The 57,671-nt window shown below is 34.3% G+C and carries 44 protein-coding genes and 4 tRNA genes (1 of these 48 running past the window's edge); 12 read left to right on the plus strand and 36 right to left on the minus strand.

Annotation, left to right across the window (positions count from 1 at the left end; translation table 11 throughout):
• The 3 genes from E0I26_RS11850 to E0I26_RS11860 all read left to right on the plus strand — a co-directional run.
• Window positions 1-1,422, plus strand: a 1,422-nt coding sequence (locus tag E0I26_RS11850) for an AHH domain-containing protein (protein ID WP_205728798.1), incomplete at its 5' end; no start/stop codon positions are given.
• 6 nt (window positions 1,423-1,428) lie between these two features.
• Entirely contained in the window at window positions 1,429-2,151 is a 723-nt protein-coding gene (locus E0I26_RS11855) for an imm11 family protein (RefSeq protein WP_131916693.1), read from the plus strand.
• Entirely contained in the window at window positions 2,138-2,878 is a 741-nt protein-coding gene (locus E0I26_RS11860) for a hypothetical protein (protein ID WP_131916694.1), read from the plus strand. The genes E0I26_RS11855 and E0I26_RS11860 overlap by 14 nt, the downstream gene beginning before the upstream one ends.
• Window positions 2,879-3,518: 640 nt before the next feature.
• On the opposite strand, the gene E0I26_RS11865 is transcribed toward E0I26_RS11860, so the two are convergent.
• Window positions 3,519-3,746: a CDGSH iron-sulfur domain-containing protein gene (locus tag E0I26_RS11865; RefSeq protein WP_131916695.1), complete on the minus strand. Its 228-nt coding sequence runs from the start codon at window positions 3,744-3,746 to the stop codon at window positions 3,519-3,521.
• 413 nt (window positions 3,747-4,159) lie between these two features.
• Between E0I26_RS11865 and E0I26_RS11870 the strand changes: the two genes are divergently transcribed.
• A complete protein-coding gene (locus E0I26_RS11870; RefSeq protein WP_131916696.1) occupies window positions 4,160-5,212 on the plus strand; it encodes a glycosyltransferase family 9 protein in 1,053 nt (350 codons plus the stop codon).
• A gap of 216 nt (window positions 5,213-5,428) precedes the next feature.
• On the opposite strand, the gene E0I26_RS11875 is transcribed toward E0I26_RS11870, so the two are convergent.
• The gene (locus tag E0I26_RS11875) at window positions 5,429-7,018 is read right to left on the minus strand and encodes a peptidoglycan endopeptidase (protein ID WP_235831764.1); all 1,590 of its coding nucleotides are present in this window, start codon (window positions 7,016-7,018) and stop codon (window positions 5,429-5,431) included.
• Between the two features lie 593 nt (window positions 7,019-7,611).
• On the opposite strand from E0I26_RS11875, the gene E0I26_RS16510 reads away from it, so the two are divergent.
• Window positions 7,612-7,782, plus strand: a complete 171-nt coding sequence (locus tag E0I26_RS16510) for a hypothetical protein (protein ID WP_165929444.1) — start codon at window positions 7,612-7,614, stop codon at window positions 7,780-7,782.
• 72 nt (window positions 7,783-7,854) lie between these two features.
• On the opposite strand, the gene E0I26_RS11880 is transcribed toward E0I26_RS16510, so the two are convergent.
• The 4 genes from E0I26_RS11880 to E0I26_RS11895 all read right to left on the minus strand — a co-directional run bounded on the left by E0I26_RS11880 (window position 7,855) and on the right by E0I26_RS11895 (window position 15,917).
• The gene (locus E0I26_RS11880; RefSeq protein WP_131916697.1) at window positions 7,855-10,122 is read right to left on the minus strand and encodes an aconitate hydratase; all 2,268 of its coding nucleotides are present in this window, start codon (window positions 10,120-10,122) and stop codon (window positions 7,855-7,857) included.
• Window positions 10,123-10,244: 122 nt separating this feature from the next.
• Window positions 10,245-13,016: a bifunctional aconitate hydratase 2/2-methylisocitrate dehydratase gene (locus E0I26_RS11885; RefSeq protein WP_131916698.1), complete on the minus strand. Its 2,772-nt coding sequence runs from the start codon at window positions 13,014-13,016 to the stop codon at window positions 10,245-10,247.
• A gap of 398 nt (window positions 13,017-13,414) precedes the next feature.
• Window positions 13,415-14,368, minus strand: a complete 954-nt coding sequence (locus E0I26_RS11890) for an AAA family ATPase (protein ID WP_131916699.1) — start codon at window positions 14,366-14,368, stop codon at window positions 13,415-13,417.
• Window positions 14,369-14,486: 118 nt separating this feature from the next.
• Window positions 14,487-15,917 carry a peptidylprolyl isomerase gene (locus E0I26_RS11895; RefSeq protein ID WP_131916700.1) on the minus strand — a complete coding sequence of 477 codons (1,431 nt, stop codon included), beginning with the start codon at window positions 15,915-15,917 and terminating at the stop codon, window positions 14,487-14,489.
• Between the two features lie 420 nt (window positions 15,918-16,337).
• Here E0I26_RS11895 and E0I26_RS11900 point away from each other — a divergent pair, with 420 nt between their 5' ends.
• Window positions 16,338-17,927, plus strand: a complete 1,590-nt coding sequence (locus E0I26_RS11900; RefSeq protein ID WP_131916701.1) for a peptide chain release factor 3 — start codon at window positions 16,338-16,340, stop codon at window positions 17,925-17,927.
• Window positions 17,928-18,010: 83 nt separating this feature from the next.
• Here the strand turns inward: E0I26_RS11900 and E0I26_RS11905 are convergent, their stop codons facing one another.
• The 20 genes from E0I26_RS11905 to E0I26_RS12000 form a co-directional block, all read right to left on the minus strand.
• Entirely contained in the window at window positions 18,011-18,373 is a 363-nt protein-coding gene (locus tag E0I26_RS11905) for a hypothetical protein (RefSeq protein WP_131916702.1), read from the minus strand.
• A 327-nt stretch (window positions 18,374-18,700) separates the two neighbouring features.
• Window positions 18,701-19,012 (minus strand): DUF3467 domain-containing protein, encoded by a 312-nt coding sequence (locus E0I26_RS11910; RefSeq protein ID WP_073354716.1) that lies wholly within the window; start codon window positions 19,010-19,012, stop codon window positions 18,701-18,703.
• Window positions 19,013-19,015: 3 nt separating this feature from the next.
• Complete coding sequence (gene rpoC, locus E0I26_RS11915) at window positions 19,016-23,329, minus strand: DNA-directed RNA polymerase subunit beta' (RefSeq protein ID WP_131916703.1); 4,314 nt, start codon at window positions 23,327-23,329, stop codon at window positions 19,016-19,018.
• A 287-nt stretch (window positions 23,330-23,616) separates the two neighbouring features.
• Entirely contained in the window at window positions 23,617-27,429 is a 3,813-nt protein-coding gene (gene rpoB, locus E0I26_RS11920) for a DNA-directed RNA polymerase subunit beta (protein ID WP_131916704.1), read from the minus strand.
• Window positions 27,430-27,705: 276 nt separating this feature from the next.
• The gene (gene rplL, locus E0I26_RS11925; RefSeq protein ID WP_077370834.1) at window positions 27,706-28,074 is read right to left on the minus strand and encodes a 50S ribosomal protein L7/L12; all 369 of its coding nucleotides are present in this window, start codon (window positions 28,072-28,074) and stop codon (window positions 27,706-27,708) included.
• Window positions 28,075-28,164: 90 nt separating this feature from the next.
• Window positions 28,165-28,677: a 50S ribosomal protein L10 gene (gene rplJ, locus E0I26_RS11930; RefSeq protein WP_131916705.1), complete on the minus strand. Its 513-nt coding sequence runs from the start codon at window positions 28,675-28,677 to the stop codon at window positions 28,165-28,167.
• 22 nt (window positions 28,678-28,699) lie between these two features.
• Window positions 28,700-29,389, minus strand: coding sequence for a 50S ribosomal protein L1 (rplA, locus tag E0I26_RS11935; protein WP_072944426.1), 690 nt, complete (start codon window positions 29,387-29,389; stop codon window positions 28,700-28,702).
• 13 nt (window positions 29,390-29,402) lie between these two features.
• Window positions 29,403-29,840: a 50S ribosomal protein L11 gene (rplK, locus tag E0I26_RS11940; protein ID WP_035639405.1), complete on the minus strand. Its 438-nt coding sequence runs from the start codon at window positions 29,838-29,840 to the stop codon at window positions 29,403-29,405.
• A gap of 68 nt (window positions 29,841-29,908) precedes the next feature.
• Window positions 29,909-30,460 carry a transcription termination/antitermination protein NusG gene (nusG, locus tag E0I26_RS11945; RefSeq protein WP_126455879.1) on the minus strand — a complete coding sequence of 184 codons (552 nt, stop codon included), beginning with the start codon at window positions 30,458-30,460 and terminating at the stop codon, window positions 29,909-29,911.
• Window positions 30,461-30,471: 11 nt separating this feature from the next.
• Complete coding sequence (gene secE / locus E0I26_RS11950) at window positions 30,472-30,669, minus strand: preprotein translocase subunit SecE (protein WP_039109059.1); 198 nt, start codon at window positions 30,667-30,669, stop codon at window positions 30,472-30,474.
• Between the two features lie 18 nt (window positions 30,670-30,687).
• Window positions 30,688-30,758, minus strand: a tRNA-Trp gene (locus E0I26_RS11955).
• Between the two features lie 58 nt (window positions 30,759-30,816).
• A complete protein-coding gene (gene tuf, locus E0I26_RS11960) occupies window positions 30,817-32,004 on the minus strand; it encodes an elongation factor Tu (RefSeq protein WP_131916706.1) in 1,188 nt (395 codons plus the stop codon).
• Window positions 32,005-32,058: 54 nt separating this feature from the next.
• A tRNA-Thr gene (locus E0I26_RS11965) sits at window positions 32,059-32,130 on the minus strand.
• Between the two features lie 99 nt (window positions 32,131-32,229).
• Window positions 32,230-32,310, minus strand: a tRNA-Tyr gene (locus tag E0I26_RS11970).
• Between the two features lie 31 nt (window positions 32,311-32,341).
• A tRNA-Thr gene (locus E0I26_RS11975) sits at window positions 32,342-32,415 on the minus strand.
• A 92-nt stretch (window positions 32,416-32,507) separates the two neighbouring features.
• On the minus strand, window positions 32,508-32,810 hold the full coding sequence (gene hpf / locus E0I26_RS11980; RefSeq protein WP_131916707.1) for a ribosome hibernation-promoting factor, HPF/YfiA family: 303 nt from the start codon (window positions 32,808-32,810) through the stop codon (window positions 32,508-32,510).
• Window positions 32,811-32,845: 35 nt separating this feature from the next.
• On the minus strand, window positions 32,846-33,742 hold the full coding sequence (locus E0I26_RS11985) for a tyrosine-type recombinase/integrase (RefSeq protein WP_131916708.1): 897 nt from the start codon (window positions 33,740-33,742) through the stop codon (window positions 32,846-32,848).
• 70 nt (window positions 33,743-33,812) lie between these two features.
• Window positions 33,813-34,007, minus strand: coding sequence for a 30S ribosomal protein S21 (gene rpsU / locus E0I26_RS11990; protein WP_035670421.1), 195 nt, complete (start codon window positions 34,005-34,007; stop codon window positions 33,813-33,815).
• A 237-nt stretch (window positions 34,008-34,244) separates the two neighbouring features.
• Window positions 34,245-35,414, minus strand: a complete 1,170-nt coding sequence (locus tag E0I26_RS11995) for an acyl-CoA dehydrogenase family protein (RefSeq protein ID WP_131916709.1) — start codon at window positions 35,412-35,414, stop codon at window positions 34,245-34,247.
• 54 nt (window positions 35,415-35,468) lie between these two features.
• The gene (locus tag E0I26_RS12000) at window positions 35,469-36,353 is read right to left on the minus strand and encodes a ComEA family DNA-binding protein (RefSeq protein WP_131916710.1); all 885 of its coding nucleotides are present in this window, start codon (window positions 36,351-36,353) and stop codon (window positions 35,469-35,471) included.
• A gap of 284 nt (window positions 36,354-36,637) precedes the next feature.
• On the opposite strand from E0I26_RS12000, the gene E0I26_RS12005 reads away from it, so the two are divergent.
• Window positions 36,638-38,089, plus strand: a complete 1,452-nt coding sequence (locus E0I26_RS12005) for an amino acid permease (protein ID WP_131916711.1) — start codon at window positions 36,638-36,640, stop codon at window positions 38,087-38,089.
• Between the two features lie 75 nt (window positions 38,090-38,164).
• Here the strand turns inward: E0I26_RS12005 and E0I26_RS12010 are convergent, their stop codons facing one another.
• Window positions 38,165-38,392, minus strand: coding sequence for a PspC domain-containing protein (locus tag E0I26_RS12010; protein WP_131916712.1), 228 nt, complete (start codon window positions 38,390-38,392; stop codon window positions 38,165-38,167).
• A gap of 67 nt (window positions 38,393-38,459) precedes the next feature.
• Window positions 38,460-39,731: a DUF2851 family protein gene (locus tag E0I26_RS12015; protein ID WP_131916713.1), complete on the minus strand. Its 1,272-nt coding sequence runs from the start codon at window positions 39,729-39,731 to the stop codon at window positions 38,460-38,462.
• A gap of 130 nt (window positions 39,732-39,861) precedes the next feature.
• Here E0I26_RS12015 and E0I26_RS12020 point away from each other — a divergent pair, with 130 nt between their 5' ends.
• Window positions 39,862-41,538: a GLPGLI family protein gene (locus tag E0I26_RS12020; protein WP_131916714.1), complete on the plus strand. Its 1,677-nt coding sequence runs from the start codon at window positions 39,862-39,864 to the stop codon at window positions 41,536-41,538.
• Window positions 41,539-41,617: 79 nt separating this feature from the next.
• Here the strand turns inward: E0I26_RS12020 and E0I26_RS12025 are convergent, their stop codons facing one another.
• From E0I26_RS12025 to E0I26_RS12045, 5 genes are all read right to left on the minus strand, one after another.
• Entirely contained in the window at window positions 41,618-42,100 is a 483-nt protein-coding gene (locus tag E0I26_RS12025) for a 3'-5' exonuclease (protein WP_131916715.1), read from the minus strand.
• 99 nt (window positions 42,101-42,199) lie between these two features.
• Window positions 42,200-43,561 (minus strand): pyridoxal-phosphate dependent enzyme, encoded by a 1,362-nt coding sequence (locus tag E0I26_RS12030; RefSeq protein ID WP_131916716.1) that lies wholly within the window; start codon window positions 43,559-43,561, stop codon window positions 42,200-42,202.
• A gap of 208 nt (window positions 43,562-43,769) precedes the next feature.
• Complete coding sequence (locus E0I26_RS12035; RefSeq protein WP_131916717.1) at window positions 43,770-45,725, minus strand: putative porin; 1,956 nt, start codon at window positions 45,723-45,725, stop codon at window positions 43,770-43,772.
• Window positions 45,726-46,009: 284 nt separating this feature from the next.
• Window positions 46,010-47,449 carry a SusD/RagB family nutrient-binding outer membrane lipoprotein gene (locus tag E0I26_RS12040; protein WP_131916718.1) on the minus strand — a complete coding sequence of 480 codons (1,440 nt, stop codon included), beginning with the start codon at window positions 47,447-47,449 and terminating at the stop codon, window positions 46,010-46,012.
• Between the two features lie 4 nt (window positions 47,450-47,453).
• A complete protein-coding gene (locus tag E0I26_RS12045; protein ID WP_131916719.1) occupies window positions 47,454-50,708 on the minus strand; it encodes a SusC/RagA family TonB-linked outer membrane protein in 3,255 nt (1,084 codons plus the stop codon).
• Window positions 50,709-50,906: 198 nt separating this feature from the next.
• On the opposite strand from E0I26_RS12045, the gene E0I26_RS12050 reads away from it, so the two are divergent.
• Complete coding sequence (locus tag E0I26_RS12050; protein WP_131916720.1) at window positions 50,907-51,587, plus strand: ribonuclease HII; 681 nt, start codon at window positions 50,907-50,909, stop codon at window positions 51,585-51,587.
• A 216-nt stretch (window positions 51,588-51,803) separates the two neighbouring features.
• On the opposite strand, the gene lipB is transcribed toward E0I26_RS12050, so the two are convergent.
• On the minus strand, window positions 51,804-52,502 hold the full coding sequence (gene lipB, locus E0I26_RS12055) for a lipoyl(octanoyl) transferase LipB (protein ID WP_131916721.1): 699 nt from the start codon (window positions 52,500-52,502) through the stop codon (window positions 51,804-51,806).
• A 194-nt stretch (window positions 52,503-52,696) separates the two neighbouring features.
• Window positions 52,697-53,428, minus strand: a complete 732-nt coding sequence (locus E0I26_RS12060) for a hypothetical protein (protein ID WP_235831765.1) — start codon at window positions 53,426-53,428, stop codon at window positions 52,697-52,699.
• A gap of 206 nt (window positions 53,429-53,634) precedes the next feature.
• Here E0I26_RS12060 and lysS point away from each other — a divergent pair, with 206 nt between their 5' ends.
• From lysS to E0I26_RS12075, 3 genes are all read left to right on the plus strand, one after another.
• A complete protein-coding gene (gene lysS, locus E0I26_RS12065; RefSeq protein ID WP_131916722.1) occupies window positions 53,635-55,344 on the plus strand; it encodes a lysine--tRNA ligase in 1,710 nt (569 codons plus the stop codon).
• 247 nt (window positions 55,345-55,591) lie between these two features.
• Window positions 55,592-56,113 carry a hypothetical protein gene (locus tag E0I26_RS12070; protein WP_131916723.1) on the plus strand — a complete coding sequence of 174 codons (522 nt, stop codon included), beginning with the start codon at window positions 55,592-55,594 and terminating at the stop codon, window positions 56,111-56,113.
• A 416-nt stretch (window positions 56,114-56,529) separates the two neighbouring features.
• Window positions 56,530-56,994: a hypothetical protein gene (locus tag E0I26_RS12075; RefSeq protein WP_131916724.1), complete on the plus strand. Its 465-nt coding sequence runs from the start codon at window positions 56,530-56,532 to the stop codon at window positions 56,992-56,994.
• 66 nt (window positions 56,995-57,060) lie between these two features.
• On the opposite strand, the gene hemL is transcribed toward E0I26_RS12075, so the two are convergent.
• Window positions 57,061-57,671 carry the 3' end of a glutamate-1-semialdehyde 2,1-aminomutase gene (gene hemL / locus E0I26_RS12080; RefSeq protein WP_131916725.1) on the minus strand. It continues 676 nt past the right edge of the window, so the window shows 611 of its 1,287 coding nt (coding positions 677-1,287); its start codon lies off the right edge, out of view — the gene reads right to left on this strand; its stop codon occupies window positions 57,061-57,063.

Genomic DNA, 57,671 nt, shown 5'->3' on the forward strand with positions numbered 1-57,671 from the left:
CGAGAAATTGCATTAATAGATGCGCCTGGTGGTTCTGGCACTGATAATGGAGACCCTTCTGGAGGTGGTAGTGCTTATTGCTATAACGTGTCAATTATAATTAACTATCCTTGTTCTGGGCTTAGCAGTACTGGTACGCATTATCATGATAGCGCATGTGGTTGTAAGGATACTCCTGGATGTTCATCTCCATTTTCACAATATCTTTCGGATACATTTTGCACAAGTAATTCAAATTCTACTACAGCTGCATCAACCTATCTTGCCAATAACAACCAGTCTGGTGGTGGCAACAGTAATGTAACTATAACCAACAATAATATTATTATATCAAGCATCATAGAAAATCAAGTACCTGAAGGTGCGGATCCGTTGGCCTTTAAATTAAACTTAGCTTCTGATTCTGATGCTTACAATTGGCTAGTAAATACCGCAACTATTGACGAATATAATGCATTAGGATCTTACCTTGAAAAAAATATTTTCTCTCAAGAAGCTAAAGCTTTTGCAGTAGAAATTATAAATTATTGGATCGCAAATACGTTAAATAGCGATTCCGAAACTACCGAATTGTTTTTTAAAGCTTTAAGAGCAACAAATAATTTCCAAGATAATTTAACCGAATCATTTGTTCAAGATAATATTAGTTATTTCAGCCAAGATGTGCAAAATCAAATTTTAATTGATCCTTTATTAGCTGCGCAAATTGCACAAGAATATTTAATACAACGAGCAGTGAAAAAATACCTTCATCCAAATTGGAACGAAGTACAAATTTATTACAGCGTTTTATGGGATTTAAGGCACATGACACTTGATGCTTTTGGACTAATTCCAGTTATTGGCGAAGTAGCCGATTTAGCGAATGGCACTCTATATACTATAGAAGGCGACAAGGTAAATGCAGCCTTTAGCTTTGCAAGTGCTGTTCCAGTTTATGGATGGGCAGCTGTAGGTGTTAAGTATGCTGTAAAAATAAAGACAGTTGCGACTATAGGAACAAAAGTAAAACTAACATGGAAAGTTTTGGTAGATGGAACAATATATTTTGGTTCTGACAATACTTGCAGAGCACAACTAAGAAAAGTACTTGGATTAGCTGTTGGAAATCTTAATCAAGCACATCACATTATTCCATTAAATAAACAAACAAAATCTATTGTGCAAAAAGCTTCAAAATCGGGAAGTGCTTTTCATATGAATGAGGCTTTAAATGGTATTCCTTTAAGTACAGCAGTGCATAGTGGTTCACACTTTAATTATGATGCTGTAATTCAATCAAAATTTGATCTTTTTAATACTGATTATCCCAATGCTACACCAGATCAATGTTATACCTTTTTAACAAGTTTAACACAACAGGTTCGAAATTGGATTGCGACTCATCCTAATACACCAATTAATAACATAGTTTTACCATAATATATCATGAAATATTATTCAATAGAGAGTAGCCTTAATAAAAAAATAATGGGCAAGATACCTCAAGCCAAAGGGTTTGTGCATCATTGTAATGTTTGGGAAGATCCAAATTTTATTGATAAATTTATTTTTGAAAAAATCGAGATTCAACCTGTTTTATCAAATGTTGTTTTACATTCAAAAGCCAAAAGAACAGATTTAATAGATACCTTTGGAGATGTTGGTTTTAATTTTAGTTACTTAATTAGTAATAAATTGAAAGAAATACTCGAGAAATTTAACATCTTTGGGTTTCAATTTTTTAAGACCTATGTTATTCAAGAAAATGAAAAATTAAGTAACTATTGGGTAATTAATATATTTGATTTTGCATTTAACTATATTGATTTTGCAAAAACAACTTTTTTCATAAAAAATGGTTTAAGTCGTGATATTACTGATGAAATCAACATCTCTGATTTAGATCATTTTCTTACAAAAATTAATGTTTTAAAATATCCCGAAACAATAGCAATATCAAATATTTTTTTTAATGAAAAAATGAAATTAGATTTATTCTCCATAAGATTTCATGAAAATGGAGGACAAAAAGGCATTATTTCAGAAAGATTAAAAAATGAAATTGAAAAAGAAGGAATTACAGGGATTGAATTTAAACCAATTGAATTATCAATATATGAATGGTTAATGCCAGGTGGCGAAAGAGAAAAAGTATATGGAAAAGCATAATTTTAAAAATTCCAAGCTATTAATTTTAATTCTTATTATTAGTAATTTACTTTATTCACAAAATGAAACAATTGTTCCAAAAAATGGAGCAATTGTTTTTATAAAAAAAGAAATAATTACAGATACTTTATTGTATAAAAAATCTTTTGATAAATCTTTTTACAAAATGTTATTAGAAGCAAAAAAGGAAGTATTAATGGAAAGAGGCAATAAAATTAGTCAAATACCAGATTCAATAAATCAACAGCTTAATCAAATGTTTGAAATGATGAAATCAATTGCAATGCAAGAAATTATTTCAAATAAACCAAAAAGCTTAATAAAATATCATCACACATACAACAATTATGAAATTGAAGAATTCATTTCAGTAAATGACAAATATTTAAATAAAAAAAAGATTACTAATTCTACAGATTTTCAAAACGATGATTTATTAGCCATAACTGGAATTGAAGAATATAAAAATGAAACAAAAACCATCAAAGGATTAAAATGTTTTCGAGTTGTAATGTACTATTTCGATTTGGAAATGCCTTCAGGTTTTAAGTCATTATTAAATATAATGGAATTATGGGTTACTGAAGATATTAAAAGCAAGTTTCATCCTTTTATAAAAAGCAATGAAATACTTGAAAAATATTTTCCTCTACAAGTCAAACATACAATTAAAGATGTTGAAGGAATGTATACGTCTTATGAAATTTTAGATTTTAGTTTGAAATGAATTATGACGAATAGACTGCTTCAAGAGGAAAAGAATAAAAAGTTTATGGTAAAATCTAAACAGAATAAATAATTAATAATAAAGTAGAAAATCAGAAATTGTAATTAAAAAAAAAGGCTCCCTAGCTCCGCAAAGTCTTCAGCCTTTGCGTTTTTTTAAATTGCCTTGAAACTCGTAAACGTATAAAAGTCTCCAGACTTTTTCCGTCGCCGCTCCGCAAAGTCTGCGACTTTGAGGAAACGACAAACGGTCTCCCGACCGCAAATAAATCATGAAATTATTTAAACATATCGGTCGGAGACCGAGAAACACCTCCTCAAAGTCTCCGGATTTTCCGCAGCACGTTTAAAAACTTGCAGGCCAATCAAAACTTAATACCAACTTGACAAACAAAAAAACCCCAAGTTCCCTTGAGAGTTTCAGTCATTATGTTTCTTTTTCACTCGGATGTCTATAATTGCCCTCAGTTCGATAGGCGAAAATCTTTTCCGTGCCCGCAACGACAGACAACAAAAACAGAAAAAAGCTACACCCATGAAGATGTAACTTTTTTATATCATACTTTAAATTAGATTCCTATAAACACAAAGCAATCTACATAATCTTAGTACATTTTCACATGTATGGAGAAAATGTGTTTTTAATTAGTTTTCATTGGCGGCAAGTCAAATGCGGCTGATTCATGTTCAAAATTGTTGCGGTGTGAACCATCGCAAAAAGGTTTGTTCACTGATAATCCACATCGGCAAAGACCCAAGGCAGTTCTTCCTTCTAATCCGTACACTTTTCCTTCGCAGTCTGTTATTTCGAAATCACCTTCTATTTTTATAGATCCGTTGCGATTAATTGTTAGTTTCGTCTTACTCATAATGCTAATTAATTTTTTAGAGTTCAAAGATTGCAAAATATATGCTGACCGCTCAGCAATAGCGCTATTTTTTATGATGCAGAAAGCTAATTTACATTAATTCTATATTAATTTAAATTATGAAGCAATAGTAGCCAACCGAACCAGATCACAAAGAAATGATAGCGCAAAATTCAGCGTAAACTTCGTACAACATAAAATACAATTTACAATCTCAACAAGCTGAATTCTGATTCATTGTTCCTTTTAATTTTATGATATAGGCAGAATGATCCCATCAATATCGTACATTTGTCTGATACATAGCTTACTTATAGACGATTTGATTCCTTTATGTTTTACAACATAATGAATATCCATAATCTTTTTTTTAACCAAAAACGGGTTCAAAACTATTTAATATTTTTAAAAGTATGAGTATCTTAAAAAAAGTAAATGTATTCCGAAGGATTGTAACGCGTAGTTTGACTAAAAACATTGGCAGTTCACACTTTGAGCAAAAAATAGATTTGACTCACAAAATTGAAATAAAAAGAATTTTAATTTCCAGACCGAATCACAGGTTAGGAAACCTGTTATTAATTACGCCACTGGTTCAAGATGTAATAACTACTTTTCCTGATTGCAAAATTGATTTGTTTGTAAAAGGCGGTTTAGCACCTATTATATTTAAAAATTACACGAACATCAATTACATCATTGAACTTCCCAAAAAACCTTTTAAACATTTAATACGTTATTTTCAAGTTTGGACAAAAATCAAAAGACAACGCTATGACATTGCAATAAATGTCGCCAAAGGTTCTTCATCAGGGAGATTGTCTGCGCAGTTTGCTAATGCAAAATATAAATTTTTTGGCGAGGAAGACGAAACAATTCAATTGAAACACAAGGATTACGAACACATTGCAAAATATCCGGTGTATGAATTTAGAAGTTTTTTAACCAAATTAGGATTCGAGGAAAACGAGAATCCAGTTCCATCCTTAGACCTTAAGTTAAGCCCTGCAGAACTGGCTGAAGGCAAAAAAATAGTAGACAAAATAGTCCCTAATGACAAAAAAACTATTTCCATTTTCACCTATGCAACTGATGATAAATGCTACTCGGAGTCTTGGTGGGAAGAATTTTATGAGAGATTAAAAACGGAATATGAAGACTACACTATTATAGAAGTTTTGCCCGTCGAAAATATTTCAAAAATAGGATTTAAAGCGCCAACATTTTACAGCAAAGATATTCGAGAAATTGGATCTGTAATTGCAAATACCAATATTTTTATTGGTGCAGACAGTGGAATTATGCATTTAGCCAGTGCTGTGCAAACACCTACTGTTGGGCTATTTTCTCGTAATAATCAAAGCACGTACCTGCCTTACAACAATAATAGCGTGGCCATAAACACCAATACTAGCACTATTGATGAATGGATAAAGATAATAAATACCATTCTTGGCAAGAATTAATTTTAAATACAGTAACTTCTAACTGACCAGAAAAACTTGACACCATAACCGTTAGGGCAGACGGAATCAAACAAATATACGTTCAAGTATCCAAATGATGTCGGATTGAAATAAATAGTGTAGAACATCATTAAACTAAAAAAGCGAAACTCCTTAGTTGCCTGAGGAGTTTCGCTTTTTTTATTCTTTATTATTATTGAATTTTACTATTTAGAATTATTGCAAAACTCTATTTATTTGGGAGAAATTTTTCTCATAATATTTTTCCTTTGTTGAGGAAATAATAACTCCATTACTCACTGAAGAGTGAATGAATTTTATTTCTCCTTCACAAACTTCTACCACCATACCCACATGATTAATTTGGCGTCTACCATTCGTTTTAAAGAAAATTAAATCGCCTTTTTGAGCTTCTTCGGTATTTATTTTAGTACCAATACCCGATTGTTCTCTCGATGTTCTTGGCAACTTAATGTCAAATGCACCAAAAGTAGTACACATTAAACCGGAGCAGTCAAATCCTTCTTTTGAAGTTCCACCTGTACGATATCTGGTTCCTATATTTTCTGAAGCACGTTCTATCAATTGATCCAGAAAATCATGACTAAAAGTAGGTTTTACTGAATTGTTAAAATCAATTTTAGTGCTTTCAATAGTAGTCGTATTATCGCTATCAGTGCTAACAACAGCACCATTTTCTGCTGGCACATTATTCGCACGAATGTTCAATTTATATCCTACCCGAAGTCCGTTTTTAACTTCTGGATTTTGTTTTTCTAATTCCCGAACCGTAATTCCGTATTGTTTAGCAATACCGTATTTAGTTTCTTTAGGCAACACTTCCCGAACAATATTCTCTGAAGTTGCGCTTACTGTTTCATTTGATTGAGGAAGAGCTGTAAGTTCTGATCTTGGCAAATCTATTTTGGGCTGTGAAATTACTGCTGCTGCTATTTTTAGTACAATTGCAACAGGTTGAGCAATATCTACTGATTCTTCACTTGGCGTATTTATTTTTGGCTGTGAAACTACCGCTTCTTCTATTTTTGGTACAATTGTAACGGGTTCAGCAATAACTACAGCTGCTTCGTTTGGTAATTCTTTGCTTTGTTGTGGCACAGCTGCCACTTCAGTCACTGGTATTCCATTTCCCGGAATAGTTATTTTTTGACCTACTCTAAGAGGTTTAGTTCCTAAAGTTGGATTGGCTTTGTCTAATTCTTTAACCGTTATTCCGTATTTTCTTGCGATAGAATATTTTGATTCTTTGGGCAGTACTTCTATTGTGGTTTGTTCCGTAGTGGATTTTTCAGCTTCAATTACCTGGGGAGCAACTATTAATGCAGCTTTTTGAGAGCCCATTTTGGTTTGAGGAGTCACAGCTACTTCCGTTGAAGATGTGTTCGCTGGAATTATAATTTTTTGACCAATTTTCAATCCTGCAGATTCTAATGTTGGATTGAGTTCGTTTAATTCTTTTAGGGAGATTCCGTATTGTTTGGCAATTCCGTAAAGCGTTTCTTTGGCAAGTACTTCGTGTTCTTTTGCGGAGGAATTTGTTGCGACCTTGGATTTAGTATTTGTTTTCTTTGTGGCTGCTACAGGAATTAATAAAATGGAATTGAGTTTTAAGAGATTTTTTGCGTTTGGATTTAATTTGAAAATAGCACTTTGTTTTACATCATATTTCTCAGCAATACTAGAAATTGTTTCTCCTTTTACTATGGTGTGTTTCATGCTTTTTTCCTGAGAAAAAAGAACGATACTATTCAATAAAAACAATGTTACAATTAATCTTAAACTCATATTCATTTATTTCAAATTACGTATCCCATTTTTATTCTACACAGCGATTTCGGGATATAATTATTAAATCTCGCTATGGTTTGCTTTTTTACTATTCTATTTAAAAAATTGTAAAAATAATCCTTATCTCTTTTAAAAAAAGAGGGTCAGAATGTGTTCATTTTAAATTCTAGTTGATTTTTTATTTCAGTTGCAAAAGCAGCTGAAACCGTTACGCCGTACACTACTAATGCAGTGTTGCGTTGAAAATAAAAATTCTAAAGAAGGTTGATTCTAAAAACAATCAAAAAAAAGCTTCTTTGAAAATTTAATTTTTCAAAAAAGCTAATATAAGTGATTTAATCAAAAAACACAGTCTTTTTTTAAATTTTAACGTTCAAAAAATAAAATTCCGCCCTGTTTTTTGAATTTTGTTCCTATTTTCGATTTAAACCTCGTTCCTTTTTATGACTATCCGTAACTAATCCCAGTACTAATTTTTGCCACTCCCGAAGCTTCGGGATAAAGGATTTCCACAGATTAAAGAAAAAGCGAATTCGATTTATTGGAGAAATCTTTTAAAATTTCAAATCTGTGTAAAAAAATAAAATGGATTGAAATTTTGGCTTCTGATTTCTAGCCCTGATGAAAGTGGAAAGCCTTTTGAAGTGGAATTGCCTATTTTTCCTGATAAAAAAGAGCGACCGAAGGAAGCTCCTTTTTTATCTTGGAAAAAAGCAATTGCGCGAAAAAGCTTGAAACGGACAGCAGGAAATAGCTCCTAAAATAAATTTGGAATGAATCAAAAAAACTCCCAAGTTACCTTGAGAGTTTTGAATATAAAATATTTAATTTACTTATGCTTTTCCAGCAGCAGCAATCAAGTTTAATGCCGAACCTGCAACGAACCAACCAATTTGTCCTTCGTTATAGGTATGGTTTGCCAAGATGATATCTTTGGTTCCATCTGCGTGAACGAATTCTAGAGTTAACGGTTTTCCTGGAGCAAAATCAACTAAATCTGTGAAATTGATGGTGTCATCTTCCTGGATTTTATCGTAATCTGCTTCAGTAGCAAATGTCAATCCTAAAAGACCTTGTTTTTTAAGGTTTGTTTCATGGATACGAGCAAATGATTTTACCAATACCGCTTTCACACCTAAGAAACGAGGTTCCATAGCCGCATGTTCACGAGAAGATCCTTCACCGTAATTGTGATCCCCAACAACAATTGAAGGAACACCAGCTGCTTTATAAGCACGCGCTACAGCAGGAACTGCATCGTACGTACCAGTCAACTGATTTTTAACTGTATTTGGTTTTTGGTTGAATGCATTGATAGCACCAATCAACATATTATTAGAAATATTATCTAAATGTCCACGGAAACGCAACCATGGTCCAGCCATAGAGATGTGATCTGTAGTACATTTTCCGAAAGCTTTGATAAGCAATTTAGCACCGGTGATGTTTTTTCCATCCCAAGGTAAAAACGGAGCTAATAATTGTAACCTTTCTGAAGTTTCGCTAACCGCGATTTGAACACCTGAACCATCTTCGGCTGGCGCTTGAAAACCTGGGTCTTCCGCATCAAACCCTTTTGGAGGCAATTCATTTCCCGTTGGAGCGTCTAATTTTACTTCTTCTCCATTTTCATTGATTAAAGTATCAGTCAACGGATTGAAACCTAAATCTCCCGCAATTGCAAGCGCCGTTACCAATTCAGGTGAACCTACGAAAGCCAAAGTGTTTGGATTTCCATCGGCACGTTTTGAAAAGTTACGGTTGAAAGAGTGAACGATTGTGTTGCGTTCTTCTTTCTCAGCACCTTCTCTGTCCCACATTCCGATACATGGTCCGCAAGCGTTAGCAAAAACAGTTGCTCCCATTTTATCGAAAATATCGATAAATCCGTCACGTTCTATTGTATAACGCACTACTTCAGAACCTGGAGTAATGGTAAATTGAGATTTTATTTTTAAGTTTTTATCGGTAACTTGTTTCGCCAATGAAGCTGCACGAGCAATATCTTCGTAAGAAGAGTTCGTACAAGAACCAATCAAACCAACTTCAATTTTTAAAGGCCAGTTGTTTTTGATTGCTTCCTCTTTCATTTTAGAAATTGGCGTAGCTAAATCCGGAGTATAAGGTCCATTTAAATGTGGCTCTAATTCGTCTAAGTTGATTTCGATAACTTGGTCGAAATACAATTCCGGATTTGCATATACTTCAGCATCACCTGTTAAGTAAGGCGCAATTTTATCAGCAGCATCAGCTACATCAGCTCTATTAGTAGAACGCAAATAACGTCCCATTGAAGCATCGTAACCAAATGTAGAAGTAGTCGCACCAATTTCGGCACCCATATTACAAATAGTACCTTTTCCTGTACAAGACATAGAAGTAGCACCTTCACCAAAATATTCAACGATAGCACCTGTTCCACCTTTTACAGTAAGAATTCCAGCCACTTTAAGGATAACATCTTTTGGAGCTGTCCAACCTGAAAGTTTTCCAGTCAATTTTACTCCAATTAATTTAGGAAATTTTAATTCCCAAGCCATTCCTGACATAACATCAACCGCATCAGCACCACCAACACCAATTGCTACCATACCTAAACCACCTGCATTTACAGTGTGAGAATCGGTACCAACCATCATTCCACCTGGGAATGCATAGTTTTCCAAAACTACTTGGTGAATAATCCCTGCTCCCGGTTTCCAGAAACCGATTCCGTATTTATTAGATACCGAAGAAAGAAATTCAAATACTTCATTACTTTGTGTTTTTGCTCTTGCCAAATCGGTTGCAGCATCAACTTTAGCTTGAATCAAGTGATCACAGTGTACTGTTGTAGGAACAGCTACTTTAGATTTACCTGCATGCATGAATTGCAACAATGCCATTTGAGCCGTTGCATCTTGACAAGCAACTCTGTCTGGAGCAAAATCAACATAATCAGCACCTCTCGTAAAAGCGACAGATGGAGTTCCGTCCCAAAGGTGATTGTACAAAATTTTCTCTGTTAAAGTAAGTGGGTGACCAACTATCTCACGTGCTTTATCAACACGAGTTCTCATGTTGTCGTACACTTTTTTAATCATTTCAATATCAAAAGCCATAAGATTTATATATAATTGTTACTATTCTATTTTAAACATACAAGATACAAAAAAATAGAGTATAAAAAAAGCCTGAGTCATTAGACTCAGGCTTTTAAACTATAATTAACTAATTATGTGAATTATTTAACTAATAACTTATGAGAAGGCGCAAACTTAGTTAGATTGATACCTTCCACTGCCGTTTTATATTCTTCTATTGTTGGAGTTCTACCAAGGATTGTAGATAAAACCACAACCGGTGTAGAGGAAAGTAATGACTCTCCCTTTTTACCTTCAGCATCTTCCACTACTCTTCCTTGGAAAAGACGAGTAGATGTCGCCATTACAGTATCTCCTTTAGCAGCTTTTTCTTGATTACCCATACAAAGGTTACAACCTGGACGCTCTAGATATAGCATATTTTCGTATTCAGTACGTGCCGCAGCTTTAGGAACATTATCGTCGAATTCGAAACCAGAATATTTTTGTAAAATCTCCCAGTCACCTTCTGCTTTTAATTCATCAACAATATTATAAGTAGGAGGAGCTACAACTAGTGGCGCTTTGAACTCTACTTTACCTTCTTGCTCATCAATATTTTTAAGCATTTGAGCTAGAATTTTCATATCTCCCTTGTGAACCATGCAAGAACCGATAAATCCAAGATCTACTTTTTTAATTCCTCCGTAGAAAGAAAGAGGTCTGATTGTATCGTGAGTATATCTTTTAGAAACATCAGCATTATTAACGTCAGGATCAGCAATCATTGGTTCAGCAATCTGATCAAGATCAACAACAACTTCAGCGTAATACTTAGCATTTGCATCTGGTCTTAGCGCTGGTTTCTCACCTGATATAATTTCGGCGATTCTCTTATCAGCAATAGCAATCAATCCTTTAAGAACTTGATTTTTATTATCCATTCCCTTGTCAATCATAATCTGAATTCTACCCTTCGCAATCTCTAGTGATTCAATCAAGGTATAATCCTCAGAAATACAGATCGAAGCTTTTGCTTTCATTTCTGCAGTCCAGTCCGTAAACGTAAAGGCTTGATCCGCATTAAGAGTTCCAAGGTGAACCTCAATGATTCTTCCTTGAAATACATTCTCTCCACCAAATGTTTTAAGCATCTGAGATTGTGTAGCATGAACTACATCTCGGAAATCCATATACCCTTTCATATCTCCTTTGAATGTTACCTTCACAGATTCAGGAATAGGCATTGAAGCTTCACCAGTAGCAAGTGCAAGAGCAACAGTTCCAGAGTCAGCACCAAAAGCAACACCTTTAGACATTCTGGTATGAGAGTCACCACCGATGATGATAGCCCACTCGTTTACAGTAATATCATTAAGTACTTTGTGAATTACATCAGTCATTGCGTGATAAACACCTTTCGGGTCACGAGCCGTGATCAATCCGAAGTCGTTCATAAATTTCATCAATCTAGGAATATTTGCTTTAGATTTATTATCCCAAACAGAAGCAGTGTGACAACCTGATTGGTAAGCACCGTCAACAATTGGAGAAATCACAGTAGCAGCCATAGACTCTAATTCCTGAGAAGTCATCAAACCAGTTGTATCTTGTGAACCAACAATATTTACGGTAACACGAACATCTGAACCAGCATGCAATACTTTGCCCGGAGTTGAACCAACCGCGTTTTTATTAAATATTTTCTCTACAGCTGTAAGACCTTGTCCTTCAACAGAAACCTCTTTTGACGGAGCATATACAGGTACAATATCAATACCAAGAGTCTTTGATGCAAATGTTTGAAGTTTTTTTCCAAATACAATAGCATAAGACCCACCAGCTTTAATAAATTCAATTTTCTGAGGCGTGAATGCCTTAGAAATATCAATTAATTCCTTATCACCGTTATAAAGTTTCTTTGTTTTTGTGTTGATAGTAAGAACAGTACCAGTAGCAACAGAGTATACTTCTTCAAGAATAGGATCACCGCTTTCATTACGAAGAACGTTACCATTTTCATCTAATTTTTTTACCCAGTTTTTAAGGTCAAGACCAATACCACCAGTAACATCAACAGTTGTTAGAAAAATTGGAGAAATTCCGTTTGTTCCTGCTACGATTGGAGCAATATTAATAAATGGAACATATGGACTTGCTTGTTTACCACTCCAAAGCGCCACGTTGTTTACACCTGACATTCTTGAAGACCCCACACCCATAGTACCTTTTTCAGCGATTAACATCACGCTCTTATCAGGATTCGCTTCTGCTAATGCTTTGATTTCAGCTTGTGCTTCAGGAGAAATTAAACATTTACCATGAAGTTCACGATCTGATCTTGAGTGCGCTTGGTTTCCTGGAGAAAGTAAATCAGTTGAAATATCTCCTTCACCAGCAATAAAAGTAACTACCTTAATTTCTTCTGCTATTTCTGGTAATTTAGTAAAGAACTCAGCCTTAGCATAACTCTCTAGAATTTCTTTCGCTATTCCGTTACCGCTTTTGAAAGCTGCTTCTAAACGATCCGTATCTGCTTCATAAAGAAAAACTTGTGTCTTTAAAACTTCCGCAGCATCTTTTCCAATAGCAACATTATTACCTAAAGCTAAATCAAGGAGTACCTCAATAGAAGTTCCACCTTTCATATGTGATAATAACTCTAAAGCAAAAGCAGGCGTAATTTCAGCAACTACTGATTGACCTAGAACGATTTCCTTTAAAAAATCAGCTTTTACATTAGCAGCAGGAGTAGTTCCAGGCACAACATTATAAATAAAGAAGTTAAGAGAATCCGCTCTGTACTCGTTATTTAAATCTTTAATTTGCCCAATGATTTCGCTTAATAGTTCAGCGCCATCAATTGGTTTAGGGTGAAGCCCTTGGCCTTTTCGTTCTTCAATCTCTTGAATGTAATCCTTATAAGTGTTCATAATAGAAGTCTTTTCTTGGTATTTTTATTTTTTGTACGCAAATTTAGGAATTAAAGCCGAGAATTAAAAAAAATATAATAGATGTAGCTTTTTCAAAAATTATTATTACAAAATAAAGAGTTTCACTACTTTTTATTGTCAAAAATTCAATTTTAAATTAAAATAATGAATTATCAATAATTTAAAATCTTTTCTTTGAGAAAGTTGAAATTTAACGATACTTAGAGAGTGATATTTTACACTGCTTTCAGCTAAGAACCTTTCTAAATTATCACTTACAACGTTGTAGTTGTATTTTTAAAGACTCTTTTTGGTCAAACTAACATATTAAGTGAAAACAAAAAAAGCCAAACAGATTTTAGAAATTTGTTTGGCTTTTTTCTCAATATTAAAAATTATTACATCAGCTTCTGAATAATAGCTTCTTCCGTAATTCCTTCGGCATCAGCTTTGTAATTTTTGATAATTCTATGACGCAAAATTCCGGTTGCCACGGCTTTTACATCTTCAATATCAGGAGAAAATTTTCCATTGAAAGCCGCGTTCGCTTTAGCGGCCAAAATTAAATTTTGAGAGGCTCTTGGTCCTGCTCCCCAATCCAGATAATTTTTCACAAACTCGTTAGACAAAGAATTGTCCGGTCTTGTTTTGCTCACCAATGTTACTGCATATTCGATTACATTATCAGCGACAGGTATTCTACGGATTAATTGCTGGAAATCAATAATTTCTTGTGCTGTAAACAATGGATTAATCGTATTATTCAAAACTGAAGTCGTCCTTTTTACTACCTGAACTTCTTCTTCAAAAGAAGGATATTCCAGTTTTATAGCAAACATAAATCGGTCTAATTGTGCTTCAGGCAAAGGATACGTTCCTTCCTGCTCTATAGGATTTTGAGTTGCCAAAACAAAATAAGGCAAGTCTAATTTATAGTTCTCACCAGCAATGGTAACGGAACGTTCCTGCATGGCCTCCAACAAAGCAGCCTGTGTTTTTGGTGGCGTTCTGTTGATCTCATCGGCCAGAATAATATTCGAAAAAATAGGTCCTTTTATAAATTTAAAATGGCGATTTTCATCTAATATTTCACTCCCCAATATATCTGACGGCATCAAATCCGGAGTAAACTGAATTCTTTTGAAATCAAGTCCCAGCGCTTGCGCAAGCGTATTTACCATCAACGTTTTGGCTAATCCGGGAACTCCAACTAATAATGCATGACCTCCAGAAAATATACAAAGTAAAATTTGATCTACCACGTCATCTTGACCAACAATGATTTTTGCTATCTCCGTTTTTAGCTCATTCCTTTTCTGAACTAAGTTATGTATTGCTGCTACGTCTGACATGTATTAAGTATTTAAAATTAAAAAGAGTTAGCGTTATGAAATCATAAAACTAACTCTTTTTATTTATTTATCGAAAATTTTTTATTCCTAATTCTAATCTGATAAAGGAATAAGAATACTATTTTTTAAGCCAATTGTTTGTGAAATCACAATCTCTATATTCTCCAATGATTTTGATGTACGTTTCTTTAATCTTTTCATCAAACCATTTCCCAATAGCTGTAATTTGCTTGCTTTTTAAAGCCAAGTCTTTTATCTTGATGTAATCTTTAGCATAATCAGCCGCATGCTCATCAATTCTATTTGTCACGGTAATTAATTTGAACTTTTTCTTTCCTTCTTCACCTTGTTCTAATATAGGAGCTGAAACTTCTCCCTCTTTCAAATTAGAAACTTGGCTGTAAAAAGCCGGATCCATTTTTGTCAACTCAAAACGAGTGTCTTGTGTTTTTGGGTTGATTAAAGCACCTCCGTTAACTCTTGTTTCTTTCTCATCAGATAGTGTTCTGGCCGCTTCCGCAAAAGTGATTTCTTTATCTTCGATTCTTTTTTTGATCAAAGTAATTTTTTCTTTAGCTTCATTCAATGCGTCCTCAGTTACAGTTGGTGTCAATAATATATGACGCAACTCAACTTCTTGTCCTTTAATTTTTTCAACATAAATGATATGAAAACCAAAATCTGTTTCAAAAGGAGCCGAAATTTCTCCTTCAGCAAGACTAAAAGCCACATCCTTAAATTCTTTTACAAATGGCGTTCTTCGATTCATTTTATAAAACCCACCATTCGATCTTGAACCCGGATCCTGAGAATACAAAACAGCTTTAGTAGAAAAACTAGAACCTTCTTCTATTTCTTTTTTGAAACCATTCAGTTTATCAATTACTTTTTGTTTATCGGCATCCGAAACTTTAGGAGCAACCACAATTTGAGCCACTTCCAATTCTACACCAAAAAAAGGAAGATCTGTAGTAGGAATTGTTTTAAAATAATTACGGACTTCTTCAGGAGTAATTTCTACACCATCAACAATTTTCTTTTGCATTTCTGTACTTAACTTACCTTCTTTCAAAATATCAGAAAAATAAGTTCTAAATTCTTCTTCAGAATCTTTTTTATAGTACTTCACCACTTTGTCCAAAGATCCTATTTGCTCTACCATATAGTTCAGACGATCTTCCATCATGCCTTTAACTTCAGCATCTGTCACTACAATACTATCTTGTATTGCCTGGTGCGCATATAATTTATCTTCGAGTAATTTTCCTAGCATTTGACATCTTGTAATGTCTTTTACAGAACCTCCCCCTGCTGAAATTTCAAGATATGACTTGTCAATATCTGAATCTAATATAATATAGTCACCTACAGTGGCAATAACACCATCAATTTTTTGTTTTCCAGTAGATTGTATTTTTTTAACCGGAGTAACTACACTATCCTTAATAATTTCTTGCGCACTTGCTACAACACTTGAAAAAAGCAAAAGAAAAAAAGTAAGTGCAATTTTATTATTAATGGATTTCATTTGTATTTTTTTTAATGGCATTTTTTTAATTTATTTTTTATCGTAAGATCGTTATTTTCCTGTTTTTAAATCTGGTCCTATAAATGTTCCGGTAATCTTGGCAAATATACACTTTAAGAATCAAGAAGTGAATTGAATTTATAATACAATTCCTTAGCATTCTTTAAATTTAAAACGAACAAAAATAACAATTCAATTACATAATACAAGTTTCCTACCTACTATTAACAAAAAATTATAAACGGATTTATTTATTGCCCTATTTATATCATTATTCTCCTTTCGATTTCAGTTTACCGTACACACAAGGATAAACATTTAGGAAAAACAAAAAAAATCAGTCACGGTTTCAAAATCTAAAACAGGACAAAGCAACACCTAACCGTATTTATTTTTAATTGGCATTTATAAATAGTACTTTTGCAAACTATTTATATAAATATGGGCTTTTTAGAAGAAATACAACGCAGAAGAACTTTCGGGATTATCTCACATCCTGATGCCGGAAAAACAACACTTACTGAGAAACTCCTCCTTTTTGGTGGTGCGATTCAAGAAGCGGGTGCTGTAAAAAATAACAAAATCAAAAAAGGCGCTACCAGTGACTTTATGGAAATTGAGCGTCAGAGAGGGATTTCGGTTTCTACTTCGGTTTTGGCATTCAATTATAAAGACAAAAAAATAAATATTCTCGATACTCCCGGGCACAAGGATTTTGCCGAGGATACTTTTAGAACCTTAACCGCTGTTGACAGTGTTATTGTTGTAATTGACGTTGCCAAAGGTGTGGAGGAACAAACAGAAAAATTAGTAGCTGTTTGTAGAATGCGAAAAATTCCAATTATCGTGTTCATCAATAAATTAGACAGAGAAGGAAAAGATGCTTTTGACTTAATGGATGAAGTGGAACAAAAACTAGGTTTAACAGTTACTCCATTAAGTTTCCCGATAGGAATGGGTTATGATTTTCAAGGAATTTATAATTTATGGGAACAAAACATCAACTTATTTAGTGGTGACAGCCGTAAAAATATTGAAGAAACCATTGCTTTCTCCGATGTTAAAAATCCAGAATTGGAAAAGATTATCGGTCAAAAACCCGCTGACAGATTACGAGAAGAATTAGAACTAATAGACGAGGTTTATCCTAAATTTGATCGTCAGGACTATTTAGACGGAAAACTGCAACCTGTGTTTTTTGGTTCAGCATTGAATAATTTTGGAGTTAGAGAATTACTGGACTGTTTTGTACAAATTGCTCCATCGCCAAGACCTAAAGATTCTGAAACACGATTAGTGGATCCCAAAGAAGAAAAAATGACTGGATTTGTTTTTAAAATCCACGCGAATATGGATCCAAAACACAGAGACCGTCTGGCCTTTATAAAAATTGTTTCTGGAACTTTCGAAAGAAATAAACCCTATTATCACGTTCGTCAAAAGAAAAACTTAAAATTCTCGAGTCCAAATGCCTTTTTTGCAGAAAAGAAAGAAATCGTAGACATCTCTTATCCAGGTGATATTGTAGGCTTGCATGATACTGGGAATTTCAAAATTGGTGATACGTTGACCGAAGGGGAAATCATGAGTTTCAAAGGAATTCCAAGTTTCTCTCCAGAGCATTTCAGATACATTAATAACGCTGATCCAATGAAAGCCAAACAATTGGACAAAGGAATTGACCAGTTGATGGACGAAGGTGTGGCACAGTTATTTACACTCGAAATGAACAACAGAAAAATTATTGGAACAGTTGGCGCACTTCAATATGAGGTTATCCAATACCGTTTAGAGCATGAATATGGCGCAAAATGTACGTATGAAAACTTTCCGGTACACAAAGCATGTTGGGTAAAACCAAATGATCTAAAAAGCGATGAGTTTAAAGAATTTAGAAGAATCAAACAGAAATTCTTGGCGCATGATAAATACGGACAATTAGTATTTTTAGCTGATTCTGACTTTACGATCCAAATGACACAGAATAAATATCCAAATGTGAAATTATATTTTACTTCAGAATTTGAGTAAAATTACATCCTCATAAAACGTTGCATAAAAAAACGCTAATTTAAAAATTAGCGTTTTTTTTATATCATAAAATTAATTTAAGATTAAGCAACCATACTCTCCAAATTAACTGCTTTTTTCAAAAAAGTTTTTATCAAAAGACGGTTTGGAGCCGCTCCAGAAGTGATAACCTGTTTTTTTGTATTTGTTCCTTGTGTAGAAATCGCACTGTTTGGATCTTGTTTCGAACCCATAAACCATAACACAAAATTCATACTACTTGAAGAAGAAGTACTTGTTGAAATATTTTCTTGCTTTGCAACACTAATAACTTCAGTAGCATTAGCAGCAACATTATTTTCAGTTGATTGACCAAAAACAGCAACATTAGACAATAAAATAATAACCAACAGCATAAAGATGTTGTTACTCTTTTTAGTGTCATTATGTTTTGAAAAATAATTCATTTTATGTTTTTTATTAGAAATTTAATAATAGTTTCCCTTATTCTTGGACGAAACTAAATCATTAAATTTTTAATAAAAAATATTTTCGATGAAGCACCGTAATACTCGTTTAAAGCACAAATTTGTTATTCACGCATAAGATTTAATGGTGAGTTAATATCCATTTGTGAATAAAATTTATTGTGAATTATAATACAGTACACTAGAGACTCAAAAAAAAACGGTATAAAATTGTAGTATTAATGCTTTCAAAAAATCAATAATAAAATCCAAATTTACATTTGATAAAATAAAAAAGGCTCCATTTCTGGAGCCTTTTAAAGAATATTATGCTTGTCCCGCAGGACCAAAATTAAGCGGAATCGGTGCTTGTTCAGTGTCTTTTATTTCGCCATGAGCGACTTCAAAACGATGAATATTTTCTCCTATTGCTTTCAACAATCTTTTAGCATGTTGTGGTGTCAAGACAATTCTTGATTTCACCTTAGCTTTAGGAATACCAGGCATGATGCTTACAAAATCTAAAACAAACTCTGATGAAGAGTGATTTATTATTGCCAAATTGGAATAAATTCCTTCGGCAATTTTTTCATCAAGCTCAATATTAATTTGCTCTTGTTGTTGATTAGAATTACTCATATTTTAATAAATATATTCTTCTTTGTTAGCCATCATATCGTTATAATCCTCTTTTGAACCTACAATCGTATTGTCATATTCTCTCATACCTGTTCCGGCAGGGATTCTATGTCCTACAATTACATTTTCTTTCAATCCTTCTAAGTAATCGATTTTACCTGCAACAGCAGCTTCGTTCAATACTTTAGTAGTTTCTTGGAAAGAGGCAGCAGAAATAAACGATTTAGTTTGAAGTGACGCTCTTGTAATACCTTGTAAAACTGGTGTTGCAGTTGCAGTAACAACATCACGAGCTACAACAAGATTTTTATCTGTACGTTTTAAAAGAGAGTTTTCATCACGCAACTCACGAGGCGTAATAATTTGACCTTCTTTTAATGCACTAGAATCTCCAGCATCTTCAACCACTTTCATACCGTATAATTTATCATTTTGAACGATAAAGTCTTTAGTGTGAATCAATTGATCTTCTAAAAATAAAGTATCACCTGGATCTTGTACTCTTACTTTACGCATCATTTGACGTATTACTACTTCAAAGTGTTTGTCGTTGATTTTTACCCCTTGTAAACGGTATACTTCTTGAATTTCATTTACCAAATACTGTTGAACAGCTGCTGGTCCTTGGATTCTTAAAATATCATCCGGAGTAATTGCACCATCAGATAAAGGCACCCCTGCTCTTACGAAGTCATTTTCTTGAACTAGAATTTGGCTTGATAATTTAACCAAGTATTTTCTAACGTCACCAAATTTAGATTCGATAACAATCTCACGGTTACCTCTTTTGATTTTTCCAAAAGAAACAACACCATCGATTTCAGAAACAACAGCTGGGTTTGAAGGATTACGAGCTTCTAACAACTCTGTAATTCTAGGTAAACCTCCTGTAATATCTCCTGATTTAGAAGAACGACGTGGAATTTTTACCAATACTTTACCTGCTTTAATTTTCTCACCGTTTTCAACCATCAAGTGGGCTCCAACTGGTAAGTTATACGAACGAATTAGTTCCCCTTCTTTACCGTAAACCAATAAAGTTGGAATTAATTTTTTAGCTCTAGATTCAGAAATTACTTTTTCTTGGAAACCAGTTTGCTCATCAATTTCAACCATGAATGATTGACCTTGCTCTAAATCTTCGTAAGCAATTTTACCGGTAAATTCAGAAACAATAACTCCATTATATGGATCCCATTTACAAATCACATCTCCTTTTGCAACTGACTGACCGTCTTTAACGAAAATACTTGAACCGTAAGGGATATTATTTGTACTTAATAAGATACCTGTTCTTTCATCAATTAATTTCAATTCAGTAGAACGAGATACAACAATATCAACTGCATTACCTTCACTATCTTCTCCTTTAACAGTTTTTAAATCTTCGATTTCAAGTTTACCATTAAATTTCGTAACGATGCTTGATTCTTCAGAAATACCACCCGCAACCCCACCAACGTGGAATGTACGTAATGTTAACTGTGTACCCGGTTCTCCAATAGATTGTGCTGCAATAACACCAACTGCTTCTCCTCTTTGTGTCATTTTACCAGTAGCTAAATTTCTACCGTAACATTTTGCACAAATACCTTTTAACGCTTCACAAGTCAATGGTGAACGCACTTCCACTTTCTCGATTGGAGAAGCGTCAATTGCTTTCATTATAACTTCAGTGATTTGTTGTCCAGATTGAATTAAAACTTCATTGTTTAAAGGATTAATTACGTCTTGTAAAACAACACGTCCTAAAATTCTTTCTCCTAATGATTCAACAATTTCCTCATTTTTCTTCAATGCTGAAACTTCAACACCTCTAAGAGTACCACAATCTTCAATGTTAACAATAACATCTTGAGATACATCATGCAATCTTCTTGTTAAATATCCTGCATCGGCAGTTTTCAATGCCGTATCCGCAAGACCTTTACGCGCCCCGTGAGTAGAGATAAAGTACTCAAGGATCGAAAGACCTTCTTTAAAGTTAGAAAGAATCGGGTTTTCAATAATCTCACCACCACCAGCAGTAGATTTTTTTGGCTTGGCCATCAAACCACGCATACCAGTTAACTGACGAATTTGTTCTTTGGAACCCCTTGCTCCAGAATCAAGCATCATATACACTGAGTTGAAACCTTGTTGGTCTTCTCTAATGTTTTTCATTGCTAACTCTGTCAATTGAGCATTTGCTGAAGTCCATACATCAATAACTTGGTTGTAACGTTCGTTATTGGTAATAAGACCCATATTATAATTTACAGAAATACCTTGAACTTGTTCTCTGGCGTCTGCAATTAATTTTGGTTTTTGATCTGGAATTCTAATATCTCCAAGAGAGAATGACAAACCACCTTTGAAGGCAAATTTGTACCCCATGTCTTTCATGTTATCCAAGAAAGCCGCTGTTGTAGGTACATCAGTAGAACTTAAAACGTGACCGATAATGTCTCTAAGGTTTTTCTTAGTCAATACATCATTGATATATCCAGCTGCTTCCGGTACTACTTCATTAAATAATACACGACCCGCAGTTGTTTTGATGATTTGGTAAACCAACTCACCTGCTTCATTAAAATCTTTTGCTCTAATTTTCACAGAAGCATTCAATTCTAATCTACCTTCATTCAAAGCAATATTTACTTCTTCAGCAGAATAAAAAGTGATTCCTTCTCCTAAAATTTTAAGCTCAGGAGTAGATAAACGTTCTTTGGTCATATAATATAGACCCAAAACCATATCCTGAGAAGGTACCGTAATTGGAGCACCATTTGCAGGGTTCAGAATATTGTGAGAACCCAACATTAATAGTTGTGCTTCCAAAATAGCTTCTGGTCCTAAAGGCAAGTGAACTGCCATTTGATCCCCATCAAAATCCGCATTAAACGCCGTACAAACTAAAGGGTGCAATTGGATTGCTTTTCCTTCAATTAATTTTGGTTGGAATGCTTGGATACCTAATCTGTGCAAAGTAGGAGCACGATTCAGTAATATTGGGTGACCTTTGATAACATTTTCAAGGATATCCCAAACTACAGGCTCTTTCTTATCTATTATTTTCTTAGCTGATTTAACCGTTTTTACAATTCCTCTTTCTATCAATTTACGGATAACGAAAGGTTTGTATAATTCTGCTGCCATATCTTTTGGGATACCACATTCAGACAATTTCAATTCAGGTCCAACAACAATTACCGAACGAGCAGAATAATCCACACGTTTTCCAAGTAAATTTTGACGGAAACGTCCTTGTTTACCTTTAAGGGAATCAGATAATGATTTTAATGGTCTGTTTGATTCTGTTTTCACTGCAGATGCTTTACGAGTATTATCGAAAAGTGAATCTACAGATTCCTGCAACATACGTTTTTCGTTTCTTAAGATAACTTCTGGAGCTTTAATCTCCATTAATCTTTTCAAACGGTTGTTACGTATAATTACACGACGGTATAAATCATTTAAATCTGAAGTTGCAAAACGACCTCCATCAAGTGGCACAAGCGGACGCAATTCTGGTGGAATAACTGGTACCACTTTCATAATCATCCATTCTGGACGATTCTCACGGTTCAAGTTAGACTCACGGAAAGATTCCACAACTTGTAATCTTTTTAACGCTTCAGTTTTACGTTGTTTAGACGTTTCATTGTTAGCATTGTGTCTTAATTGGTAAGACAATTGATCCAAATCAATTCTTGCTAATAAGTCCATAATACATTCTGCTCCCATTTTGGCAACGAATTTATTAGGGTCAAAATCATCAAGATATTGGTTGTCAGCAGGAAGAGTGTCTAAAATATTTAAATATTCTTCTTCTGTCAAAAAGTCTAATCTTTGTACTGATTCACCTTCTGCATTTTTAGCGATACCTGCTTGGATTACTACGTATCTTTCGTAGTAGATAATCATATCTAATTTCTTAGATGGAAGACCAAGGATATAACCAATTTTGTTTGGAAGTGAACGGAAATACCAGATATGAGCAATTGGCACAACCAAATTGATGTGACCAACTCTGTCTCTACGTACTTTTTTCTCCGTTACTTCTACACCACAACGGTCACAGATAATACCTTTGTAACGTATTCTTTTATACTTACCACAAGCACATTCAAAATCTTTTACTGGTCCGAAAATTCGTTCGCAGAAAAGACCATCACGCTCCGGCTTGTGCGTTCTGTAGTTGATCGTTTCAGGCTTTAATACTTCACCTCTTGATTCTTTCAAGATAGATTCAGGAGAAGCAAGTCCTATTGAGATTTTATTAAACCTTTTTACAGGGTTTTTATCCTTATTGTTATTATTTCTATTATTCATCATAGTTTTTACTATTGATTTATTTGCAATTAAAAATTGATTTTAGCACATACGTAGCAGTGCTACGTCTCTACTACCTCGAATTACTTCTCTAAACTTCAAATAAAAATTTTGAAGTGCTATTTATCGTACAGACGTTGCAGTGCAACGTCTCTACCGTAAAAAATCGGAACGGGTTACGGGTATAAATCCTAAAAACTCTTATAAATGCCAAAGTAGAGACGTTTTTTGTAGAGACGTTGCAATGCAACGTCTCTACGTAAAACGTTTCTACGGTGACAAATTATTATTTATTCTTCTAAACGAATGTCAAGTCCAAGACCTTTCAATTCATGCATCAATACATTGAATGATTCCGGCAATCCTGGTTCTGGCATAGACTCACCCTTAACGATAGCTTCGTAAGTTTTAGCTCTACCAATAACATCATCAGACTTCACGGTCAAGATTTCTCTAAGTGTACTTGATGCTCCATAAGCTTCAAGTGCCCAAACCTCCATCTCTCCAAAACGTTGACCTCCAAATTGAGCTTTACCTCCAAGTGGTTGTTGTGTAATCAACGAGTATGGACCTATAGAACGTGCGTGCATTTTATCGTCAACCATGTGTCCAAGTTTCAACATGTAGATAACTCCTACTGTTGCAGCTTGATGGAAACGTTCTCCTGTACCACCATCATATAAATGTGTATGTCCAAAACGTGGTATTCCAGCTTCGTCAGTCAACTCATTGATTTGATCTAAAGTTGCTCCGTCAAAAATTGGTGTAGCAAATTTTCTACCCAAGTTTTGTCCTGCCCAACCAAGAACTGTTTCATAAATTTGACCAATGTTCATACGTGAAGGTACACCAAGTGGGTTCAACACAATATCAACTGGCGTTCCGTCTTCAAGGAAAGGCATATCTTCATGACGAACGATACGAGCAACAATACCTTTGTTACCGTGACGTCCCGCCATTTTATCCCCAACTTTCAACTTACGTTTTTTGGCAATATATACTTTAGCTAATTTCAAGATTCCTGCTGGCAATTCATCTCCAACAGTAATAGTGAATTTCTCTCTACGTAAAGCCCCTTGTAAATCGTTCAATTTAATTTTATAGTTATGAATTAAATCATTAACCATTTTATTAGTTGCATCATCAGCAACCCATTGACCTTTACTTAAGTGAGCAAAATCTTCAACTGCATAAAGCATTTTTTGTGTGTATTTTTTACCTTTTGGTAAAACTTCTTCACCCAAATCATTCATTACACCTTGAGATGTTTTTCCGTTTACGATCAAGAAAAGTTTCTCCACTAATTTGTCTTTTAATTCAACAAATTTAACTTCAAACTCCATTTCAAGTGCTCCTAAAGCATCTTTATCCTGAGTACGTTTACGTTTATCTTTTACTGCTCTTGCGAATAATTTTTTGTCTAAAACAACACCATGTAAAGAAGGAGAAGCTTTTAATGAAGCATCTTTTACATCACCTGCTTTGTCCCCGAAGATTGCACGAAGCAATTTCTCTTCCGGAGTAGGATCTGATTCCCCTTTTGGAGTAATTTTTCCGATAAGAATGTCCCCAGGTTTAACCTCGGCTCCAATTCTAATCATACCATTTTCATCTAAATCTTTAGTAGCTTCTTCAGAAACGTTCGGTATATCGTTCGTTAATTCTTCGTTACCTAATTTAGTATCTCTAACTTCCAATGAATAATCATCAACGTGAATAGAGGTAAAAATATCGTCACGAACTACTTTTTCAGAAATTACAATCGCATCCTCGAAGTTGTACCCTTTCCATGGCATAAATGCAACTTTTAGGTTTCTACCTAAAGCTAATTCACCATTTTGAGTCGCATATCCTTCAGATAATACTTGTCCAGGAACCACTCTATCCCCTTTTCTTACGATAGGTTTAAGGTTGATACTTGTACCTTGATTGGTTTTTCTAAATTTAATTAGATTGTATGTTTTTTCATCCGACTCAAAACTTACCATTCTTTCTTCCTCAGAACGATCGTATTTGATAGTGATGATATTTGCATCTACATATTCTATAACTCCATCTCCTTCAGCATTAATTAATACTCTAGAATCAGAAGCTACTTGACGCTCTAAACCAGTTCCTACAATTGGAGCTTCAGGACGAATTAATGGTACGGCCTGACGCATCATGTTAGATCCCATCAAGGCTCTATTCGCATCATCATGTTCCAAGAAAGGAATCAAAGAAGCTGAGATAGAAGCAATTTGATTTGGAGCAACATCCGTATAATCAACTTTTGTTGGCTCAATTACTGGGAAATCACCTTCTTGACGCGCAATTACGTCTTCGGCAGTAATTTTTCCTGTAGCATCCATTTTAATGTTTGCCTGAGCAATCATCATTCCTTCTTCTTCTTCTGCGCTTAAGTAAACTGGAGTAGACACTAAATCTACAGTTCCGTTAGTTACTTTACGATACGGTGTTTCGATGAAACCCATTCCGTTTACTTTAGCATAAACACCAAGAGATGAAATCAAACCAATGTTTGGTCCCTCTGGAGTTTCAATTGGACATAAACGTCCGTAATGCGTATAGTGAACGTCACGTACCTCAAAACCTGCTCTTTCTCTCGAAAGTCCACCTGGTCCTAGTGCAGATAATCTTCTCTTGTGCGTAATCTCGGCAAGTGGATTCGTTTGATCCATAAACTGAGACAACTGGTTCGTTCCAAAGAAAGAGTTGATAACAGATGATAATGTTTTAGCATTAATCAAATCTATTGGTGTAAACACCTCGTTATCTCTAACGTTCATTCTCTCACGAATAGTTCTAGCCATACGCGCTAAACCAACACCGAATTGTTGCGACAATTGTTCTCCAACTGTTCTTACACGACGGTTTGATAAGTGATCAATATCATCAATCTCTGCTTTAGAGTTGATCAATTCGATCAAATATTTCACAATAGTTATGATATCTTCTTTGGTCAAGACTTGCTTTTCCATTGGAGTATCCAACCCTAATTTTTTATTTATTCTATAACGACCTACTTCACCTAAGTTGTAACGTTGATCAGAGAAGAATAATTTATCTATAATACCACGAGCCGTTTCTTCATCAGGCGGTTCAGCATTACGTAATTGTCTGTAGATATGTTCAACAGCCTCTTTTTCAGAGTTTGTTGGATCTTTTTGCAACGTATTATGAATGATCGCATAATCACCTTGATTAGCATCTTCTTTATGTAGCAAAATAGATTTAACGTTAGAATCAATGATTTCCTCTACATTATCTTTATCGATAATTGTATCTCTATCAAGGATTATTTCGTTACGTTCGATAGAAACTACTTCACCAGTGTCTTCATCTACGAAATCTTCATGCCATGTATTCAATACACGGGCAGCTAATTTTCTACCGATATATTTTTTTAGACCTGTTTTAGAAACCTTAATTTCTTCAGCAAGATCAAAAATTTCTAGAATATCTTTATCTCTTTCAAAACCAATTGCTCTAAATAGAGTGGTAACTGGTAATTTTTTCTTTCTGTCGATATAAGCGTACATTACACTATTAATATCTGTAGAAAATTCTATCCAAGAACCTTTAAAAGGAATTACTCTGGCAGAATACAATTTTGTACCATTTGCATGGAATGATTGACCAAAGAAAACACCTGGAGATCTGTGTAATTGAGAAACAACTACACGCTCAGCACCATTAATAACAAAGGTACCGCTCGGTGTCATATAAGGAATTGTACCAAGATAAACATCTTGAACAATAGTTTCAAAATCTTCATGTTCTGGATCTGTACAATATAGTTTTAACCTTGCTTTTAAAGGCACACTATAGGTAAGACCTCTTTCTATACATTCTTGAATTGTATAACGTGGTGGATCTACAAAATAATCAAGGAATTCCAATACAAAGTTATTTCTTGTATCAGTAATTGGGAAGTTTTCCATGAAGGTATTGTAAAGCCCTTCGTCGCCTCTTTCGTCAGATTTAGTTTCTAATTGAAAAAAATCTTTAAACGATTTAACCTGAACATCTAGAAAATCTGGATAATCAGGAATGTTTTTTGTTGAGGCAAAATTCAATCTTTCGGTCTGATTTGTTATCATCAATGGACAAAATTTTGATTAAAAAAGTAATTTTTTTGTACAAATATTGATCTATTTATACTTTTCTTTTACAACCATTACATCTTTAAAAACCAATTTAAGATAACTACTTTCTTATTATCTGTTAATTTTTTTTCCTCGTAATGGGTAAAATGAATTTGTTTTCAAAGACTATTATGTAATTATACAAGGTAGACTTTTGTTATACGAAAAATGGTTTAGGTCATTGGGCGACTAAACCCAAGACCTAAACCTAATTCTTTAAACTGAGTTTAACTATTTAAGCTCAACAACAGCTCCAGCTTCTTCTAAAGATTTTTTAAGCCCTTCAGCTTCTTCTTTAGTTACACCTTCTTTAACGTTACTTGGAGCGCTATCAACTACATCTTTAGCTTCTTTCAAACCTAAACCTGTAAGTTCTTTTACCAATTTAACTACAGCTAATTTAGAAGCACCAGCTTCTTTCAATACAACTGTAAATTCAGTTTGAGCTTCTTCAGCAGCAGCTTCTCCACCACCTGAAACTACTACAGCTGCAGCAGCTGGTTCGATTCCGTACTCATCTTTTAATATTGTTGCTAATTCGTTAACTTCTTTTACCGTTAGGTTAACTAATTGTTCTGCGAATTGTTTCAAATCTGCCATTTTTTCTATCGTTTTAAAATGATTTGTAAAAATATAATTTATTTATTGTGCGCTTATTAAAATAAAACTTAGACTATAAAGTCGGTTTTATTATGCTTCTACTTCTTCTGTAGCCTCTTCGCTTTTTGCGAATTGGTTTTGAAGAGCAGAAATAACTCTTTGAGCTGGTGATTGAAGCAATCCAATGATTTCGCCGATAAGCTCTTCTTTAGATTTAATAGTTGCTAATGCATCTAATTGATCATCTCCAATATAAATTTCAGAATTAATATAAGCTCCCTTTAATACAGGTTTAGCTGATTTTTTTCTGAAATCTTTAATTATTTTTCCAGGTGCATTTGCAATATCTGAAATAAATATAGCGCTATTACCTGTCAATACAGATGGTAAATCACCATAATCATTAGCAGAAGCTTCCATTGCTTTTGCAAGCAAAGTGTTTTTTACAACCTCTAATTTTATACCTGCTTTAAAGCAAGCTCTTCTCAAGCTTGAAGTCGTTTCTGCATTAAGTCCAGAAATATCAGATACATAAATGATATTTGTACCAGCTAACTGTGCAGTTAATTCTTCAATCGCGATTGATTTTTCTTCTCTAGTCATACTAAAAATTATTAACTACCAATTATACTGCTTTTGGATCCAATGCAATTGCAGGACTCATCGTGCTTGTAAGGTGAATACCTTTAATATAGGTACCTTTAGCAGCAGTTGGTTTAAGTTTGATTAATGTTTGAATAATTTCGTGTGCATTGTCATAAATTTGCTCAGCTCCAAAAGAAACTTTACCAATTCCTGCATGTACAATACCAGTTTTGTCAACTTTAAAGTCAATTTTACCAGCTTTTACCTCAGCAACAGCTTTTGCAACATCCATAGTTACAGTACCTGTTTTAGGGTTTGGCATTAAACCTCTAGGTCCTAAAATACGACCTAATGGACCTAATTTACCCATAACAGCAGGCATCGTGATGATAACATCAACATCTGTCCAACCGTCTTTAATTTTTTGAAGGTAATCATCAAGACCAACATAGTCTGCACCAGCTGCTAAAGCTTCCGCTTCTTTATCTGGAGTAACTAATGCTAATACTTTAACATCTTTACCAGTTCCATGAGGTAATGTTACCACACCTCTAACCATTTGATTCGCTTTTCTTGGATCTACACCCAATCTAACAGCGATATCAACAGACTCATCAAATTTTGCAGAAGCAATAACTTTTATCAATGCCGCAGCATCTTTTAAAGAGTATAATTTGTTCTTTTCAATTTTTGAAGCAGCCTCTTTTTGCTTTTTTGTCAATTTTGCCATGTCTTTCTCTTAATTAAAAAGGAGAATCTCCTGATACAGTTATACCCATAGATCTAGCTGTTCCAGCAATCATGCTCATAGCAGATTCGATTGTGAATGCATTTAAATCTACCATTTTATCTTCAGCGATTGCTTTGATAACATCCCAAGTAACGCTAGCTACTTTTTTACGATTTGGTTCACCAGATCCTGACTTTAGCTTTGCAGCTTCCAATAACTGGACAGCCGCTGGAGGAGTTTTTACAACAAAATCAAATGATTTGTCTTTATACACAGTAATTTGTACTGGGCATATTTTGCCGGGTTTATCTTGAGTTCTAGCATTAAATTGCTTACAGAATTCCATGATGTTTACCCCAGCAGCTCCTAAAGCAGGTCCAACCGGTGGCGACGGGTTCGCAGCACCTCCCTTAACTTGTAGTTTAACTACCTTACTAATTTCTTTAGCCATTTTTTAAAAAATTTAACACTACAATCATTGGAAGCGATTGTAATGGATATTATAGATGTAACAAAAAATTATACTTTTTCAACTTGCATAAAACTCAATTCCAATGGTGTTTTTCTTCCGAAAATCTTAACCATCACTTCCAGTTTACGCTTTTCTTCATTAATTTTTTCAACAGTACCGTTAAAACCATTAAAAGGTCCATCAACAACCTTAATAGTCTCACCAATGTTAAATGGAATAGAACGAGTATCTGTATTCACAGCTAGCTCATCTACTTTACCTAACATTCTGTTTACTTCTGAAATTCTCAATGGCACAGGCTCTCCACCTTTGATTTCACCTAGAAAACCAATAACACTTGTTATAGACTTAATAATATGAGGTATCTCTCCAATAAGATTAGCTTCAATCATAACATAACCAGGAAAATAAACTTTGTCTTTGATTATTTTTTTTCCCTCTTTTACTGTCACTACTTTTTCAGTAGGCACTAAAACTTGCGAAACATAATCTCCCATTCCTAGTCGCGCGATTTCGGTTTCAATATAAGCTTTCACTTTATTTTCTTGCCCGCTTACCGCTCTAACGACATACCACTTCTTAATATTATTATCTGCCATAACAAAAAAAATTATGCTTTTATCCAGTTAAAAAATCCAGCCAAAGCTTTTGCGAAAATTTCATCTACTCCCCAAGTTGCCAAAGCGAATAATACTGAAAAAACAGCAACAACAATCGTTAGACGTTGTACCTCAGCCCAAGCTGGCCAAGTCACATTTGACTTTAATTCCTCAAATGCTTCTGATATGTAATTAACAACTTTTGTCATTATGATTTATTTTTTTTGCACGGGCGGAGGGATTCGAACCCCCATCAACGGTTTTGGAGACCGCTATTCTACCCTTGAACTACGCCCGTAGAATAAAAAATAGTGTCATCGTTAAACGACACTATTTTTTGAATTTATTTTAGTAGATTATCCTACAATTTCAGTTACTTGACCAGCACCTACTGTTCTACCACCTTCACGGATAGCGAAACGTAAACCAACGCTCATTGCGATTGGACTTAACAAAGCAACATTGATAGTTAAGTTGTCTCCTGGCATTACCATCTCTACACCTTCTGGTAAAGTAATAACTCCTGTTACGTCAGTTGTACGTACGTAAAACTGCGGACGGTAGTTATTATGGAATGGTGTGTGACGACCACCTTCTTCTTTTTTCAAGATATAAACCTCTGCTTTGAAAGTAGCGTGTGGTTTAACTGAACCTGGCTTAATGATAACCATTCCTCTTTTGATAGATTCTTTATCAACACCACGCAACAATAAACCTACGTTATCTCCTGCTTCACCTCTATCAAGGATTTTACGGAACATCTCAACTCCTGTAATAGTAGAAGTTAATTTTTCAGCTCCCATACCAATAATTTCAACAGCATCTCCTGTATTAGCAATACCAGTTTCGATACGACCTGTAGCAACAGTTCCACGACCAGTAATTGTAAATACATCCTCAACTGGCATCAAAAATGGTTTTGCCGTATCACGAATTGGCTCTTCAATCCATGTATCACAAGCTTCCATTAATTCAATGATTTTTGGTACCCAAGCTGGATCATTATTCAATCCTCCAAGAGCAGACCCTTGAATAACTGGACAATTGTCTCCATCATATTCATAGAAAGACAATAAGTCTCTAATTTCCATTTCAACAAGTTCCAATAATTCCTCATCATCAACCATATCCACTTTATTCATGAATACAACCATTCTAGGAATACCTACTTGGCGACCTAAAAGGATATGCTCACGTGTTTGTGGCATTGGTCCGTCTGTAGCAGCTACAACAAGGATAGCACCGTCCATTTGAGCAGCACCAGTAACCATGTTTTTTACGTAATCCGCGTGACCTGGACAGTCAACGTGTGCGTAGTGACGGTTAGCAGTTTCGTACTCAACGTGAGATGTATTAATTGTAATACCTCTTTCTTTTTCTTCAGGAGCATTATCAATTTGATCAAATGATTTTGCTTGACAGTAACCTGCATCAGATAACACTTTTGTGATTGCTGCAGTTAATGTAGTTTTTCCGTGATCCACGTGCCCAATTGTACCAATGTTTAAGTGGGGCTTGTTACGGTTAAAGGTTTCTTTTGCCATTTTACTTAATTTTTAATCTAGTTTATATATTTATTTCAATTTCTTACTAACTTGAGCCAACTACGGGAATTGAACCCGTGACCTCTTCCTTACCAAGGAAGCACTCTACCTCTGAGCTAAGTCGGCAGAATCCTTGATTTTAACCCGATAGCCATCAGGATAGACTTCTAATTTTAGACTTTTCAAATCTACAATCTGAAATTCACAATCTAAAATTCATCCTTGTGGGGAGAGCAGGATTCGAACCTGCGAAGTTCACACAGCAGATTTACAGTCTGCCCTCGTTGGCCGCTTGAGTATCTCCCCAACTTTTTTTATATAAATTTTATGCCTTTTGAGCCGGCGGAGGGACTCGAACCCACGACCTGCTGATTACAAATCAGCTGCTCTAGCCAACTGAGCTACGCTGGCAATATCAATAAAAAAAGTCCGCTATTTCTAACGGACTGCAAATGTATAGATTTTATCTCTCAATCAAAACATTTTTTAAAAAAAAATTCATATTAAATGTGCGAACTTATTTTTTCTTTCCTTTTAACCAACATTCTTTGTAAGGATTCCGCCGAAAGCTCAACCGCTTCTTCAAAAGTTTTACACTGCTTTTTTACCAAAAAATCATCACCTGGGACATTAATTTTCACCTCGGCAATTTTATTTTCTTTATCACTTGTCTTTTCAACTTTCAAAAAAACATCCGCCGATACTACTTTGTCGTAGTACTTTTCCAACTTGTCCATTCTATCTTGAACAAAATCTACTAGCTTTTTGTCAACAGTAAAGTTAACTGCATGAACACTTACCTTCATAATCATTTTTTTTAATAGTTAAACATTTCTCAAAATTACTTCTGACCCCGTGGATGCGCCTCTTTATACACACTTTTCAGTTCTGACAAACTACTGTGCGTATATATTTGCGTCGACGCCAAACTAGAATGACCTAATAATTCCTTGACTGAATTTAAATCCGCTCCATTATTTAACAAATGCGTTGCAAAAGTATGTCTCAATATATGGGGGCTCTTTTTTACTTTTTCAGAGACAGTACTAAAGTAAGAATTTATTAATCGATACACAAAGGAATCATTTAATTTTAACCCTTTTTTTGTGAGAAACAAATAATCGCTATCTACAACAAGCAACAACCCTTCTCGCTCTTCTAAGTACAACGAGAACTGCTCTTTTATTACCGGCAAAACAGGAAGGATTCGTTCTTTATTACGTTTTCCCAACACTTTTATTGTGCTGCCGGATAAATTAATATTATTTATTTTTAAACCAATCAATTCCGCTCTTCGCATCCCCGTAGTATACAACAAATCTATTATCAGTTTATCTCTAATTTCCTGAAAACCTACAGCACTTCGCATTACATCCAAGACATCCACAACTTCCTTTTCAGAAAAAGGAATCTGTACTATTTTCGGAATCTTTAACGCTTTGTGTTTTAACAACGGACTCACTTCTATTTGTTTTGTTTTTAATAGAAATTTATAAAATGCTTTTAAAGATGCAATTTTTCTATTAACCGATGTATTTGACATACCATCATCCACAAGCGACACAATCCAAGTTCTAATTTGGCCGTAATTGACCTGCTCTACACCCTCTTGATCGAAATGAATGGTATTGAATAATTCAAAAGAAGCAACATCATTGCAATACGCAGTTACGGTATGTGGAGAGTATTTTTTCTCCAACTGAAGATAATCCCGAAATGCATCTTTATTAGTAGCCATAAAAAAAACCGTTAGCATCAAAGTTATAAAACTTTTAATGACTAACGGTAATTTATTTAATAGATATTGACTAACTCTCTAAGTTATCTCTCATATTTTGGATATAAGCCGCTTTTTGAATTTTGATTCTATTCGTTACTGAAGGCTTAATAAAAGCAGTACGTGCTCTTAGTTGACGAACAGTTCCTGTTTTATCAAATTTTCTTTTGTAACGTTTTAACGCTCTATCGATATTTTCTCCGTCTTTAATTGGTATAATTAACATAATATAGACACCCCCTTTCTTTAAGTGTGCAAAAGTATGTATTAATTACGAGTTATGAGTTATAAATTATGAATTATTTTTTAATTAGATTTTTAGACTATTAGATCTTTAGATTGTCAGATTAATGAATTACCTGTAATACAAAGACGTTTTTTAGTTGCTATAATAGCTAAAAAAAGCCAAGTCACACTACTGTTTCTTGGCTCTATATTCTACTCTCTATATTCTAAAAAGTTATTATTTCACAGCTGGCTCATAATTTTGTTTGTCAATTATCATTTTTGATAAAATCTCCTTAAGGATTTCTGAAGTTCCACCTCCTATTGGTCCCAAACGACTATCTCTAAATAAACGTGCTAATGGATAATCTTCCATGTAGCCATAACCTCCCAACATTTGCAAGCAACTATAAATTGTTTCATCAGCCACTTTTGTAGATTTTAATTTGGCCATAGTAGCCTCCTTAACCACATATTCTCCTTTGTCTAATCGGGCTACGGCAGCATAATTAAATACTTTGCAATGCTCAACATCTGTTGCGTGCTCTACTAATGTATGTCTTAACGCCTGAAACTTATCTATTGTTTTTCCAAATGCTTCTCGTTGTGACATGTATTCGATTGTATACTCAATTGCATATTCAGCTCTTGCATGAGCATTTATAGCCATAATCAAACGCTCTAAGGCAAAATGTTGCATAATATAAGGGAATCCTTTCCCTTCTTCACCCATTAAATTTTCTACAGGAATTTCTACATTATCAAATGCAATCTCTGCTGTATCTGAAGCTCTCCAACCTAATTTATCAAGTTTTGTAGTGGAAATTCCTTTAAGGTTACTATCCATCAAAAACATACTTATTCCTTTATTTCCAAGTTCTGGACTTGTTTTCGCAGCAACTACATAATAATCGCCATAAATACCGTTAGTTATAAATGTTTTAGAACCATTAATAATATATTTATCTCCTTTTTTTATAGCTGTAGTACGCATACCTGCAACATCACTTCCACCAAAAGGCTCTGTAATACACAAAGCTCCTATTTTATCACCAGAAATACTCGGCACCAAATATTCTTGTTTAATTCGCTCATCGCCTTCCGCATTTAAATGTGTCATTGCTAAATAAGAATGCGCCCACATAGCAGCTGCAAAACCGGATGATTTTATTTTTTGAAGTTCTTCTAAAAAAATAACTGTGTAAAATAAATCTAAATTCAATCCGCCATAAGCCTCAGGATATCGTATTCCGAAAAAGCCCATTTCTCCAAATTTTTTCCATATAAAACGCTCAATTGTACCAGTTTTCTCCCATTTTTCAATATGGGGTACAACTTCTTTTTGTAAAAAATCTTGTAAACTTGCTCTAAATAATTGATGTTCTTCTGTAAAATATATTGAATTCATAAAATTAATTAATTTTTTTTATTAATTTTTAATAAATCGAAGGTGTCCTTCAAATTAAAAGTCCAAATATAAGCCAATTATATTTGCTTTATCAACAGGAAATCCCTTAATTTTTGTTAAATCCTCAACATTATTTATATTTCCCCGCATACTTCTATAAGTCACAATTTCTTTTGCCAAAGCATATCTGAAATAATAAAACTGGGAAAGCTCTTTTAAAGAAGCATTATTAATATCTATTTTCTTAAAATTCGGAAGTACTGAAACTTTAAAATGAGTATTCAAATTCTCAATCACTTCGGGCGATAATCCCCAAACATCTTTCATTTGTTCCATGGAAACAAATCCGCCTAAACTTTCTTTTTGTTTTAAAATTCGCAAAGAAATTGCCTCGCCTATTCCGTAAATTTTTATCAAATCCTCCTTGGTTGCCTGATTGATATCGATTAAAACAATTTTTTCTTTTTTGGCGAAAGCCTGATTTGGATATTTTTTAAATTCTTTATTTTGTTTCTTATTATTTACCCAATCCGGAAATTTAAAATAGGGCGCCATTACATTCAACAATGAATCCGAAACTTTAGTCACGTCTTGAAACTCTTTAGGGGAATTAACATATTTATTTTCCTTTCTAAAAGCGAACAAGCGGTCAATTTCCTCCACTGACATTCCTAACTTATATCCTTTATAATCGGTTATAAAATTGGGATTAAAAAGATACACTTTTGGCAACTCTTTTTTGGATTCCGTTTTCATGGAATCAATTTCAGATTGAAGGGAAAGCCATTTTTGTTTATCAGGATATTCTTTTATTACTGCATTAAAGTCAACAAAAAAATAAATGAACTGTAAAACAATAATGATTGCAAATAACAAAAACACACCCGTACGTTGATCTCGTGTGAACTTAAAATAAGTGTGAATCGTTTTAAAACTCATTTGACAATTCGAGGTTAGTAAATTTATATAAGAATCTTAAAATTATAAATTAAAATCAAGACATATCCCTTTCTAAAGAAAAACATTCGAAAAAAGTAAAAATTATGATGGCAAAAACAAAGCAACATATCTATTAGACACACTCCAAAAAAGTTTTTCCATAGATTAAACCCTAATAAAAACAATTAAATTAATTTTTTAGAACTTAAAATTCAATTATTGTTTTTATTTTTTATAAAAAACTATACATTTGGAGCTTAATAACAAACAAAACCATATAACCCATGTCAATTTGGAAAACTAAACCACTGTCGGTACTGCTAAATGAAGCATCAGAATCCGAAAAAGGATTAAAAAGGACTTTGTCTTCACGTTCATTAGTAGCACTTGGAGTTGGAGCAATTATTGGAGCAGGATTATTCTCATTAACAGGTATTGCTGCTGCAGAACATGCCGGTCCAGCAGTTACACTTTCATTTATTTTAGCCGCCGTAGGATGTGCTTTTGCAGGACTTTGCTATGCTGAGTTCGCATCAATGATCCCCGTAGCAGGTAGTGCTTATACATACTCTTATGCAACTATGGGAGAATTTATGGCTTGGATTATCGGTTGGGATTTAGTTCTTGAATACGCATTAGGAGCCGCTACAGTAGGTGTAAGTTGGTCTCGCTATTTACTCGAATTATTAAACAAATACGGAATACATCTTCCCCACGATTTAATATGTTCTCCCTGGGAAACATTAAAATTAAGTGACGGAACAATTATAGAAGGCGGAATCATAAATCTTCCTGCTATTTTTATCGTTTCGATGCTATCTTTATTACTGATAAGAGGAACTAAAGAATCTGCATCTATAAACAACTTTCTAGTTGTTGTAAAAGTAATAGTAGTTATTATGTTTATCGTCTTAGGCTGGAGCTTTATTGACACGGCAAATTACACGCCTTACATTCCTGAAAATACAGGAGTATTTGGAGAATTTGGATGGTCAGGAATCGCAGCTGGAGCAGGAACTGTATTCTTTGCTTTTATTGGTTTTGATGCTGTTTCAACAGCAGCTCAAGAAGCAAAAAACCCGCAAAAAGGGATGCCAATTGGTATTTTAGGATCGTTGGTTATTTGTACCATATTATACGTATTGTTTGCACACGTAATGACTGGACTTGTTCCTTATAATGAATTTGCAGGCGATGCTAAACCAGCAGCAACTGCATTTGCAAGAACTGGATATACATTTTTACAAACGGGGTTAATCGTAGCGATTTTAGCAGGTTACACCTCAGTAATGTTGGTGATGTTAATGGGACAAAGTCGTGTTTTCTACACGATGAGTAAAGATGGTTTATTGCCTTCTTTCTTTAGTGATATTCACGCAAAATTCAGAACACCATGGAAAACAAATCTTTTCTTCATGGTATTTGTGAGTCTTTTTGCAGGTTTTGTACCTGTAAGTGATTTAGGTCATATGGTAAGTATTGGAACATTATTAGCATTTGTTTTAGTATGTATCGGAGTTTTGGTAATGCGTAAAAAAATGCCAGATGCACCAAGATCTTTCCGTACGCCTTTAGTGCCTTTTGTACCAATTGCAGGAATTCTGATCTGTTTAGCCTTGATGTATTCATTGCCAAATGAAAGCTGGGCGAGACTTGTAGTATGGATGGCATTAGGTGTTGTTATCTATTTTGTCTATGGAAAGAAAAATAGTAAATTAAACAATCCAGATAAATAAAATTTCATCATAAATAGAAAAGGGATTATAAAGTACTTAAATACTTTATAATCCCTTTTTTTCATTTATAGCAATTTACAAATCAAAAACCGAGGTGCGTTTGGCCCGAATTAAATCCTTCAAACGAATCCAAAAAGCCAATGTGAGATAAACCGCAAACCATAATCCCACAGTAACAAAAGACAAATAGATAAAAAACAATCGTACACTGCTGGCACGCATTCCTAAAGTATCAGCTAAACGAGAAGAAACATGGAAACCGTGTTTTTCAAAAAAAAACTTAAGCTTAATTATTACTGACATTTTATGAGTTATGAGTTATGAGCAAAATTACGAATTTTTTGAATAAACAAATAACCGAATCAACAAATCAACATTTTTTCATTAATTCCATTCCTATAGCGCATTCTAAACACTTATTTTTATTACAATACTCATTCTTGAGCTGCAACAAAGATTGTGTTTCAAAAGCACTTTTTGATCGTATTCCAAAAGAAGTGAATTTTTCTATAATGGTATTTTTCTCTGCAGCAACTTCATTCAACAGACCGATTAAATCTTCAGAAATTTCTTTTCCTTGACTTTTTGCAAAAGCAAATTGAATCGGAATTATGGTGTTTACTACAATTAAATCAATGAAAGATTTAGACAGCGTTTTCTTTTTCTTCGGACTTTCTTTATCAAACTGATAATGGTTTTGCCAATACTCAGAAGCTGTAATTTGAAATAATTCGTAACTACTTTTTAATGAATTTAAGCTACTTATTTTGGAAAATAAATTCTGCTGACTGTGGTATAAATTGGCTAATTGAGAGAGTCGTATTGTTGGAAAATTATCCGGACGATGCTTGAAAAACTGTACCGGTTCTATACCTATTTTCTCTATTTGATACTTATGCAACAAATAGAAATACCTAAATTTTAAATCATTGAAATAGTTGTCTTCTTTTTCAGAATCCAATAATCCAGCAGCTCCAAAAATCAAAGCTTCCAGATTTTCGACTTCAAAACTTTCCTTTCTAATTATTGAAAAAGGAATAGATTGCGCGATTTTATAAAAGATTTCTCCGTTTGTGTTTAAACCAAAATTTTTAGCCAATAGACAGAACAAAACTCCTTCCCAATCTTGATTGGTTTGTTCCAATAAATCAAATATAGGTTGCGATTTTCTTTCCAACCGTTCAAAAAACAAACGCTCTTGCCAATTTCTCAGTGCAAATTTGTCGACTTCTTTCAATTGTTTTTCGCAAAAAATCCATGATTTTGGAGCCATTAAAGACTGGTAGTTTTCGACAGTCGCTTTTTCAACGTATTTTTTTAATTCTAAAACTGGAACTTCAGAATTGTCACTTCTAAAAACCGCTATATCATGTTCCCAAACCACATGTAAAATTACATTTTCATACCCTTTATCTTTTTCGTGATGATGTACGTACCAATCCGAAGATTTAAGATGAATTTCAACGTTGCCCGCCCATTTTTGAGTACCAATAACTATCTGAGCATTAAAAAAATCAGGACCTGCCATTTCAAGATATTGACCTACATTTACAATTGTGATTTCCTCATTGTGGAGCGTTTTTAAATTCAAAGCATCAAACTTCTTGAACTTCCAGAGGTAATGGAGGAAATCTTCTTTCATTTTTTTAAATTTCAAGATAAGATACTAAAGTAATGAAAATTATTACACCGAAACACATCGAGATAATCTAAAAAAAATCCTCAGACAATCCTCCTGAATTTTTTATATTTGTCTTCCTAACTCCATTACTATGAAAAACCACTTCATTTTATTCTTTGTTTTTTGTTTTGTCTTCTCAGCTCTGGCTCAAAAAAATATCAAATCAATAAAAATAACTTATGTCAAAAGTTCAAACGGTAAGCTTATTGAGAACCAAGACCCTATTTTGGTTTTTACTACTGAGAAAACAAGTTTGATCACTTCTGAAAAAATAATACTAAAAAAAGCCGATTTCCCTATTGAACAAACTTTTGTGGATTTTAACACAAAATCCATTTCACAATTTGTACAATTTAAAAATGGAAATTCAATTCTAACCATTGATACCTTAGCTTTAGGAAAACAAAAGTTTGAATTTAGTGATGAAACCAAAAAAATACTTGGTTATACCTGTAAAAAAGCAAAAACCACCATTAACTCCAACTCTATTGAATTATGGTATACTAACGAATTAAATTTAAAAGGGGCACCGAGTGTCTTGGGACAAAATTTAGGTTTAGTTCTTGAAACGGTTCGCAATGGAAATTCTAAAGTTACAGCCAGCAAAATAGAACTATTAAAAACCATTCCCACTCTCTTGACATTGCCAAATCCATTGCCTAAAATAGTTGACCAATTAACGTACAAGGATTTAATCTGGAAAAGCCGATTTATCAATATTGCTGTTTTTGAAAAAGAAATAATCAACTTTTCAAATACATCCCGATCAAATGATAGCATCTTGCGATTTGCCAATGGAACCATAATTCTCAAAAAAGTAAAAATTCCAGAAATCAAAAAAGGAAATCGAATTTTTGTCGATGTAACGGAACAATCCAACGGAGACGCTTACGACAGAACCGGTTCCGTGTTTTTAATTCCTACGGACAAAAACATTTCGTTTCTTGATGGCTTGAAAAATGGAGTCAAAGAATTGCCTGTTTACGAAAATGGAAATGGCGAAAAATATCAAGGTGTGATTCGAACAGAAAATTACGCCCCCCTTTTAGAATTGATGCGCTTTTTTACTCCTTTTGGCGTAAAGCAATTCAATACGCTTCAATTGAAGAATAAAGTGTGGCAAGACAGCGTTTATTACCGTCAGGATATTTCAGAAATGCATCCTGCCTTGAGCAATAAAGAAGTTTGGATTGGGATGAATATTGGGAACTACGACAACGGCGGACACAAAGCCAGCCTAAATATTTCTATACATCCAGAAGAAGAAAGTAAACCTCAGAATACGTGGTTGTTGCCTGTTTTCAACACCAATAATGTTATGGAAATGGCTGGTCAGCAATATGCAACCATGTTTAGTAACGAGAAAGGATTGGAAGTGACTTTTGATGTTCCGGAAGGTTTCAAGAATTTCAAGTTACGATACATCACCACTGGTCACGGAGGCTGGGAAAATGGAGATGAATTTGTGCCCAAGAAAAACACCATACTCGTTGATGCAAAGGAAGTTTTTGCGTTTACGCCCTGGCGAACGGATTGTGGTTCCTATCGATTAAGTAATCCTGCATCTGGAAATTTCAGCGACGGATTATCCTCCTCTGATTTAAGTCGTTCCAACTGGTGCCCCGGAACAGTAACTAATCCAGTTTATATTGATTTAGGAAATCTTTCGGCCGGAAAACACACGATACAAATTAAAATCCCTCAAGGCAAACCGGAAGGATCCAGTTTTAGTTCTTGGAATGTTTCAGGTTGTTTGATAGGAGAATAAACAATGGAATTCGGACTTAAAAAAACAAAGAGATTAAGAGAATAAGAGTGCTATTTAAGAGTAACTCGAAACAGGTAAATTATCTCAATAAATACAATTTGGCACAAGCCCGAGCATCTGATAATGCTTCGTGATGGTTTAGCTGAATTTTCATTTCTCGGCAACAGTCGCTTAATTTTGCCGGTTTCAGTCCTTTGGCTTTATATATTTTTACGGTGCATTCCCAACGAGAAGCGATATTCAAATCAGCATAATCTAAACCATAAAGCGCCATTGATTTGGCCAGAACGTTTCTGTCAAAACTCTCATTATGAGCCACAATCACTCTGTTTTGAAGGCGTTTTTGTATTTCAGGATACACTTGTGCAAATGATTTTGCATGCACCGTATCTCGCGGATATATCCCATGTACTTGAATGGTAAAGGGAGAATATACATTATTTGGGGGCTTGATTAAACTAACAAACTCATCCACAATTATTCCGTTTTCTACGGTAACAATTCCCACAGAACAAGGATGGAATGCCGTCGCGGTTTCAAAATCTATGGCAGTAAAGGTCATATTATATGTTTGTTATACATCTAAAAAGCCACAAATTTAACGAAATAAACTCGTCAAATTCATGGCTATAAAAATTTTAATATCTTGAATTATAAAATCTTACTTTATTGACCCAATAATATCATATTTGGTAATAATGTGGTGTCTACCATTTCCTAAATCAACCAAAACGGCTTCATTTTCCTTGGTAAACAATTTGGAAACTTTTTCTATTGGCGTCCCCAATTTCACAATCGGATACGGTTGCCCCATGATTTCTCTAATAGGTCTTTCTGCTGAATTTTTGTCATGTACATAACTTTGGAACAAGTCACTTTCATCTACAGATCCAACGAATCCAGTAACATCAATAACCGGAATTTGAGAAATTTTGTATTTACGCATTCTTTCGATAGCGTGTGAAACTAATTCTTCCGTACGAACTACAATCAATGGTTTATCGATATGGTCTTTGATAACGTCTTCAGCTTTTGTAATTTCTTCGTCCAGAAAACCGCGTTCGCGCATCCAATCATCATTGTACATTTTACCTACATAACGACTTCCGGAATCGTGAAATAATACCACAACAACATCTTCCGGTTTAAAATGCTCTTTGAGTTGCAACAATCCTTTTACGGCTGCACCTGCTGAATTCCCAACAAATATTCCTTCTTCAAGTGCTATTTTACGGGTATAAACGGCGGCGTCTTTATCAGTTACTTTTGTGAATCCGTCTATTAAAGAGAAATCAACATTTTTTGGCAATATGTCTTCACCGATTCCTTCTGTGATGTAGGAATAGATTTCATTTTCATCGAAAATACCTGTTTCATGGTATTTTTTAAATACAGAACCATAGGTATCAATTCCCCAGATTTTGATATTTGGATTTTTCTCTTTCAAATATTTCCCAACTCCTGAAATTGTACCTCCAGTCCCAACTCCAGAAACAAAATGTGTGATTTTACCTCCCGTTTGCTCCCAAATTTCTGGGCCCGTTTGCTCGTAATGTGCAATCGCATTTGATGGATTATCATATTGATTCACATACCAGGAATTAGGCGTTTCCTCCGCTAATCTTTTGGAAACTGAATAATACGATCGTGGATCTGTAGGCTCTACATCAGTAGGACAAACTACCACTTTAGCACCTACTGCACGAAGAATATCCATCTTTTCTTTGGACTGTTTATCCGAAATCACGCAAATCAGCTTGTATCCTTTTATAATGGCCACTAATGCCAATCCCATTCCTGTATTCCCTGAAGTTCCTTCAATAATTGTTCCTCCCGGTTTTAATCTTCCGTCAGCTTCGGCATCTTCAATCATTTTTACGGCCATTCTATCCTTTACGGAATTGCCCGGATTGAAAGTTTCTACTTTGGCCAACACCAAAGCGTCAATACCGGCAACTACTTTATTCAGTTTTACTAATGGTGTATTGCCTATTGTGCCTAATATATTTTCTGCGTAGCGCATTTTATTATGAATTTAAGATTGTGATTTGTTGTAAATACTAGTGCAAAGATAGTATTTTGTTATAAAATATTCTTGTTTACACTATTTTGCGTTCGTGATAAAAGCGGTATCCTTTACTTGCTTCCTTTAAGCAAGCGGCAGCTATAGCGGATAGCACGATAAAACGCTCAAGAAAAGAGCATTGAAAGGCTATACTATTTGTCGTAAATTAATTAAAGAAGTTCCAAATTAATCCGAATCGAATCGTAAAATCACGTGATGGGTTATTTGGTGAGGCATAAAAATTATTATCCGTAAGAGAAGAGTTAAAATGCTCTGCTTTGAAATAAATTCGAGTTCTTTGGATTTTTGCGTTTATAAAAAAATCAAAATTTGGATGGTTTCCAATTTGTTTTTCGTTTTGAACAAAAAACTCTCCAATAACCGGATTGTAATCGCTTGCATAATAGCTCGTAAAATAATTCAACACTATTCCCGTTTGCAAAAACAAAGCACGTTTGAATAAATAATTGGAATAATAAAATGTATTTCTTGTGACAATTTCCGGAACATTTAAAATTGCATCTTGCTGATCCACTTTTTGATATAGAATAGTGTTGTCTAAAGCAAAATTTCCGACTTTGAATTCTCTACTTACTTTTACAGACAAGTAATTTATTGTCCCATCATACTGTGACGGCGCCACTATTTGTGTTTTTGCCAGTGTTTGTTCAGCGTTTGACACATTATTAAAATACAAATGATCTTTTAAAACTGAAAATTGTAGTTCCGCATCAACCCATGGAGTAATCGCATTAGCACTAATTGAATTTATTTTTTCGTTCTTAAAATCATTTGACCAGTTGTATTGCACATAGCTACTCTGATGCAAATTATAATTATTATTTGGCAGTTTGTTTATGTTTTGGTATCGAAATGAGAATTGTGTTTCAGCATTAAGATCATATTCTAATTTAGCATCCAGATTTGATAACGATTGTGCCGTTACAGATCTTGAGTATAAGAATTTACCATTCCATTTATTTTGTCGGTATTCATATTGGCCACCTACACTATTAATTTCCTGGCTGAATGAGCTAGGAATGGTTTTATCATCAAAAATTAATATCTGATTGTAATGATAATTCGATCTAAAATCATCCGCAAAAAATTGAAATTTCCCTAAAGTGGTATTCTCATAAACTAGCCCCACTCTATTATACATTTTGTTATAACGGGTTTGATCATTTATTCCGCTATTAAGGAATGAATCTCCAAAACGATATACTGTCTCAGTACCAACGGTGGATGGAACTGTAGCCTGGTTGTATTCGAAAAATTTATTTTCGTAATTGAACTGATGGGTTACATACAGGTTATTACCTCCCTTTTTTGAATTTATTCTAAAATTATGATCTAGAAACACTCTTTTTCCTTTAAGAAATGATTTAGCATCCGAAAAATAAACTTCAAATCTTTGACGATTATTATAGTTTTGATCTTTACTTTCGAAATCATTAATAGTTGTTATTCCTCCATTTTCCTCATTCAAAATATCTTGAAAAGTATAATGTGCTTTAGCAAAATAGCGCTTATTTTTGGTATTATAACTTGTGGTAAACCTAAAATTACCGGTACTTGATAATTGATTAATATACTCTCCCTCTGAACGCAACCCTTTGTATGCAATAGAAAAATTAAGGTTTTCAGAAGTATTCAAGGTTATAAAAGCATCTACGGACTGTCCTTTTCTTACAGTAGTTTTAAAATACAATTCGGTTACTGGAGTAGCAACAGAGCTGTATCGTATTTGGTTAGCCTCTAAAAAATTGAAATGTTTTGCTTTGAAACCAAATTCCGGATACGGTGAGAAATCGGTTAAACTATACTGTAATGTATTGTATGTTTGTCCATCATTTGCAAAAGGTAAAAGTCCGAAAATATCTTTTCGCAAATAGTTGTGACTGTATTCTTTTTGAATGGTTAGCGAAGTATCAATATAAGTGGTATCGTTATCGATTGTAATAAAACGATACATATCAATGGTAGCAATTTTTTCATTTTTCTTTTTAATAGAATCAGAACTATTGTACTTACTATTAAAATCTAAATTTTTATTCGCTTTTTCTTGAGAAAGCACTATAAATGGAATTGCTATAAAATAGAATAAAAATAATTTTCTCATTGACAAATAATCTAATTAACCGATTGGAAACAAATTTATCAAGCAAAGGTAAATTATAAAAACCTATAAATAAAAAAACATCCAACGGAAGTGGATGTTTTTTTATTTATAGGTTTTCAGGACGGGACACAATATTAAAAAGAAAAACGCTTGCAACGGATTATATAATCGTGTTACAAGCGTTTTTTTATTGTTCCAAAAAGCCTATTACTCTATTTAGATTAGGTTTTTCAGTGCCCTCGCCGAGGCTGATGGTTTTAGGCATGTCACAATGATTTTTATTCTTAATTATGAACTTCTGTCTTAGTCGTAATTGTGGGTAACGGGCTAGGGACATTAGGATTTGTATTTATTTCATCTTGAGCATAAATTAATCTTTGTGGAGTACCTGTGAAACCACTTTTAAGTACAATTTGTGCAATATTAGATGTTCTTCTGAAATCAGTAAAAGCCTCATAATTACCTAGGAAATAGATGTATCTTTCTTGATAAATTTCTCTTAAAAGAGCATTTGTAGGTGTGATGTTGTCTAAATTTTCCATTCCTCCGCTATTGAAATCTGCGTCTGCATAGACATCGTAATTGAAAGTTAATCCAGCATAACCGCTGTTTGAAACGCCAATAGAATAACCCGTATCTAGTAAAGCTCTGTATTTGTTATAAGAAGTAACTCCAGCAGAAAGACTTGTACGAGCATCTACTTCTGCAATAATCAATAACATTTCACCATAGGTTACAAGTGGCAATGAAGAATCAGATCCAAATTTACCATTTTCTTCATCGTTATCTAATCCGTCAATGTTTAAACTCTCATCTCCTAAAGCACCAGTGTAGATAAAACCAGATCTTGCCGATTCATCAGTTTTACTGTTGTTTCTGCTCAACGGAGAAGCTGGATTTAATAATGATGGAGCATATCCTTTTCCACTCATATATCCTGGTCTCTCATATTCAAGAAACTCATAGAATGGATTGAAATTCTGACCAGAAGTTGTTCCTCCAAAGATAGCTTTAAAATCATTTGATGCAGTGTTTATACCTTTTAATGCATTTGATTTTGCATTGGCATAATCTTTTACATGTAAGTAGTAGCGTGCTTTTAAAGAATAAGCCAATTGTGTCCATTTCGTTGTATTACCACCGTAGTAAATATCTAAAGAGCCTGGAATTGCCCCTGCTTTAGATAAGTTTACAATAGATTGGTCAAGTAAAAGTTGTAACTGTTTGTATACGTCACTTTGCTTGTCAAATTTAGGCTTATTATTGTCTTTATTGATGTCAAATTCAGAGTAAGGAATGTCTCCCCATAGTGAAGTGATTGTTCCAACACAGCTGGCTTCAATAATTTGTAAAGCACCTAGAGATTTTGCATTGTTCTCCATGTTTGCTTTTTCTTCACCAATTTTTATTTGTGTTAAACAATTCACATAAGCCAAGTTCCAAGCAGAGTCAGAGTCGGAGGAAGTATTATTGTTCCAGTTATTTAATGGTACGTATTGACGATCTTCTCCATTTGCTTGGTTCATCCATAACATAGTGTTACGCACGTTGTTTGTAGTCTGGAAATATTGATTTGCTAGTAATGCAGATTGAAAAATATTCTTAGATTCTGCATCTTTTACTCCTAATTGATGAGGATTTTCATTGATTCCTTCTACATAATCAGTACACCCAACAAATGCAAATGCAATAAGTGAGGCTAGATATTTGTTATATGTTTTCATAATTTTAGAATTTTAAATTTATTGACATCAAAAAGGATCTTGTGTTTGGACTATTGAAGTATTGTAAACCTCTACCATTTGTTCCTCCTGTTAGGTTGGTTTCTGGATCTTGACCTAAAGTTTTGTCTTCGGTCCATAACCATAAATTTCTACCTGTCAAAGATACTGATATTTCGTCTAGACCAATTTTTTCTGCATTTTTTGTGTTAAAACTGTATCCTAGTGCTACTTGTCTTAGTTTTACCCATGAAGCAGATTTTACAAATTGTTCACCCACTGCACCAAATCCACCACCTAATCCAGTGTACCAAGATTCACTCGCAAGTACGGATCCAGCTCCATAGTCTACAATATTTCCCCTTACAGAATAAGTACCGTCAGTATTTAATGTTCCTTGAGAAGCAGCAGTTGCTCCATTTGAACCCTTTAAAGCATTAGCCTCCGCACTTGTTAGATTTAATATATTTGCAGATTCGATTGTTTTCCCAAACACAGCTAAGGCACCATTTGTACCATCCCAAAGTTGTCCGCCAATAGAGGCATCAAATAAAACATCTAGAGAAATACCTTTGTATTCAAATTTATTTCCGATTGCTGCTCTCCATTTTGCATTAGGATTTCCTATAACACCCTCAGTAGGTGCAGCAGTTGGAAAACCATTTGCGTCCAGTATTAATTTTCCACTAGCATCTCTATCCCATCGACCTCCCCAAAGCACTCCTAAAGGTTGGTTTAATACCGCTCTTGAAGATACTCCGGAAAAACCATTTAATGTTATCGAAGAAGTACCAACTAATTTTGTAACTTCATTTTTATTTGTTGACCAGTTAGCATAGGTGTTCCATTTGAATTTCCCTTTGCTTAGTATTTGATAATCTAAGTCTAGCTCAATTCCATGGTTTTCTATTTGAGCTAAATTACCATATCTGTCACTAAAAGAAGAACTTGGATTTACTGCGGCAAAGGCTAAGTTGTCTTTGATTGTGTTGTTGTAATAGGTTGCTCCAACTTTTAATCTGTTGAAAAATTCTAAGTTAGTACCAACTTCAAATTCTGTTTTAATTTCTGGTTTTAAATTGGCATTCCCAGATACAGATTCTCTTTCATATCCTCCATTGTATGCCGCTGCATCATATGCCGGTCCCCATGACTCTGCACCACCGGCTCCTGTTATGTATGATGCCCCTCTATATGCTTGTGGCATAATGGCAACTTCACCATAAGTAGCTCTAAGTTTACCAAACGTAAGGACATCACTTTTAAGATGATGAGTTATAGTGTATGATGATTCAATTGAAGGGTAAAAATATACTTTTGTATTTGGTGATAAGGTTGAAGAAGTTTCAAACCTACCTCCTAAATTTAGATTTAAGAATTCTTTATAATCAAAAGCTCCTGAAAAATAGGCACCGCTTGTTTTGGTATTTTCTCTGTCTAGATATGTTGTTCTATCCGCTAATAATGAATTTGAATATACAAATTTAGTGGTGTTGATTAAAAAGTTTTTGTAGCTACCACCTCTTCTTACGTCATTAGTTTCTGCAATATTTAAACCTACTGTGTAGTCTAATTTCAATGCTGAAGTTAAATCTACATTTCCGATTCCCATTACATCAGCATTGTATTGTCTGTAAGTAATACCATCTTCAAAAGCAAATCCATTCCCTGCATTTTCTGCTGAATAGACAGGGTATACAGATATACTTTCGTCAGTGTATGCATCTAGTCCAAAACGCCCTAATAAACTAAAGTTTTCAGTTATATCATGTTTTAATTCAAACCCGGAAATATATCTGTTTACTGTATTTGGGTTTTTTTGTATATCAGTTGACCACAATGGGTTATTGTAAATTGGGTTTTTACTTGATTCACTTGTACCTAAATCTTTTCTGTAAGATCTATGACTACCTATAGATGGAACTCCAGTGCTAGTGTAATTGGTGCCCATAAAATCTCTGTTGTCAAAATCGGCTGGTGATCTATATAGTCCTAAATAAAGCCCACTAGTGTTTGACCCTTGCTGTATTCTATTTGAATTACTTGACGTAAAGGAAACTTTACCTTTGAAAGTAGTTTTTGTGCCTAATTTATACGTGGTACTAAAATCGATATTTGTTCTTTCATAAGAACTATTACGAACAACACCAGTTTGGTCTAAATGGCTAAGGCCTAAATAAAAGCTTCCATTTTCATTCCCACCACTAAGACTTAGATTTGTGTTTAATGAATTTCCAGTTCCAATCACAGCATCATAGTTAGAATCGTTGAAGTTCTCTCTGCTGTTTTTCTTCGTAATTTGATAGTATTTATTTCCATTGTTCGAAACAAAATAGGCTCCTGCTGTATTTACAGCATCGGCGTCTCCACTTCTGCTAGATATTAAGTCACCATATGAACCTCCTACATTTCTAGCGAATTTTCCTTTAGCACCTTGACCGAAAATGTCTTGAGTTTTCATCTTAACATTTATTTCGTCATTAGAATAGGTAGAACTTAATTCAACTTTAAGTTTGCCACCTTTTCCTTTTTTTGTGGTGATTAGAATTACTCCATTTGCCCCTCTATATCCCCACAAAGCTGATGCAGAGGCACCTTTTAAAATTTGAACGCTTTCAATACTGTTAGGATTGATGTCGTTTACTCTTGATTGTTTGTTAGTCCCGCCAACATTATTACCATTACTTACCTCTTGCGAAGAAATCGGAATACCGTCAATCACATATAAAGGTTGTGTATTACCAGTAATTGTGTTTTGTCCACGTATTTGCACATAAGAACCAGCTCCTGGATCACCTGAGCTTGCTGCTATATTCACTCCAGATCCTTTACCAGATAAAGAGTTTAGCAATCCAGTTTCTCCACTGTTTCTTAATACATCACCTTTTACTTTTACCATTGAAGTATTAGTAAGTTTACGTTTTGATTCTACTCCAAAGGTATTTATAACGACCCCTTCAAGTTGCACTGAATCGTCTTTTAGTTTAACATTCATAGATGTTGAACTAGCTACAACTTCTTGGGTCTTCATCCCAATGTAGCTAAATACCAAGATTTGGCTTGATGATGCTTTGATAGAATATTTCCCATCGAAATCAGTTTGCGTTCCAGTTTTAGTTCCTTTCACTAATACACTCACGCCTGGCAAAGGCAATCCTGCATTGTCCGAAACAACACCAGTAACGGTTTTCTCCTGTGCGAAAGAAAACTGCATAGATAACGCTAAAAGTAGCGTAAAAATCCATTTGAATTTTAATTTCATGTTAAATTATTTTGAATTAGTTATTTGACAAAAATCATAATAATTTCTTAAAGAACCAAATATTTATAAGAATTAACACAATTTATTTTTAATGCCATTTTCAATCAAAAAAAAAGCATACAAACACCTATTAATAATTTATCATAATTATCTACAAACATTTGTGTTTAAAAATGTATTTTTATCAAAATTAATATAATGTTAAGCCCATTTTTTTTAACACCAAATTTAGAAACCGGAACTGACGAAGCGGGCCGAGGCTGCCTTGCAGGACCTGTTACTGCCGCCGCTGTAATATTACCATTTGACTTTCAAAATGATACACTAAATGACAGTAAGCAGTTATCTGAAAAAGCCAGAGAAAAATTAAGACCTATTATAGAACAACAGTCCATTTCATTTGCCGTTACACATCTTGAACCATTGGAAATTGACGCTATTAACATATTGAACGCTTCAATTAAAGCAATGCAAGAATGCGTTTTAAAACTCGATCCGCAACCAGAATATATTATTGTCGATGGAAATACCCCTTTTATTAGAAAAAAAGGCATTAAAAATAATAGCGGAAAAATATTTTCTACAGCTGAAATAGAAATTCTCACTTCTATTCCAAGCACAAGTATCATAAAAGGAGATTCAAAATTTATGAGTATTGCAGCTGCTTCGGTATTGGCTAAAACCTATCGGGATGAGTATATGAATCGCATTCATGAGGAATTCCCAATGTACAATTGGAAACAAAATAAAGGATATCCTACCAAAGAGCATAGAGAAGCGATACTAATCTACGGGGTTACAAAATACCATAGAATGACATTTCGATTGTTGCCAGAGCAGATGGAATTGCCCTTCGATTGCGCTCAAGATGACATTTAGATTATTAGACGTCTTAGATCTTTAGACTTCTTAGATTTTTGAATGAAGATTAACGATTTTTAATTTCAGATTTAAAGCAAATTGATTCAATTTAAAATTTTGATTTTTTTTAACATTCAATAAATGACATTGAAATTCATAACTCTGACACAGATCTGAAATCAAAAATCGTTACCCAAGCCTGAAAGAGCGAACTGACGAAGCAATCAAAAATCTTCAATCAAACTTAGCTTCGAAAAGAGTGGAGAAATGCTTTAATATCTTTTCTTTCACTTCTTCTTCATTAACTTTTTCTACGCCAAGTTCGACGTTTAATGAAGTTACTGCTTTACCACGAATCCCACACGGAATGATATTATCAAAATAACCCAAATCAGCATTTACATTTAAAGCAAATCCATGCATGGTTACCCAACGCGAAGCACGAACACCCATAGCACAAATTTTTCTAGCAAATGGAGTTCCTGCACCCAACCAAACGCCAGTTTCGCCTTCGCTTCTGCCGCAAACAATTCCATATTCCTGAAGGGTAAGAATAATGGCTTCTTCCAGGAAACGCAAGTATTTATGAATATCGGTAAAGAAATTCTCTAGGTCTATAATCGGATAGCCCACAATTTGTCCCGGTCCGTGATAGGTAATATCGCCACCACGATTGATTTTATAAAAAGTCGCTCCTTTCGTTTCCAATTGTTTTTCAGATAAAAGCAAATTACTTAAATCACCACTTTTTCCCAAGGTATAAACATGCGGATGTTCCACAAAAAGAAAATAATTAGGAGTTTGCAAGTCGAGTTCTTCTCTGCGATTTCGAATTTTTAAATCAACGATTCCTTTGAACAATTCCTCTTGGTATTCCCAAGTTTCTTTGTAATCTTTAGTTCCTAAATCTTGAAGTTGGATGGTTTTATTCATTTGTCATTGCGAGGAACGAAGCAATCCTATTTCGTCCACTTATTTTTGAATGGCAAAAGTACAAAGTTTTCAAGAATGAATAATGAAATTGTTCCTAATTACACGTTTGTCAAGTCGAGCGCAGCCGAAACCAACCAAATGAGTCTCGACTGCGCTCGGCTTGACAAGAAAAACGATCCTTTAAGTTAACAACGTTACTCTAAAACAACCTCCAGATTAGTACTCTCAGGATTTACCAAACAATCTGCTATAAGAAATTGTAATTCCAATGATTTTCTGTCTTCACTAATTTTAGTATTCGAATTTGATACCGACTTTATTTTTCTGGGAAAATGATATTTTAAAACATAAGGCTGCGTGATTTTGAATTTAGAAACTTGCGTTTTGAATCCTTCAATCTTATCCTGCTGCTTTTTTAGCTCAACTGCATCTGTAATTTTCACTATCCTTTTAAAAACACTTCCGTCAAAAGCGTAGTTCACACTATAATAATGTTCTTCGGCAACCAGTGCATAATTATTTTCTATATCATCCGCGTATTCTTCGGTTTTGTATAAATCAGCAACTTCCTCTATTTTAGTAAAGTTTTGACTGATTGTTGTACGGAATTCTTTCTCGAAAGAACTTTTCTTGATATGTACTCTTATTGTAGCAAATTTTTGAAAAATTGCTTTTTCAAACGCCGGCAATCTGGAAAATGTTTCCGAATATTTCGTTATCAAATCTTGAAAAACATAAGTGGTATCCTGAAAAATTTCTTCTTTGGAGTAATTCTCCCCAGCTATTTGCATATAACTATGTTCGTCACGAAGTGATACCGCTTCTATTTTTCCGGTTCCGTCTTCGTTTATATGAATAGTTTCTGTGACTTGGCAACTTGTTAAAAAGAATACTAAAAGCAGTAAGGCGTAAATTTTATTTTTCAATTTTTATGATTTTGAATCGTTATTTTTTACCAAATGTAAAATAATAACTACAATTTACAGCCCAGATTATAGTGGAAATCCTTTTTATTTTTTCTTTAAAAATAAAAAGATTGCAACGGAAAGCTGGAAATAGCTCCAAAAAACCTTTAGCACTTTGCTACTTTGCTACTTATACAGTATCTTTGCGCTCTTAAAATCAGAATAAAATGGCATTATCCGAACAAGAAACTCTACGTAGAGAAGCACTTACAGAATTACGCAATTTGGGCATCGAACCTTATCCTGCAGCCGAATTTATCACAACCGCATATTCTAGCGAAATCTTAGCCGATTTCGAGAAGTACGAAGGAAAAGAGGTTGTTTTAGCAGGACGTTTGATGGGTAAACGTATCATGGGAAAGGCGTCATTTGCGGAATTGAAAGATGCTGAAGGACGTATTCAAGTGTATGTTTCGAGAGATGACATTTCGACTGATGAAGAGAAAACAATGTACAATGTGGTTTTCAAAAAACTATTGGACATTGGCGATTTTATTGGGGTTCGCGGAACAGTTTTCAAAACCCAAGTAGGTGAAATCTCGGTTCATATTTATGGTTTGACAGTTTTGGCAAAAGCCTTAAAACCGCTTCCTGTAGTAAAAACAGATGCCGACGGAAAAACGCACGATGCATTTGCTGATCCGGAACAAAGATACCGTCGTCGTTACGTGGATTTAACAGTGAACGATCACGTGAAAGAAACGTTTATCAAAAGAACAAAACTGTTCAATGCAATGCGTTCTTTCTTTAACGACAAAGGGTATTTAGAGGTAGAAACGCCTGTTTTGCAACCAATTCCCGGTGGTGCTGCAGCGCGTCCTTTTATCACGCATCACAACTCGCTTGATATGCCATTGTACATGCGTATTGCGAATGAATTGTACTTAAAAAGATTGATTGTTGGTGGTTTTGAAGGGGTTTATGAATTTTCGAAAAACTTTCGTAATGAAGGAATGGACCGAACACATAACCCGGAATTTACCGCCATGGAAATATATGTAGCCTACAAAGACTACAACTGGATGATGAAATTTGCCGAAGACCTTTTGGAGCATTGCGCAATTGCCGTAAATGGTACTTCAGAAGTGACTTTTGGAGAACATACTATCAATTTCAAAGCTCCTTATGCACGAGTTACAATGACTGATTCTATCAAACATTTTACAGGATTTGATATTTCAGAAAAAAGTGAAACAGAGTTATTTGACGCTGCCAGAGGAATGGGAATTGAAGTGGATGCAACCATGGGTAAAGGAAAATTGATTGATGAGATTTTTGGAGCAAAATGCGAAGGAAATTATATTCAACCTACTTACATCACGGATTATCCTAAGGAAATGTCACCATTGTGTAAGCAACACCGCGACAATCCGGAATTGACGGAACGTTTTGAATTGATGGTTTGTGGAAAAGAAGTGGCAAATGCTTATTCTGAATTAAATGATCCAATTGACCAAAGAGAGCGTTTTGAAGACCAAATGAGATTGTCTGAAAAAGGAGATGATGAAGCCACCGGAATTATCGACGAGGATTTCTTGAGAGCTTTGGAATACGGAATGCCTCCAACATCCGGAATGGGAATTGGAATGGACCGATTGATTATGTATTTGACTAACAATGCTTCTATTCAAGAAGTATTGTTGTTTCCTCAAATGCGACCAGAGAAAAAACACGTTCAAATTGAATTAGAAGACGACGAAAAATTAATTATTGATCTTTTGAAAGTCAATGAAAACCAAATGGAATTCGGTCTTTTGAAAATCAAATCGGAATTGAGCGGTAAAAAATGGGATAAAGCCATGAAAAATTTATCTGCTTTAGGTTTGACTGAAGTTGTCGTTAATGGCGATAGCAAAGCGTGTCGATTGAAAGAATAAGTTTATTCAAAATATATTTATAAAAGAAAGGAGCTTCAATTGGAGCTCCTTTCTTTTATAAAACACTCCCATCCAACTTTGATTATGCTCTTCTTTTGAGAAAACAATTTGGCATTTTGAAATTTGGCAACATGATCCATATCACTTTCAGATTTAAATTCCACTACTTACAACCACGTTAAATAAGTCATAAATTTCCTATATCAATATGTTTTAATTTTACATTTGTTCCAAAAAAATATAAAACATGAAAAAAATTACTTTGGTAATAATCGCATTATTTGCATTTGGCTTTGCCAATGGACAAGCGAAAGAAGGACAAGTTTCAAAAGGGAGATGGCTCATCGAAGTGAACACTGGCTTTGGTGATCATGTGGGCAGTACTTCCTTATCCTTAACTTCATCAGATGGTGTAACAGCATACAACATTGGAGCAGAAGGGGGTTACTTTATTAAGGATAATTTAGCTGTCAAACTTGGATTAGGCTATGGCGACAACGGTATCGATGGTCAAGAAACACCTATTGCTTACAAAATTGGGGCTAAGTATTACTTTAAGAAAATGATTCCGATTGAACTGTCCTATAACGGTGTGGGCTTTGGTCCAGCAGATGCAAATCCTACTTATCTTGGTCTTCAAGCAGGCTATGCTTTGTTTTTAGGTAAAAATGTAAGTATTGAACCTGGATTCCGATATAATAAGGCACTGCATAACGAGTTTTATGACGATAAATTCCAGTTTAATATTGGTTTTGCCTTGCATTTTTAATTTTTACTTGAAATAAATATCTAAGATGTTGACCAAAAAACAACTGAACTTCTAAGTCCGCAATTTGTAATCTAAATGCATTCTTTGCGAAAAACCAGTTGGGTTATCATACAAAAAAGGAGCTTCAATTGAAGCTCCTTTTTTATTTTCCATCTTGTTTAAAACAAATATTTGGAGGTTTTTATGCCAAAATGATTTATATAAATAAACCACAAAAGGCGAGAAACTAAACGGCATAAAAACGGACAAACATCATGCTTTCACACCAATGAAAGCTGTTTTTCTGACCTCAACTATCTAAAAAACAGCCGCTAAGTCTTTTGTTCAAAGTTATACCCAAACGATAATCTTTTGTTAATGATTAAACTTTTCATGACTATTCTTGTCCTACATCCATAAAACTTAAAACAATACAAATGAAAAAATTATTTATCGTTGCATTATTAGTTGTCGGAATGACAAGCTTTGCACAAGAAAAAAAAGCAAGACCAGAGCGCACCCAAATGGAGCAATTGACTCCTGAGCAAAGAAATCAATTGCATTTAAAAAAATTGACTCTGGAATTAGATTTGAATACTTCACAGCAAAAAGAAATGAGTAAAATCATTGCAGAACAAACTGCCAAAAGAGAAGCTAGAATGGCAGAACGAAAAGCAACTAAAGATTCGGCTAAAAAACAACTTACTTCAGACGAACTTTTTGCTAAAAAAAGCCAAATGTTAGACGAACAAATTGTTATGAAAGAAAGAATGAAAAAAATTCTTACTCCAGAACAATATAAAAAATGGGATGATATGAAAGGGAAAAAACATCACGGAATGAAAAAAAGAATGATGCATCATAAAGATAGAAAACCAGCAGAAATGGGTGATAAAAAATAATCCATTCACTTGAAATATTTCATCTTATTTCATAAAAAAAAGCCCCAAATTTGGGGCTTTTTTCGTTTAAAATGTTTTCGAAACTTTATCTATCGCTCGAATGGTAAAATCTAGATCCTCATACGTTAATGCATCGGTAATAAACCATGTTTCATATGCCGATGGCGCAATATAAATTCCTTCTTGCAATAATCCGTGAAAGAATTTTTTGAACGTTTCGTTATCGCCGTTTGCAGCCGTTTGAAAGTCTACAACCGGAGCAACATCAAAATGAACCGAAATCATCGATCCAATGCTGTTGATTGTAAATGTAACCTCATTTGCTTTTAAAACTTTATCAATTCCTGCGGCCAAATACGCTGTTTTCTCTTCTAATCTTTGAAAAATAGCACGATCACTATCTAATGCTTGCAACATCGCTAATCCTGCCGCCATTGCCAATGGATTTCCAGACAATGTTCCTGCCTGATAAACCGCACCTAACGGAGCCAGATAATTCATAATTTCTGCGCGGGCGGCAAAAGCACCAACAGGTAATCCTCCACCGATTACTTTCCCAAAACAAACAATATCAGCTGTTATATTAAATAATTCCTGAACACCGCCTCTTGCAAGTCTGAATCCAGTCATAACCTCATCAAAAATCAATAGAATTCCGTTATTGGTACACAATTGGC

Source organism: Flavobacterium rhamnosiphilum (genome assembly GCF_004349195.1).
Taxonomy (GTDB): Bacteria; Bacteroidota; Bacteroidia; order Flavobacteriales; family Flavobacteriaceae; genus Flavobacterium; species Flavobacterium rhamnosiphilum.

What these genes read in the sequence shown, in the direction of transcription:
- E0I26_RS11855 (WP_131916693.1), top strand. Translation starts at nt 1,429, where the DNA reads ATGAAATATTATTCAATAGAGAGTAGCCTTAATAAAAAAATAATGGGC.
- E0I26_RS11860 (WP_131916694.1), top strand. Translation starts at nt 2,138, where the DNA reads ATGGAAAAGCATAATTTTAAAAATTCCAAGCTATTAATTTTAATTCTT.
- E0I26_RS11865 (WP_131916695.1), bottom strand. Translation starts at nt 3,746, where the DNA reads ATGAGTAAGACGAAACTAACAATTAATCGCAACGGATCTATAAAAATA.
- E0I26_RS11870 (WP_131916696.1), top strand. Translation starts at nt 4,160, where the DNA reads ATGAGTATCTTAAAAAAAGTAAATGTATTCCGAAGGATTGTAACGCGT.
- E0I26_RS11875 (WP_235831764.1), bottom strand. Translation starts at nt 7,018, where the DNA reads ATGAGTTTAAGATTAATTGTAACATTGTTTTTATTGAATAGTATCGTT.
- E0I26_RS11880 (WP_131916697.1), bottom strand. Translation starts at nt 10,122, where the DNA reads ATGGCTTTTGATATTGAAATGATTAAAAAAGTGTACGACAACATGAGA.
- E0I26_RS11885 (WP_131916698.1), bottom strand. Translation starts at nt 13,016, where the DNA reads ATGAACACTTATAAGGATTACATTCAAGAGATTGAAGAACGAAAAGGC.
- E0I26_RS11890 (WP_131916699.1), bottom strand. Translation starts at nt 14,368, where the DNA reads ATGTCAGACGTAGCAGCAATACATAACTTAGTTCAGAAAAGGAATGAG.
- E0I26_RS11895 (WP_131916700.1), bottom strand. Translation starts at nt 15,917, where the DNA reads ATGCCATTAAAAAAAATACAAATGAAATCCATTAATAATAAAATTGCA.
- E0I26_RS11900 (WP_131916701.1), top strand. Translation starts at nt 16,338, where the DNA reads ATGGGCTTTTTAGAAGAAATACAACGCAGAAGAACTTTCGGGATTATC.
- E0I26_RS11905 (WP_131916702.1), bottom strand. Translation starts at nt 18,373, where the DNA reads ATGAATTATTTTTCAAAACATAATGACACTAAAAAGAGTAACAACATC.
- E0I26_RS11910 (WP_073354716.1), bottom strand. Translation starts at nt 19,012, where the DNA reads ATGAGTAATTCTAATCAACAACAAGAGCAAATTAATATTGAGCTTGAT.
- rpoC (WP_131916703.1), bottom strand. Translation starts at nt 23,329, where the DNA reads ATGATGAATAATAGAAATAATAACAATAAGGATAAAAACCCTGTAAAA.
- rpoB (WP_131916704.1), bottom strand. Translation starts at nt 27,429, where the DNA reads ATGATAACAAATCAGACCGAAAGATTGAATTTTGCCTCAACAAAAAAC.
- rplL (WP_077370834.1), bottom strand. Translation starts at nt 28,074, where the DNA reads ATGGCAGATTTGAAACAATTCGCAGAACAATTAGTTAACCTAACGGTA.
- rplJ (WP_131916705.1), bottom strand. Translation starts at nt 28,677, where the DNA reads ATGACTAGAGAAGAAAAATCAATCGCGATTGAAGAATTAACTGCACAG.
- rplA (WP_072944426.1), bottom strand. Translation starts at nt 29,389, where the DNA reads ATGGCAAAATTGACAAAAAAGCAAAAAGAGGCTGCTTCAAAAATTGAA.
- rplK (WP_035639405.1), bottom strand. Translation starts at nt 29,840, where the DNA reads ATGGCTAAAGAAATTAGTAAGGTAGTTAAACTACAAGTTAAGGGAGGT.
- nusG (WP_126455879.1), bottom strand. Translation starts at nt 30,460, where the DNA reads ATGGCAGATAATAATATTAAGAAGTGGTATGTCGTTAGAGCGGTAAGC.
- secE (WP_039109059.1), bottom strand. Translation starts at nt 30,669, where the DNA reads ATGACAAAAGTTGTTAATTACATATCAGAAGCATTTGAGGAATTAAAG.
- tuf (WP_131916706.1), bottom strand. Translation starts at nt 32,004, where the DNA reads ATGGCAAAAGAAACCTTTAACCGTAACAAGCCCCACTTAAACATTGGT.
- hpf (WP_131916707.1), bottom strand. Translation starts at nt 32,810, where the DNA reads ATGAAGGTAAGTGTTCATGCAGTTAACTTTACTGTTGACAAAAAGCTA.
- E0I26_RS11985 (WP_131916708.1), bottom strand. Translation starts at nt 33,742, where the DNA reads ATGGCTACTAATAAAGATGCATTTCGGGATTATCTTCAGTTGGAGAAA.
- rpsU (WP_035670421.1), bottom strand. Translation starts at nt 34,007, where the DNA reads ATGTTAATTATACCAATTAAAGACGGAGAAAATATCGATAGAGCGTTA.
- E0I26_RS11995 (WP_131916709.1), bottom strand. Translation starts at nt 35,414, where the DNA reads ATGAATTCAATATATTTTACAGAAGAACATCAATTATTTAGAGCAAGT.
- E0I26_RS12000 (WP_131916710.1), bottom strand. Translation starts at nt 36,353, where the DNA reads ATGAGTTTTAAAACGATTCACACTTATTTTAAGTTCACACGAGATCAA.
- E0I26_RS12005 (WP_131916711.1), top strand. Translation starts at nt 36,638, where the DNA reads ATGTCAATTTGGAAAACTAAACCACTGTCGGTACTGCTAAATGAAGCA.
- E0I26_RS12010 (WP_131916712.1), bottom strand. Translation starts at nt 38,392, where the DNA reads ATGTCAGTAATAATTAAGCTTAAGTTTTTTTTTGAAAAACACGGTTTC.
- E0I26_RS12015 (WP_131916713.1), bottom strand. Translation starts at nt 39,731, where the DNA reads ATGAAAGAAGATTTCCTCCATTACCTCTGGAAGTTCAAGAAGTTTGAT.
- E0I26_RS12020 (WP_131916714.1), top strand. Translation starts at nt 39,862, where the DNA reads ATGAAAAACCACTTCATTTTATTCTTTGTTTTTTGTTTTGTCTTCTCA.
- E0I26_RS12025 (WP_131916715.1), bottom strand. Translation starts at nt 42,100, where the DNA reads ATGACCTTTACTGCCATAGATTTTGAAACCGCGACGGCATTCCATCCT.
- E0I26_RS12030 (WP_131916716.1), bottom strand. Translation starts at nt 43,561, where the DNA reads ATGCGCTACGCAGAAAATATATTAGGCACAATAGGCAATACACCATTA.
- E0I26_RS12035 (WP_131916717.1), bottom strand. Translation starts at nt 45,725, where the DNA reads ATGAGAAAATTATTTTTATTCTATTTTATAGCAATTCCATTTATAGTG.
- E0I26_RS12040 (WP_131916718.1), bottom strand. Translation starts at nt 47,449, where the DNA reads ATGAAAACATATAACAAATATCTAGCCTCACTTATTGCATTTGCATTT.
- E0I26_RS12045 (WP_131916719.1), bottom strand. Translation starts at nt 50,708, where the DNA reads ATGAAATTAAAATTCAAATGGATTTTTACGCTACTTTTAGCGTTATCT.
- E0I26_RS12050 (WP_131916720.1), top strand. Translation starts at nt 50,907, where the DNA reads ATGTTAAGCCCATTTTTTTTAACACCAAATTTAGAAACCGGAACTGAC.
- lipB (WP_131916721.1), bottom strand. Translation starts at nt 52,502, where the DNA reads ATGAATAAAACCATCCAACTTCAAGATTTAGGAACTAAAGATTACAAA.
- lysS (WP_131916722.1), top strand. Translation starts at nt 53,635, where the DNA reads ATGGCATTATCCGAACAAGAAACTCTACGTAGAGAAGCACTTACAGAA.
- E0I26_RS12070 (WP_131916723.1), top strand. Translation starts at nt 55,592, where the DNA reads ATGAAAAAAATTACTTTGGTAATAATCGCATTATTTGCATTTGGCTTT.
- E0I26_RS12075 (WP_131916724.1), top strand. Translation starts at nt 56,530, where the DNA reads ATGAAAAAATTATTTATCGTTGCATTATTAGTTGTCGGAATGACAAGC.